Below are 57671 nucleotides of genomic sequence, written 5' to 3' on the forward strand. Positions count from 1 at the left end.
GAGCACCGCTACCTGGACGTGCGCGCCGACAGTCTGGAGCACGCGCTGCAGCTGGCTACCGAGGCGCGTGATCAGCGCAGGCCGCTGTCCATCGGCTTGCTGGGCAACGCGGCGGAGCTGCTGCCGCGGATGCTGGCCGAGGGTGCGCCGATCGACATCGTCACCGACCAGACCTCGGCGCATGACCCGCTGGCGTATCTGCCGGTGGGCGTGGACTTCGATGAGATGCAGTCGTACGCGGCGAAGGACCCGGCCGGGTTCACCACCCGCGCCCGCGAGTCGATGGCCAAGCATGTCGAGGCGATGGTCGGCTTCATGGACGCGGGCGCGGAGGTTTTCGACTACGGCAACTCCATCCGCGGCGAGGCCCACCTCGCCGGGTATGACCGGGCGTTCGCCTTCCCCGGCTTCGTCCCGGCCTACATCCGCCCGCTGTTCTGTGAGGGCAAGGGCCCCTTCCGCTGGGCCGCCCTGTCGGGTGAGGCCTCGGACATCCACAAGACCGACAAGGCGATCCTGGACCTGTTCCCGGAGAACGAGTCGCTGCACCGCTGGATCAAGATGGCGGGCGAGCGCGTCCACTTCCAGGGCCTGCCGGCGCGGATCTGCTGGCTGGGCTACGGCGAGCGCGACAAGGCGGGTGAGCGCTTCAACGACATGGTCGCCTCCGGGGAACTCCAGGCGCCGCTGGCCATTGGCCGGGATCACCTCGACTGCGGCTCGGTGGCCTCCCCCTACCGCGAGACCGAGGCGATGCTGGACGGCTCGGACGCGATCGCGGACTGGCCGCTGCTGAACGCCATGGTGAATGTGGCCTCCGGCGCGTCCTGGGTCTCCTTGCACCACGGTGGCGGGGTCGGCATGGGCCGCTCCATCCACGCGGGTCAGGTCTCGGTGGCCGACGGCACGAAGCTGGCGGGCGAGAAGGTGCGGCGCGTGCTGACCAACGACCCCGGCATGGGCGTCATCCGGCACGTGGACGCCGGATATGACATCGCCGAATCCGTCGCCGCCGAGCGCGGCGTCCGCGTCCCCATGCGCGAAGGCGGCGAGAAGTGAGTACTTCGTTCCACGAGATGTGGCGGGACCTGCTGCCCCTCGGCCGTGACGCCGAGAGCGGTGGTTACCGCCGCTACGCCTGGACCGGCGCGGACGCCGACTGCCGGGCCTGGTTCCGGGGGCAGGCGGAGGCCCGCGGCCTGGCGTACGAGGTCGACCGGAACGGCAACCAGTGGGCCTGGCTCGGCGACCCGGCCGCCGGGGACGCCGTCGTCACCGGGTCGCACCTGGACTCCGTACCGGACGGCGGCGCCTTCGACGGCCCGCTGGGCGTGGTGTCCTCGTTCGCCGCGCTGGACGAACTCCGCGGGAGGGGAGCGGAGTTCGCGCGGCCGCTGGCGATCACCAACTTCGGTGACGAGGAGGGCGCCCGGTTCGGGCTGGCCTGTGTCGGGTCGCGGCTCGCCGCCGGGCAGCTGACGGTGGACAAGGCGCACCGGCTGACGGACGCCGACGGCGTCACGCTCCCGCAGGCCATGGAGCGTGCCGGATACGACCCGGAGGCCATCGGCGCCGACGACGAGCGTCTTGCCCGCATCGGCGCGTTCGTCGAACTGCACGTCGAGCAGGGCCGGGCGCTGGACCTTTCCGGCGACCCGGTGGGTGTCGCGTCCGCGATCTGGCCGCACGGCCGCTGGCGGTTCGACTTCCGGGGCGAGGCCAACCACGCCGGTACGACGCGCCTCGAAGACCGCCGGGACCCGATGCTCACGTACGCGCAGACCGTGCTCGCCGCGCGCGAGTACGCCGCGCGGCACGGCGCGCTGGCCACCTTCGGGAAGGTCGGCGTCGAGCCGAACGGCGTCAACGCCATCCCGTCCCTCGTCCGCGGCTGGCTGGACTCGCGCGCCGCCGACCAGGAGACGCTGGACGCGGTGGTCGGCGGGATCGAGCGGGCCGCGGCCGAGCGGGGCCGGGGCGACGGGGTGGACGTCAGCGTCACCCGGGAGTCCTTCACGCCGGTCGTGGAGTTCGCGCACGACCTGCGGGACCGGCTCGCGAAGACGCTCGGCGGCGTGCCCGTGCTGCCGACGGGCGCGGGACACGACGCGGGTATTTTGTCCGCCACTGTCCCGACCGCCATGCTGTTCGTACGCAACCCCACCGGCGTCTCGCACTCGCCCGCCGAGCACGCGGCGGAGGACGACTGCGTCGCGGGGGTCCGCGCACTCGCCGACGTACTGGAGGGTTTGGCGTGCAGCTGACGCCGACGACGTACTGGCTGGAGCACGCCTGGCTCGGCTCTCATGTCGAGCCGGGGGTGGTCGTGACCGTGTCCATCAGCGGCTCCGCCGCGGGCGGGGACGGGCGGATCACCGCCGTCCGCACCGGCGTCGAGGCCCCGCCGCCCGGCGCCGAAATACTGCGCGGGCTGACGCTCCCGGGCCTGGCCAACGCGCACTCGCACGCCTTCCACCGCGCGCTGCGCGGCACCGTGCAGGTGGGCAGCGGCACGTTCTGGACCTGGCGCGAGGTGATGTACACGACCGCCGCGCAGCTCACACCCGACAGCTACCACGCGCTGGCCCGCGCCGTGTACGCGGAGATGGCGCTGGCCGGGATCACCTGCGTCGGGGAGTTCCACTACCTGCACCACGCGCCCGGCGGCGGCCGCTACGCCGACCCGAACGCGATGGGCGAGGCGCTGATCGCGGCCGCCGGTGAGGCCGGCATCCGCATCACGCTGCTGGACACCGCGTACCTCTCGTCCGGTTTCGGCGAGCCGCCCAACCGGCAGCAGCTGCGCTTCAGCGACGGCGACGCGCAGGGCTGGGCCGAGCGCGCCGGGCAGCTCAAGGAGGGCCGCGCGCACGCCCGTATCGGCGCCGCCGTGCACTCCGTGCGGGCCGTGCCCGCAGGGCAGCTGGCCACCGTCGCGCAGTGGGCGGCGGACCGGGAGGCGCCGCTGCACGTCCACCTCTCCGAGCAGACCGCCGAGAACGACGCCTGCCGGGCGGCGCACGGCTGCACGCCGACCCGGCTGCTCGCCGACCACGGCGTGCTCGGGCCGCGTACGACGGCCGTGCACGCCACCCACCTCACCGACGACGACATCCGGCTGCTCGGCGGCTCGGGCACCGGCGTGTGCATGTGCCCCACCACCGAGCGGGACCTCGCCGACGGCATCGGCCCGGCCGCCACCGTGCAGGAAGCGGGCTCCCCGCTCTCGCTCGGCAGCGACAGCCACGCCGTCATCGACCTGTTCGAGGAGGCGCGGGCGATGGAGCTGGACGAGCGGCTGCGCACCCGTACGCGGGGCCACTGGACCGCCGCCGCGCTGCTGCGCGCCGCGTCCGCCGACGGCCACCGGTCGCTCGGCTGGCACGACGCGGGCGCGCTGCGCACCGGCGCGCTCGCCGACTTCACCACGATCGCCCTGGACAGCGTCCGTACGGCGGGGCCGCTGCCCCGGCTGGGCGCCGAGACGGCCGTCTTCGCCGCCACCAACGCCGACGTCCGGCACACCGTCGTCGGCGGCCGCCAGGTCGTACGCGACGGCGCGCACACCCTCGTCCCCGACGTCCCCGCAGCGCTGGCCGCGGCCATCGACGACCTGCGCGCCTGACCACGCGGGCCCCGTGTCCCCGCCCCCGGGGGTACGGGGCCCGCGCATGTAACGGAGCACCGCCCGCGGGAGCTCCGCCGCGTACAGGAGCACCCACCTCCGAGAGGAACCGCAACCGACCATGTCCACCGCCATCACGCACATCGGCAGTCTGGTCACCAACGACCCGTCGCTCGGCGCGGGCCCGATCGGCCTGATCGAGGACGCCGCCGTCGTCATCGAGGGCGACCGGGTCGCCTGGGTGGGGCCCAGCGGCCGCGCGCCGGCCGCCGACACCGTCCACGACGCGGGCGGCAGGGCCGCCATCCCCGGCTTCGTCGACTCCCACTCCCACCTGGTCTTCGGCGGCGACCGCACGCAGGAGTTCAACGCCCGGATGTCGGGGCGCGCGTACTCGGCCGGCGGCATCCGTACGACCGTCGCCGCGACCCGGGCCGCCACCGACGACGAGCTCTCCGCCAACGTCGCGCACTACATGGCGGAGGCGCTGCGCCAGGGCACCACCACCTTCGAGACCAAGTCCGGTTACGGCCTCACGGTCGAGGACGAGGCCCGCGCCCTGCGCATCGCCGCCGCGCACACCGACGAGGTCACCTACCTCGGCGCGCACATCGTGTCCCCGGACTTCGCCGAGGACCCGGCCGCCTACGTGGACCTCGTCACCGGCCCGATGCTGGACGCCTGCGCCCCGCACGCCCGCTGGATCGACGTCTTCTGCGAGAAGGGCGCCTTCGACGGCGACCAGGCCCGCGCGATCCTCACGGCGGGCAAGGAGCGCGGCCTGCTGCCCCGCATCCACGCCAACCAGCTCTCCTACGGGCCCGGCGTGCAGCTGGGCGTCGAGCTGGACGCGGCCTCCGCCGACCACTGCACGCACCTGACGGACGCCGACGTGGACGCGCTGGCCCAGGGCAACACGGTCGCGACGCTGCTCCCGGGCGCGGAGTTCTCCACCCGCGCCGAGTGGCCCGACGCACGCCGGCTGCTCGACGCGGGCGCCACCGTGGCGCTCTCCACGGACTGCAACCCGGGCTCGTCCTTCACGTCCTCGATGCCGTTCTGCATCGCGCTCGCCGTCCGCGACATGAAGATGACCCCCGACGAGGCGATCTGGTCCGCGACGGCGGGCGGCGCGCGGGCCCTGCGCCGGACCGACGTCGGCCGCATCACGCCGGGCTCCCGGGCCGACCTGGCCCTCCTCGACGCGCCGTCCCACGTCCACCTCGCGTACCGCCCGGGCGTGCCCCTGGTCACAGAGGTGTGGCGAGCGGGCGTACGCGCCGTCTGAGCGTCCTGGGAGTGCCGGCAGGCGGAAAACCCTCAGGGGGCCGCTGAACGGCCCGGAAAAGCGAAAGGGGGCCCGCCCCGAGGTACTCGGGGCCGGCCCTCCTCCGCGCGGTCAGCCGTACGGGACGCCGTGACCGCGGCGGCTCACTCCTCGATCATCAGGCCCTTGCGGAGCCGGACCAAGGTGCGGGACAGCAGGCGGGAGACGTGCATCTGCGAGATGCCCAGCTCCTCGCCGATCTCCGACTGCGTCATGTTCGCGACGAAGCGGAGGGAAAGAATCTTGCGGTCGCGCGGCGGGAGCTCTGCGATCAGCGGCTTCAGGGACTCGACGTACTCGATGCCTTCGAGTCCGTGGTCCTCGTAGCCGATGCGGTCCGCCAGCGCACCTTCGGTGTCGTCCTCTTCCGGCTGGGCGTCCAGCGAGCTCGCGGTGTACGCGTTGCTCGCGGCCATCCCCTCGACGACCTCGTCCTTGGTGATGGACAGGCGCGCGGCCAGCTCGCTCACGGTGGGTGCGCGGTCGAGCTTCTGCGCCAGCTCGTCACCGGCCTTGGCCAGGTCCAGGCGCAGCTCCTGAAGGCGCCGCGGGACCCGTACCGACCAGCTCGTGTCGCGGAAGAAACGCTTGATCTCGCCGACGATGGTCGGCATGGCGAAGGTGGGGAACTCTACGCCGCGGTCCAGTTCGAAGCGGTCGATCGCCTTGATCAGGCCGATGGTGCCGACCTGGACGATGTCCTCCATCGGCTCGCTGCGCGAGCGGAACCGGGAGGCCGCGAACTTCACCAGGGCGAGGTTGAGCTCTACCAGGGTGTTGCGGACGTATGCGTACTCGTGCGTGCCCTCTTCCAGCGTCTCCAGGCGCCCGAAGAGCGTCTTGGAGAGCGCCCGCGCGTCCACCGGTCCGACCTCGTCGTACGGCGGAATCTCGGGCAGGCCGTCGATCTCCGGCATCCCGGGGAATTCGGTCGCATCGATCGGCAGGGCTTGGGCAGGGATCTGTTCGGACAGGGATGTCGACGACGCGTTGTCCGTGGTCTGGTCGGTGCGCACTTCGTCGAGCCGGGGTGACATGGTGTCCTCCATCGTTCTCGGCATATGGCTGCCGATGCCTGTGCGTGAAGCTGCGGTCTGCGGCGCCTCCAAAGCCGGCCGAGTCGAATGTGTTCCTTATACGCCTACCCGGGTTCACCTGAAGATGGCAAGTGCGTGTTGTCCGTATTTGTGTTAGTACGCCTGGTGTTTGGGTACCAGCCCGCGTGTCAAAGGCGTAGGCTTCGACGTGCGCAGTCGTAAGCAAATCCAGACGCCGAGACAGCAAGAGGGGTGCGCGCGCATGGACCGTGGGACGGTCGGCAGTGCAAGCCGGGGACGGCTCCACGTCGGGGTCCGCCATCACGGCGCCAGTGCGGTCGTCGCCGCGGCGGGTGAGTTGGATCACCACACCGCGGAGTTGTTGCGCGAGTCACTCGACAGTTGTGCGGACGATGGCTATGTGCGACTGATCGTGGACTGTTCGCAACTGGAGTTCATGGATTCCACGGGGCTGAACGTCCTGCTGGGGGCCCGGCTGAAGGTGGAGGCCGAAGGCGGCGGGGTGCACCTGGCGGCGATGCAGCCGGTGGTGGCCCGGGTCTTCGAGATCACCGGCGCCGACGCGGTCTTCACGGTGCACGACACGGTCGACGCGGCACTGGCCGCCGGCTGAGCCGGATGCACAGGGGGCGGCAGTGGCGGAGGAGCTCCGGAAGGCCCCCTTCCGGTGACGTTTTCCGATCACGTCGGCTCCATCACAACTTCCGTCCCCAAGAAGTGGGTGTTCTCACGGCCCGTCCGGGCAGGAGACATCTGAATCTTCTTGAACCCGTCAGGTATCCGTAATCCGTGAAAAGGCGAATCGGTGAGGTGAAGCGCTGATGAGCACCACCCGGCCGTACCCGCCGGGCGATCTGGGCCCGGACCCGGGGAACGCCGGCGCCGCCGCCGTCTCCCCGGCCCTCGCCCCGGCCGGTCAGGTCCGCAGGCTGCGTCTCGCGGGCGCCCGTGGCGCTGTCGCCCGTGGCCGTGACTTCGCCCGGCAGGCGCTGCACGACTGGGGCTGGCTGCCGGCCGCGGGCGCCGATCAGCGCGCCGCCGCCGAGGACGTCCTGCTCGTCGTCTCCGAGCTGGTCACCAACGCCTGCCTGCATGCCGAGGGCCCGGAGGAGCTGCGGCTGCGCTGCAACGCCAAGGTGCTGCGCCTGGAGGTCACCGACCTGGGGACCGGCTCGCCCGCACCCCGCACCCCGCACCGCGCCGGCCGCCCCGGCGGCCACGGCATGTTCATCGTGCAGCGGCTCTGCCTGGACTGGGGAGTCGTCCGCAACGCCGACGGTGCCGGCAAGACGGTGTGGGCGGAGCTCGCCGCACCCTCGTAGGAGGGTGGGCGGTGTGCCGGAGCCGGGCCGCCGCCTTCCCGTACCGCCCGTGCCGCCCCGAGGGGCGGCTTTCCTTGTGTGCTCTCTCTTCCCTCTCCGAGGCCCCCGGCGTACCTTGACGCCCAATCTGATGTGCCGTCAGTAACTTCCGGCGGTGCGCTCACCGGGAGAAGGGGAGATCGAGGTGGCCCGCTTCAACGCCCAGCGCAGCCGGCGCCGCACGAGCCCGGCAGGACCGGCGGCGGCCGTGCTGCTCACGGCGGCGGCGTCGGTGCTCTTCGCGGCCCCCGCCGCGCACGCCGAGGTCGTCGACGTCGACTACCAGTGCAAGACGCCGATCGGGAACAAGGGCGCCGTCTCGCCCATCGACATCAAGTCCACCAAGTCCGGCGACGGCTACAAGCTCCTGATGTCCTTCCAGAAGGGCGTCTCCTCCAGCCCCGTCGAGCTGGGCAAGGGCGCGATGAAACCGAGCGCGCTGATCAAGCTGGGCGGCGCCGAGACCGGTGACGTACCGGTGAGCGGTCCGCCCAACGACAAGGCGATCCCCGCCAACACCCCCATCAAGATCAGCGATCTGAGCGGTACGTACACGCCCAAGAAGAGCGGCAAGGTCACCTTCACGGCCTCCACGCTCACCATCAAGGCGCTCGGCACGACCACGACCTGCACGCCCGGCAACGACCCGAAGCCCGCTCTCTCCCTGGACGTCAAAGGCACCGGCGGCAGCGGCGGACCGGCGGCGCCGGGCGGCGAACTGCCGCAGACCGGGCCCGCCGACGACGCCATCGCGCTGGGCACGCTCGGCGGCACGGTGCTGCTCGCCGGGGCCGCCGGCACGCTCTGGCTGACCCGCCGCCGGCAGCAGCGGGCCTGAGCCGCGGGCGCCGCACGAGGACGAGCCCGTACGAGCTCCGGGAGCCGCCGATGCCCTGCCGTATCCGTGCCGTGGCCGCGGGCGCGGCCGCGCTGACCGCCGCCACGCTGCCGTGCGCACCACCGTCCGCCGCGACGACGGGCGGCTGGCGCGCGGCGCCCGCGGGAGCGCACGCGCGCCCGTACTTCTACCTGGAGGGTGACCCCGGCAGCGTCCTGTCCGACCGGCTCGCGCTCACCAACCCCACGGATGACACGCGGACGTTCACGGTGCGCGGCACGACGGCGACCGGGCGGTCGTCCCGCGCTACCGGAACCGCCGCACAAGGCCCGGGCTCCGGCGCCTGGATCGTCACCGCGGCGAAGACCGTAAAGGTGCCACCGCGCACCCGCGCCGAAGTGCCCTTCACGGTCACCGTGCCGCGCGGCACCGCACCGGGGGACCACCCGGCCGCGCTCTCCGTACGCGCCGCGGGTCCGGGCGGGCGCACCGCGGCCGTACCGGTCCACCTGCGGGTCACCGGCCCGACGCTGGCCGCCCTCACCGTCGAGAACGTGTCCGTCGCGGACCGCGGCGGCGCGGCCGTCATCCGGTACGACCTGGTCAACCGCGGCAACACGACGCTGCACCCGCGGGTCGCGGTGCGCGCCGACGGCCTGCTCGGCAGCGCCCTGCGCCGCCCGGCGCACCGGCTGCCCGCCGAACTGCCGCCCGGCCGCCGGACCACCCGTACCGAGACCTGGCCGGACCCGCCCGCGCTGGACTCCGTGGACCTGACCGTCACGGCCACCGCGGCGGGCGGCGCGCACGGCACGGCCCGCGCCACGTACACGGCGGTGCCGTGGGGCACGGTCGGGCTGGTGTGCGCCGGGGGCGGCGCGGTAGTGGGGGGTTGGTTCCTGCGGCGGCGGCGCCGGGTGGGAGTGGGCGGGAACGGCGACTTGCCGGGCCAAGAGGGCGGTAAGGAAAGGGAGTTGACGGCGGGGGTGACGGCGTGAGCGGAGTACGTACGGACGGCCGGCGGCGGATCGCGCTCTTGACGGCGGCCGTTGCCGCGTTGGCCCTCGCCCTTGTCGCCCTTCCCCCGGCCGGGACGGCCCGCGCCGCAGACGGCAACGGCCGTCCCGCCGTCGAGCTGTCCCAGCGGCAGGCGGGCAAGGGCGGCTCGATCGCCGTCACCGGTACGGGCTGGCGGCCGAAGGCGCTGCTCACCCTGCTGATCTGCGGCCAGAACATGATCGGCGGCACCAACGCCTGCGCCAACGCCGACGGGCGCGCCGTCACCACCGGCAAGGACGGCCGCTTCCGCACCGAACTGCCGGTCGCCGAGCCGCCGAAGCCGTGCCCGTGCGTCGTGCACGTCGCCACCGTGACCGGCCGGGCCGCGGCGGCGGACGCCCCGTTCACCGTCGCCGGGCACCCGGTGGCCCCGCTGCCCGAGCGGACCGGCGGTGGCCGGCTGTCCGTACTGGCGCCCGCCCGGCTGCGCGGCAGCTCGGGCCTGCTGACCTGGTTCGGCGCGCCGCCGCAGCGGGAACTGGTGCTCACGGTCGGCAACCTCGGCGCCGAGCCCGCGAAGAACCCGGTCTTCCGGGTCGGCACCCGGCACGGCGTCCTCGCCCCGCAGTGGGAGGACCAGCAGTGGCGGGGCACCCTGGAGGCCGGCAGGAAAGCCCAGGTCACGCTGCCGGTCGAGCTGGCGGCCGGCGCACACGGCGACTACACGGTCGCCGTGCGGTACGGCGGCAAGGTACTGGCCGAGCAGCCGTGGCAGGTCGGCCGGCCGTGGGGCGTGACCCTCTTCTGGATCCTGCTCTGCGTCGTGGTGCCGGCCGCGGTCTTCCGCATCGGCATGGCGATCGTCGACAAGGTACGGCCGCGCGACCGCACCGCCCCGGGCGGGGCGGGGGACGCCGCGCCGGCCGGCCTGCCCTGGTTCACCCCGGACACCGCACCGTCCGTCACCACACCCACCGAGCGACCGACGTCGAAAGGTTCCCTGCGATGAGGCAACGGAGGAGAGCGGCCGCGGCCGGTACGGCGCTGATGCTCGCGGGCGCGGGCCTGCTGGCGGTGTCCGGTACCGCCTCGGCGGCCCCGGTCCCCGACCCGGCGACCACCGTGTCGTACCTGACCGAGTGCATCCCGCCGCCGATCTCCGGCATGGATCCGGTGCAGGGCACCACCAAGGTCGAGATCACCGCGCCGGCCACGGCGAAGGTGGGCGACGAGGTCGAGGTGGTGTGGAAGACGGTCGAGGCCGCTTCCAAGAACCCGGACGTACTGGACCTGGGCAAGGACACGGTCAAGCCGGCCGGCGTGCTCAAGGCGAGCGGTGCGCAGACCGGTGACGTCCCGGTGGGGGGCCCGCGGCAGAACCCGCCGATCCCGAAGAACAGCCCGATGCAGCTGCCCGACATGAAGGGCAAGCTCAAGCTGGAGAAGCCGGGCGAGGTCACGCTGACGCCCGGCAACTACACGATCAACGTCAACAAGCCGATCTCGACGGACACCAAGTGCGCGCCGAAGGGCGAGGTGAAGCCCGCGCTCACGATCAAGGTGACGGACGGCAGCGGGTCGGACTCGGGCGGCGCGTCCTCCGGCGGCTCGTCGTCGACCGGTGGCTCGTCGTCGACCGGTGGTTCGTCCTCGACCGGTGGCTCGTCCGCGTCCGGCGGCTCGTCATCGGGTGGGTCGTCCTCCTCCGGTGGTACCGGTGGCGGCAACGGCGACCCCGACGGCACCGCCTACAAGGGCAAGGAAGTCGAGGTCCCCTACGCCTGCAAGACCCCGATCGGGGACAAGAAGGCCACCTCGCCGGTGCAGATCAACGGCACCAAGAAGGGCGGCGCCTTCGACCTCACCGTCAAGTTCCGCAAGTCCGTGATGGACAGCCCGGCCGACATCCCCAAGGACTCGGTCAAGCCGTCGATGGAGGTGAAGCTGGGCGGCGCGGACAAGGGAACGGTGCACGTCGAGGGCCCGGCCAACAAGGAGCCGATCAAGTCCGGCGACCCCATCGAGATCCCCGACCTCAAGGGCACCTACAAGCCCGGTGCGAGCGGGAAGGCGACGCTCACGCCCGGTGTCCTGACGGTCAAGGCGATGGGGACGACCACTACCTGTACTCCTGAGAAGGACCCGGGCGTCTCACTGGAGCTGGACACCAGCGCCCAGCCGGGCGGCGCGAGCGGCGGCACGTCCTCGGGCGGCGACTCGGGCGGCGCCGCGACCGGCGGTACCGGGGGCAGCGGTGATACCGGGGGCAGCGGCGGTGCCGCGGGCGGCTCGGGCGGGCTCGCCGAGACCGGCGCAGCCGACCACGGCGGCCTCCAGGCGCTCGGCCTGGTCGCCGGCACGGTGATCCTGCTCGGCGGCGCCGTCTTCACCTTCATGCCGCGTCGCTACCTGCGGCGCTGACCGGTCGGGCGGCCGGCGGCCGGTACACGCGTACGTCCTACGCGCGGTCCGCCGGGCGCCCCACCCGCGCCATGAGCCAGGCCAGCACCCGGCGCTCGATCCCGGGCCGGGTGAGGGCCTTCATGCCGTGGCCCGTGCCCGGTACGACCGACACCGTGGCCTGCGGTTCGGCCTTCGCCAGCGCCCGCGAGTGCGCCACCGGCACGAAGTCGTGCGCGAAGTGCAGCAGCAGCATCGGCATACCGGGCCCACCGGGCCGCTCCGGCCCACCGGGCGCCCAGGTCCGCGCGGCCATGTCGTCCCAGACGGCACGACACTTCGCGGCGGCGACGGAGGCCGGCGAAGCCGCGGAGGCCGCCTTCTTCGCCCCCTTCCCCGGATCGCACCCCGCCAGCTTCTGTGCCTCGCGCCGCAGCCGGCGCTGGGCGGCCGAGGCGCCGGAGCGGGCGCCGTCCCGCCAGGCCCGGTACGGGTCGGCCACCGGCGAGAGCGCGATCACCCCGGCCGGCCGCTCGGCCGTGCCGGCGGTGTACTCCGCGGTGTTCGCCGCGATCTGGCCGCCCGCCGATGAGCCGAGCAGCACGACCCGCTGCGGATCGGCCCGGAAGCGGACCGACTGCGCGCGGATCCAGCGCAGCGCGGCGAGCGCGTCGGTGCGCTGCGCGTGCCAGTGCGCGTCGGTGTTGAGCCGGTAGTCCACGTCGAAGACGACGAACCCGCGGGCCGCCAGCTTCCGGGCCCAGCCGCTCCAGTCGGAGTCCTGCGCCCAGTACCCGCCGTGCAGGATCATCACCGCCGGCCGGATGTCCGTGCCGGCGGTGCGGTAGGCGCCGATGGTCTGCCGCTTCTGGGTGCCGTAGGAGTACGTCCCCTTGAACGCGGCGTCCGGCGCCGCGGCCGCCCGGCCCCCCTGCGGAACCGCCAGACACACGGCGGCCAGCACCCCGCACAGCCCCGTCCACACACTCCCTCGCCACACACTCCGATCGTTACCGCGGCCCGCCGCCGCCCTCCCGGCCGTCCGCGCACCCCACTCGAACGGCCGCGCACGCGAAGGGCCCCGGCGCGCCGTGGCGCCGGGGCCCTTCGTCCGCTCGTGACAGCGGGTCCGTCAGTGGACCTCGCCCATGAGGCCGCGGACCTTCTTGCGGTACATGTAGATCGCGAAGCCCGCGAGGACCGCGAGGACCGCCTCGACCAGGACCGCGCGCGAGCCGCTCATGTCGACGCCGCCGATGGACAGCAGGCTGGTGACCGAGTCGCCCGCGGTGTTCGCGAGGAACCAGATGCCCATCATCTGGCTGGCGTACTTCAGCGGCGCCATCTTCGTGGTCAGCGACAGGCCGACGGGGGAGAGGCACAGCTCGCCGACGGTCTGGATGAGGTAGATGCCCAGCAGCCACATCGGGCTGACCAGCGTGCCGCTCGCCGACATGGCCAGCGGGATCAGGAAGAAGAAGAACGAGACACCGATGAAGAGCAGACCGGTGACGAACTTCAGGATCGTGCTGGGCTCCTTGCCCTTGCGGTTCAGCCACAGCCAGAACCAGGCGAAGACCGGGGCCAGCGCCATGATGAAGACCGGGTTCAGCGACTGGTACCAGGTGGACGGGAAGGAGATGCCCAGCAGCTGACCGGACGCCTTGGTCGTGCCGAACGCCTGGACTGTGGAACCGCCCTGGTCGTAGATCATCCAGAAGGCGGCGGCGGCGACGAAGAACCAGATGTACGCCGAGACCTTGCTCTGGTCGTCCCGGGAGAGCTCCTTGTCCCGCTTGATGCGGAAGAGCACGGCGGCCGGGATGATGATGCCCAGCACGGTCAGCGGGATCATCGCCCAGTTCAGGGTGAAGTGACCGGTGAAGGTGACCACGCCGTAGAAGACCGCGGCGATGATGAGCCAGGTCAGGCCCTTGCGCAGCCAGGAGTTGCGCTCCTCGACGGTCAGCGGGGTCGGGACCTTGTTGCTCTCCGGGCTCAGGTGCTTGGTGCCCCAGAGGAACTGGATCAGACCGATGCCCATGCCGACGGCGGCGAGGCCGAAGCCCAGGTGCCAGCTGTGCTTCTCACCGACGGTGCCGATGATCAGCGGCGCGAGGAAGGCACCGAGGTTGATGCCCATGTAGAAGATCGTGAAGCCGCCGTCACGCCGCGGGTCGTTCGGCCCGTCGTAGAGGTGACCGACCATGGTGGAGATGTTGGCCTTCAGCAGGCCGGAGCCGATCGCCACCAGCGCCAGACCGGCGAAGAAGAAGCCCTGGCCCGGACCGGCCAGCGAGAGGTGGCCCAGCATGATGACGACGGCCGCGACGGCCACGGTCTTACGAGGTCCCCAGAGCCGGTCGGCGAGCCAGCCGCCGGGCATGGCGAGGAGGTAGACCATCGCCATGTAGATGGAGTAGATGGCCGTGGTGGTCGCGGCATTGAAACCCAGACCGCCCTCGGCGATGCCCTTGCCGTCCGGGCCGCCGGACAGCAGGTAGATCGTCAGCAGGGCCCGCATGCCGTAGAAGCTGAAACGCTCCCACATCTCGGTCATGAAGAGGGTGGCCAGTCCGCGGGGGTGGCCGAAAAAGGTCTTGCCGCCGGCAGGGGTTCCCTGCCCAGGGGAATCCTTCGTCAGGCTGGACGCCATGGTCGATCCTTGAGTGATCGGGACGCGCGGGTGGGGCCGCGCGCCCGGGTCGGCTGACCGGCACCGGCGCAGTGCCGTCCGCCCACCCACGCCCGGTAGGAGGGTGCGACACCACTGTGGAAAGAGGAATCGACAGGACGGCCGTACACCGGAATCCACGCCCCCGTTCTACGTGCGATGGACCCGGTCTAGGAGGTCATTTGCCCGCGGGCCCGGTCGTGCCGGCCCCGCACACAACGGGGACCGTGACGGCATATATGCGTCAAGGTCCCGGGTTGTACGACGGACGTTCCAGCCACTGTACGACGCGCGTAGCTGAGGTTGGGCTGAGTGAGACAACGGTCACACCCGGCGTGGGGAACCGCGCGGTGCGCCCACCGCCGTCGCCCGGGACCCCCGGAGGGGCATCGTGGCCGTGACCTGTCGGACTACCATCGGGCCATGACCCGTGTACTGCTCGCCGAGGATGACGCGTCCATCTCGGAGCCGCTCGCTCGCGCACTCCGCCGTGAGGGTTACGAAGTCGAGGTGCGTGAGGACGGCCCCACGGCGCTCGACGCCGGTCTGCAGGGCAACATCGACCTGCTCGTGCTCGACCTGGGCCTGCCCGGCATGGACGGCCTGGAGGTCGCCCGCCGGCTGCGCAACGAAGGCCACTCCTTCCCGATCCTGGTCCTCACGGCCCGCGCCGACGAGGTGGACACCGTGGTCGGCCTGGACGCCGGCGCCGACGACTACGTCACCAAGCCCTTCCGGCTGGCGGAACTGCTCGCGCGGGTCCGGGCCCTGCTCCGCCGCGGCACCACCGCCGAGCCCCAGCAGCCGCCGGCCACCCACGGCGTCCGGATCGACGTCGAATCGCACCGCGCGTGGATGGGGGAGGAGGAACTCCAGCTCACGGCCAAGGAGTTCGACCTGCTGCGGGTGCTGGTCCGGGACGCCGGCCGGGTGGTGACCCGCGATCAGCTGATGCGCGAGGTCTGGGACACCACGTGGTGGTCCTCGACGAAGACGCTCGACATGCACATCTCCTGGCTGCGGAAGAAGCTGGGCGACGACGCGGCCAATCCGCGGTACATCGCCACCGTGCGCGGAGTGGGCTTCCGCTTCGAGAAGAGCTGAAGCTCCCCTCCCCCAGGACCACCACCCCCGCCCGGGAGGGCACCGTGCGCCGCCGTCTGATCAACTCCACGCTCGCCGTGGTGCTCGTCGTGATCGCCGTCTTCGGCGTCTCGCTCGTCATCGTGGAGACCCGCACCATCCAGACGGGGGCCCAGGAGAGCGTGGGGGCGGAGGCCGTGCGCCTGGTGGGCATGGTCGAGAGCCGGCTGAGCGGCGGCGAGAAGATCACCGCCGAGGTGCTGGCCGAGCAGATCACCACCGACCGGTACGCGCTGATCCAGGTGCCGGGCCACGCCCCCGTACAGATCGGCAGCCGGCCCTCCGGCGACGTCATCGCCTCCACCGTCCACGGCGAGCAGGGCGAGACCGTCACCGTGCAGGAGCCCCGCTCCGCGGTCAGCGCGGAGATCGGCCGCACGCTGTTGATCATCCTGGCGGTCGCGGCGCTGGCCATCCTCGCGGCCGTGATCCTCGCGATCCGGCAGGCCCGCCGGCTGACCGCCCCGCTCATCGACCTCGCCGAGACCGCCGAACGCCTCGGCTCCGGCGACCCCCGGCCCCGGCACCGCCGCTACGGCGTGCACGAGCTGGACCGGGTCGCGGACGTGCTGGACGCCTCCGCCGAGCGGATCGGGCGGATGCTCACCGCCGAGCGCCGGCTCGCCGCCGACGCGTCCCACCAGCTCCGTACGCCGCTGACCGCGCTCTCCATGCGGCTGGAGGAGATCACGCTCACCGACGACCCGGAGACGGTGAAGGAGGAGGCGACGATCGCGCTGGGGCAGGTGGACCGGCTCAGCGACGTCGTCCAGCGGCTGCTGACGAACTCCCGCGACCCGCGCTCCGGCTCCGCCGTCGCCTTCGACCTGGACGAGGTCGTCAAGCAGCAGATCGAGGAGTGGCGCCCGGCGTACCGCAGCGCGGGCCGGGCCATCGTCCGCTCGGGGAAGAAGAACCTGCGGGCGGTCGGGACGCCGGGCGCGGTCGCCCAGGTCCTCGCGACCTTGATCGAGAACTCGCTGATGCACGGCGATGGCACCGTGGCGCTGCGTACGCGCGTCACCGGCAACCAGGCCGTCGTCGAGGTCACCGACGCGGGCCCCGGCGTACCGCCCGATCTGGGTTCCCGGGTCTTCGAGCGGACGGTGAGCGGCCGGAACTCCACGGGCCTGGGGCTCGCGGTGGCCCGCGACCTGGCGGAGGCGGACGGCGGCCGGCTGGAGCTGCTCCAGCAGGAGCCGCCGGTCTTCGCGCTCTTCCTCAGCCGGGAGTCGGAGCAGTACCGGCCGGCCGACGAGGACGAGCCCGATCCGGAGGCCGGCCCGCGCTGAGCCTTACCGGCGGCCGGCGGACTCTACCGGCGGCCGGCGGTCTCGGGGGCCTTCGCCGTCTCCTCGGCCGGCAGCGCCCGGAAGACCCAGGAGCGGTAGGACCAGAAGCGGAAGAGCGTGGCGATGCCGATGCCGAGGAACTTGAAGACGTTGTTCTGCAGCGGGGTGTTCCAGCCGCACCAGTACGTCGCGGCGTAGAGGGTGCCGTTCTCGATCACCAGGCCGACCGCGCTGAAGAAGACGAAGAGCGCCAGCTCCTTGGTGCGGCTGCTTTTGTCGCGGTCCCGGTAGGTGAAGTAGCGGAAGCCGACGTAGTTGAAGAGGATCGCGACGACCGTCGCGACGATCCCGGCCCGCACCACGGGCAGCTCCGTGGTGTGCCGCACGAGGTTGAAGACCACGAGGTTGACCAGCACACCGGCTCCGCCCACCGCGCCGAACTTCACGATCTCGCGGCCCAGCAGCTCCAGCCGCGAACGCAGCGGGCTCGGTCCAGACATATTGGTGGTTCAGCTCCCCGTGAGGCGTCGTGTCCGGCGGGCCGTGGTCGGCGGCCGGCCGTGCACTCATGCTAACCAGCGCGTCGGCGGGCCGCCCGTGCCCCGGCTGTTCCGCCGGGAGGAGGCGCGTCAGCCGGTCACGGTGATGCGGAAGGCGAGCCGCTCGCCGCCGCTGTCGGCGCGCTCGGTGCCGCACTGGAAGCAGCGCCGCAGCGCCAGCTCGGTCCGGCCCGCGCGGACGGCCCGGAACTCCAGGTAGCGGGTGCCGCCGGAGCCCGCGACCACCGGCTCGTCCGCCTCGTAGTGGCTGCCGGCCGGCTTGAGCACGTCCGGGTCCGGGGACGGGGCCGCGACGGTCCAGCGGTAGCCGGTGCTCGGGTTGTCGTCCAGCTCTATCGAGAAGCGCTCGCCGGGGGCGACGGAGATGACGGTGTCCTGCGGCCCGAACACCTGGGGACCGGCGGTGAGCAGGGATATGAGGGAGTACACGGTTACCAGCAGGGCCGCCACCGCGACCGCTATGCCGATCTTGCGGGACGGCGTCGATATGCCGTCGGTGGCGTCCATGCGTCCTCCCCCGGGTCCGCGCGTCCGGACGAGCCTATCGTCCGGTGGCGGCTCGCACAGAGGTGCGGAACGTCCGGATTCAGAGGATCGTCCAAGGGGTGGCCGGGAACGGTCGGTCGGAGCGGATACCCTGAAGGCGTGACGTTTCCGGTAGTCGGCATGGTCGGCGGCGGACAGCTCGCCCGTATGACCCACGAGGCAGGCATCCCCCTCGGCATCAGGTTCAAGCTCCTCAGTGACACCCCGCAGGACTCCGCGGCGCAGGTCGTCGGCGATGTCGTCGTCGGCGACTACCGCGACCTGGACACCCTGCGGGAGTTCGCGCGCGGCTGTGACGTGATCACTTTCGATCATGAGCACGTCCCCACCGAGCATCTACGGGCCCTGGAGGCGGACGGCATCCCCGTACGCCCCGGTCCGGACGCGCTGGTGCACGCCCAGGACAAGGGCGTGATGCGGGCGAAACTGACCGAGATCGGCGCCCCCTGCCCGCGCCATCGCATCGTTGAGGACCCGAGCGACGTCGAACGTTTCGCCGCTGAGGTTGGGGGCACCTCCCGCTCGAGCGGAGCCGAGAGTGGGGGAGGGTTTCCGGTCATCCTGAAGACGGTCCGCGGCGGTTACGACGGCAAGGGCGTGTGGTTCGTACGATCCGCCAAGGACGCCGAGGAGCCGTTCCGCGCCGGCGTGCCCGTCCTCGCCGAGGAGAAGGTCGACTTCACCCGCGAGCTGGCCGCCAACATCGTCCGCTCCCCGCACGGCCAGGCCGTCGCGTACCCGGTCGTGGAGTCCATCCAGGTCGACGGCGTCTGCGACACGGTCATCGCGCCCGCCCCCGGCCTCTCCGAGGAGCTGTCGGCGCAGGCCCAGGAGCTGGCCCTGCGCATCGCCAAGGAACTGGACGTCACGGGGCACCTCGCGGTCGAGCTGTTCGAGGCTGTCGATTCCGAGGGAAACCACCGCATCCTCGTCAACGAACTGGCGATGCGCCCGCACAACTCCGGGCACTGGACCCAGGACGGCGCGATCACCTCGCAGTTCGCCAACCACGTCCGTGCGGTACTGGACCTCCCGCTGGGCGACCCGCGCCCGCGCGCCGAGTGGACCGTCATGGCCAACGTGCTCGGCGGCGACTACCCGGACATGTACAGCGCGTACCTGCACTGCATGGCCCGGGACCCGCAGCTGAAGATCCACATGTACGGCAAGGACGTGAAGCCCGGCCGTAAGGTCGGGCACGTCAACACCTACGGCGACGACCTGGCCGACGTGCGTGAGCGCGCCGCGCACGCCGCCGGCTACCTGCGAGGAACGATCACCGAATGACTTCCAGCTCCCCTGTTGTCGGCATCGTCATGGGCTCCGACTCCGACTGGCCCGTCATGGAGGCCGCGGCGCAGGCCCTCGACGAGTTCGAGATCCCCTACGAGGTCGACGTCGTCTCCGCGCACCGCATGCCGCGCGAGATGGTCGCGTACGGCGAGGAGGCCGCGGGCCGCGGTCTGAAGGCGATCATCGCGGGTGCCGGGGGAGCGGCCCATCTGCCCGGCATGCTGGCCTCGGTCACGCCGCTGCCGGTCATCGGCGTGCCCGTACCGCTGAAGTACCTCGACGGCATGGACTCGCTGCTGTCCATCGTGCAGATGCCGGCCGGCGTGCCGGTCGCCACCGTCTCGGTCGGCGGCGCCCGCAACGCCGGTCTGCTCGCCGCCCGGATGCTCGCCGCGCACGACGCCGACCTGCAGGAGCGGATGCGCGAGTTCCAGCGGGAGCTGAACGAGCAGGCCACCGAGAAGGGCAAGCGGCTGCGGAACAAGGTCGGGGGCAACGAGGGCTTCGGCTTCGGGAGCGGCAAGTGAGCGAGGCGGCCCGCGACCTGCTCGCCCGCTGGCCCGTCGTCGACGGCCACAACGACCTGCCCTGGGCGCTGCGCGAGCAGGTCCGCTACGACCTCGGCCGGCGCGACATCGCCACCGACCAGTCGGCGCACCTGCACACCGACATCCCGCGGCTGCGCGCCGGCGGCGTCGGCGCGCAGTTCTGGTCGGTGTACGTACGCTCCGACTACGACGGCGACCGGGCGGTCAGCGCCACCCTGGAGCAGGTCGACTGCGTGGCGCAGCTGATCGACCGGTACCCCGGCGACCTGCGGCGCGCGCTCACCGCCGACGACATGGAGGCGGCCCGCGCCGAGGGGCGGATCGCGTCCCTGATGGGTGCCGAGGGCGGCCACTCGATCCACTGCTCGCTGGCCACCCTGCGCGCCCTGTACGCGCTCGGCGTCCGGTACATGACGCTCACGCACAACGACAACATCGCGTGGGCGGACTCGGCGACCGACGAACCGCGCGCGAACGGCCTCACCGCCTTCGGCGAGGAGGTCGTGCGCGAGATGAACCGGCTCGGCATGTTGGTCGACCTCAGCCACGTCTCCGCCGACACGATGCGGGACGCGCTGCGGGTCACCGAGGCGCCGGTGGTCTTCTCGCACTCCTCCGCGCGCGCCGTCTGCGACCACCCGCGCAACATCCCCGACGACGTGCTCGCGCAGCTGCCCGCCAACGGCGGCGTCGCGATGGCCACCTTCGTACCGAAGTTCGTGCTGCCCGAGGCCGGGGAGTGGACGAAGCGCGCCGACGAGAACATGCGCGCGCACGGCCTGCACCACCTCGACACCACCGAGGCCGGCATGAAGGTGCAGCGCGCCTTCGAGGCGGCCAACCCCCGCCCGGTGGCCACCGCCGCCACCGTCGCCGATCACCTCGACCACATGCGCGAGGTCGCCGGCGTCGACCACATCGGGGTCGGCGGCGACTACGACGGCACGGCCTTCACTCCGGACGGCCTCACCGACGTCGCGGGCTATCCGAATCTGATCGCGGAGCTGCTGGACCGCAAGTGGTCCGAGGCCGACCTCGCCAAGCTCACCTGGCAGAACGCGGTCCGCACGCTGCGCGACGCGGAGACCGCCGCGCGCGGCATCCAGGAGCGCCGCGGCCCGTCGAACGCGACGATCGGTCAGCTGGACGGCTGACGGCGGACATCCGCACCGTACGGCCGGTTCCGGCCGGCCGTACGGCTGCCGGAGTCCGGTGCGTACAAGGGCGCGTGGCCATGCGTGTGACGCCGATGCCCCGTACGCACCATCCACCGCGAAGAAGTGGATCTCCCGTGTCACCGTGGCCCTACTGCCACCGATCCAGGAGCTCCGACCATGGCCGACCTCGCCCCCGATCTGGAAGCCGCAGACCTCACCGGTGCCGCCGGGGATCTCGGCGCCGCCGAGGACGCCCACTCCCCGTACGGATCACTCGGGCGCCCCGCCGACCCGCCGCTGCGCCGCGACCCGCTCTCCCGCGCGCACGCGCTGCTCGCCGCGCACCCCGTCTTCGACGGCCACAACGCCCTGCCCTGGGCGCTGCGGCTGCACCACGGCGACGACCTGACGCCGGGTCACTACTACGACCTCGACTACGGCGAACCCGCCGTCAGCACCGACATCCCCCGGCTGCAGCAGGGCCGCGTCGGCGCGCAGTTCTGGTCCGTGCAGGTGCCCACCGCGCTCAGCGGCGACCACGCCATCAGCGCCACCCTCGAACAGATCGACTTCGTGTACCAGCTGGTGCGCGCCTACCCCGAAGCGCTGCGCCTGGCGATGTCCGCCGACGACGTCACCGAGTGCCGCAACCGGGGCCGCATCGCCTGTCTGCTCGGCTCGGCCGGCGGCCAGATCATCGACAGCTCGCTCGGCGCGCTGCGCGCCCTGCACACCCTGGGCGTGCGCTCGATGCTGCTCACGCCGGACCGCAACACCCCCTGGGCGGACGCGGCGGCCGACACCCCGTGCGCGGGCGGCCTCACCGCCTTCGGCGAGGAGGTGGTCCGGGAGATGAACCGCCTCGGGATGCTCATCGACCTCTCGTACGCCTCGGTCGACGCGATGCGCCACACGCTGGCCATCACCAAGGCGCCGGTCTTCCTGAACCGGACGGCCGCCCGGAACCTCACCAATCACCGGCACAACGTGCCCGACGACGTGCTCGCGCAGCTGCCCCGCAACGGCGGGATCTGCATGGTCACCTTCGCCCCGCAGCGGGTCACCGGGCCGGTGGGCGTGGCGACCGTGGAGGACGTCGCCGACCACCTCGACCACGTACGGAACGTGGCGGGCGCGGCGCACGTCGGCCTGGGCGCCGGCTTCGACACCGACCCGGCCGAGGGACGGCCGCAGGGCCTGGAGGACGTCTCCGGCTACCCGCGGCTGATCGCCGAACTGATCAGCCGCGGCTGGTCCTTCGCCGACCTGGCCGGGCTGACCTGGGGCAATGCCCTGCGCGCGATGCGCGGCGCGGAGTTCGCCGCGCGCGAGGCCCGGCACCGCCGCGGGCCGTCGACGGCGACCATCGACCGGCTGGACCGGGCGGACCGGCGGGACCGGATGACCCGGCTGCACTGGGCCTGGACCTGAAAGCGGGGCGGGGGGGTGACCCCCGCCCGCCCCGCCAGGGTGGCTGTGCTCAGTGCAGGCACAGACAGAACGGGTGCCCCGCCGGGTCGAGGTAGACGCGGAAGTCGCGCTTGCCCTCGTCGTGCTGGACCAGCTTCGCGCCGAGCTCCAGCGCCTCGCGCTCCGCCTCCTCGATCTGCGCCCGCGGCACCCGGAAGTCCAGGTGCAGCTGCTGGGAGCGCTCACCGCTGGGCCAGTCCGGCGGCACCAGGTCGGGTGCCTTCTGGAAGGCGAGCATCCGCCCCTGCGGCCCGGCCACCTCGATCCAGTCGCCCTCGAGCTCGCCGACCTGCCAGCCGAGCAGGCCGGCGTAGAACTCGGCGAGGGCCTTCGGGTCGGGAGCGTCGAGCACGACGACGCCGTACTGAGCGATGGCCATGGTGTTACCTCCTGCGACGGTTTAGCGGTAACTTCGTTACTGCATGATGGCCCTCAGCCGGTAACGTGGCAAGGGTGGCCGACCGTAGCGCGCCGCCTTCCCTGGCCCTGGTCCAGGACCTGGCGAACACCCTGGACATCGAGAGCGGGCAGGACGCGCTGGCCGCGCCCGGCGGACTCGCCGCGTTCCTGCGCGAGCACGGGTTGCCGCCGGCTCCCGCCGGGAAACGTGAAGTGGCCGCCGTCCAGCGGCTGCGCGAAGCCCTGCGTGCCGCCTGCCTCGCCCACACGGGGCACGACCTGCCCGAGGAGACCGCACGCGAGCTGGGCGCGCTGCTCGCCGCGGCGCCGCTGACGCTCACCGTGGACGGACGAGGCGAGGCCGCACTGGGTCCGGCGCCCGGGCTCACCGGCGTCGCCGCGCTGACCGCCCGGATCGCCGCGGGCATCGCCACCGCGGCCGCCGACGGCAGCTGGCGCCGCCTCAAGGCCTGCGAGGCGCACGACTGCGAGTGGGTCTACTACGACCGCAGCCCGGCCGGCCGCAGCCGCTGGTGCTCCATGGCGCTCTGCGGCAGCCGGGCCAAGATGCGTACGTACAGGGCCCGGAAGGCCCAGAGTTAGGCGCGCGGCCGCCCCAGCGCCCGGTACGTCCAGCCCGCCTTGCGCCACAGCTCCGGGTCCAGCGCGTTGCGGCCGTCCAGGATGCGGCGGTGGGCCGCGACCTCGCCCAGCGTCGCCGGGTCCAGCTCGCGGAACTCCCGCCACTCGGTCAGGTGCAGCACGACGTCGGCGCCGCGCGCGGCGTCCATGGCGGTCGGCGCGTACCCCAGCGTCGGGAAGACCCGGCGGGCGTTCTCCATGCCCTTGGGGTCGTACACGGTCACCTGGCCGCCCTGGAGGTGGATCTGGCCCGCGACGTTCAGCGCGGGGGAGTCCCGCACGTCGTCGGAGTCCGGCTTGAAGGTCGCGCCCAGCACGGCGACCCGCTTGCCGAGGAAGCCGCCGCCGACCGCCTCGCGCGCCAGCTCCACCATGTGGCCGCGGCGGCGCATGTTGATCGAGTCGATCTCGCGCAGGAAGGTCAGCGCCTGGTCGGCGCCCAGCTCGCCGGCGCGGGCCATGAAGGCACGCAGGTCCTTCGGCAGGCAGCCGCCGCCGAAGCCGACCCCGGCGCGCAGGAACTTCTTGCCGATCCGCTCGTCGTGGCCGATCGCCTCGGCCAGCTTCAGCACGTCGCCGTCGGCCGCCTCGCAGATCTCGGCCATCGCGTTGATGAAGGAGATCTTGGTCGCGAGGAAGGAGTTCGCGGCGGTCTTGACCAGCTCGGCGGTCGGGTAGTCCATCACGACCCACGGCGAGCCCTCGGCCAGCGGTGTGGCGTACACCTCGCGCAGCAGCGACTCGGCGCGCTCGCTGGCCACGCCGACCACGAGCCGGTCGGGGTGCAGGGTGTCCTGGACCGCGAAGCCCTCGCGCAGGAACTCCGGGTTCCAGGCCAGCTCCGCCTCCTCGCCGGCCGGCGCCAGCTCGGCCAGCCGCTTGGCGAGCCGCGCCGCGCTGCCCACCGGCACGGTGGACTTGCCGACGACCAGCGTGGGCCGCGTCAGGTGCGGCGCGAGCGACTCGAAGGCGCTGTCGACGTAGGACATGTCACAGGCGTACTCGCCGTGCTTCTGCGGGGTGTTCACGCACACGAAGTGCACGTCGCCGAAGGCGCCGGCCTCTTCCCATGACGTGGTGAACCGCAGCCGTCCGCTGGACCCGGGGAGGCCGGCGACGTGCTTGCGCAGCAGCTCCTCCAGGCCCGGCTCGTACAGCGGCACCTCGCCGCGGCCGAGCATCTCGATCTTCTCGGGCACGACGTCGAGCCCCAGCACCTCGAAGCCGAGCTCGGCCATGGCGGCGGCGTGCGTGGCGCCGAGGTAGCCGGTGCCGATCACGGTGATCTTGAGGGGCATGGACGCTCCAGGTGCGAACGAAGTCTGCTGCGGGGCCGAGCATAGCTGGGACACGGGGTGCGGCGATTCGGCCGTTGTCGGCAACCTCACGTACCCCACAAGGCGCTCCGCCTCTAGAATCCAGGGAAACGCGACAGGTTACTTAACGGTAGTTAGCACTCAGGGGAGATGAGAGACCTTGGCGGGAAACGCCGATTTCGATCTGTACCGGCCGGCTGAGGAGCACGACATGCTCCGTGAGTCGGTGCGCGCGCTCGCCGAGGCGAAGATCGCACCGGTCGCCACCGCGGTGGACGAGGAGGCCCGCTTCCCGCAGGAGGCGCTGGACGCCCTGGTCGCCAACGACCTGCACGCCGTGCATGTACCGGAGTCCTACGGCGGCGCCGGCGCCGACGCGCTGGCGACCGTGATCGTCATCGAGGAGGTGGCCCGCGTCTGCGCCTCGTCCTCCCTGATCCCCGCCGTGAACAAGCTCGGCTCGCTGCCGGTGATCCTCTCCGGCTCCGAGGAGCTGAAGAAGAAGTACCTCGGCCCGCTGGCATCGGGCGACGCGATGTTCTCGTACTGCCTGAGCGAGCCGGACGCGGGCTCGGACGCGGCGGGTATGAAGACCAAGGCCGTGCGTGACGGCGACCACTACGTCCTCAACGGTGTGAAGCGCTGGATCACCAACGCGGGCGTCTCCGAGTACTACACCGTCATGGCGGTCACCGACCCGGAGAAGCGCTCCAAGGGCATCTCCGCCTTCGTGGTGGAGAAGGGCGATGAGGGCGTCTCCTTCGGCGCTCCGGAGAAGAAGCTGGGCATCAAGGGCTCGCCGACCCGCGAGGTCTACCTCGACAACGTGCGCATCCCCGCCGACCGCATGATCGGCGCGGAGGGCACCGGCTTCGCCACCGCGATGAAGACGCTGGACCACACCCGCATCACCATCGCGGCCCAGGCGCTGGGCATCGCCCAGGGCGCGCTGGACTACGCCAAGGGCTACGTCCAGGAGCGCAAGCAGTTCGGCAAGCCGATCGGCGACTTCCAGGGCGTGCAGTTCATGCTCGCCGACATGGCCATGAAGCTGGAGGCGGCCCGCCAGCTCACCTACGCGGCCGCTGCCAAGTCCGAGCGGATCTCCGCCGGCGGCAAGGCCGAGGACCTCACCTTCTTCGGCGCCGCCGCCAAGTGCTACGCCTCCGACGCGGCCATGGAGATCACGACCGACGCCGTCCAGCTGCTCGGCGGTTACGGCTACACCCGTGACTACCCGCTGGAGCGCATGATGCGCGACGCGAAGATCACCCAGATCTACGAGGGCACTAACCAGGTCCAGCGCATCGTCATGGCCCGCAACCTGCCGTAACGGCGTCGTACAGGGCACACGAGAAGGCCCCGGCTCCTCGAGGGGAGCCGGGGCCTTCTCATGGTCCGGAGCGGGTCACTGGTCCGCGGTGACCGTGACCGGGTCGTCGTTCTTCAGCTCGCCGACCAGCTGCTTGACCTTCGGCATGTCCCACTGGAGGTTGCCGCCGACGCTGCCGGAGACCGGCATGTTCATGGACTTTCCGTCGCCGCCCTTGCTGGTGACGTTCTTCAGCGCGAAGAACATCTTGCCGAGCGAGTAGGGGCCCATGTCCTTGTCGACGACCAGGGTGTCCAGGCCCGCGCCCATGGCCGGGTAGAGCGCGAAGGGGTTCAGGAGCGTGCCCGGCGAGGCCACCTGGTGGGCCAGCGTCGAGAGGAACTTCTGCTGGTTCTTCGTGCGGTCCAGGTCGCTGCCGGCGAAGGCGTGCCGGGTACGGACGTACGCCAGGGCCTGCTGGCCGTTCAGCGTCTGCTCGCCGGCCTTGAAGTCGGCGCCGGACCACTTGTCCTTGAAGCCCTTGTCGAGCTTCATGTCGACGCCGCCGATGGCGTCCACGATGTTCGCGAAGCCGGCGAAGCCGATCTCGGCGTAGTGGTCGATGTGCAGCCCGGTGTTGTACTCCACGGTGCGCACCAGCAGCTGGGGGCCGTCGATGGAGTACGCGGCGTTGAGCTTGTTGGCGCCCATCGCGGCCTGCATCTTGCCGGACTCGGAACCGCGGAACTGCGGGATCGTGATGTTGGAGTCGCGCGGCAGCGAGATCAGCGTCGGGCCGTTGGAGCCCGTGTGCAGGATCATCATCGAGTCGGTGCGCTTGCCGTCGGCGGAGCCCGTGTGCAGGTCCTTCTTCTGCTGCGCGGACATCCCCTCGCGGCTGTCGGAGCCGACGATCAGGTAGTTGGTGCCGTCGCCCTCCTCGGGGCGGTCGATCACCTTGCTGAGGTCGACCTCCTTGCGCATCTTGGAGTCGGCCCAGAAGTACGTGCCGACCGAGGCGACCAGCAGCACGACGATCACGGTGATCAGGGTGCGCTTGATGCGGCGGCCCCAGTTGGGGCGGGGGCGGTAGCCGTCGTCGCCGTAACCGCCGCCGCCACCGTGGCCGCCGCCGTAGACCTGGCCGGTGTTGTAGCCGTCGTCGTAGTGACCGCCGCCGTGGCCGCCGTCGTGGCCCGGCTGCGGCGGGACGCCCTGGCGGCGCGGCGACATGCCGGGCGGCAGCGGCGGCTCGCCGTAACCGCCGGTGGGCTGCCGGCGCACCTGTCGCATGGCGCGCGCGCCCTCCGGACGGTCGCTGCTGCTGCCGCGTCCGTACCGGTTCCTGTCGTCGTCACGGGGGAGCCCGTCGCGCCACTCGTTCATGGAGCAAAGTGTGCCTGCCGGTACACCCCGCCATACAGGGCGGGGACGGGATCGGACCGCGGCTGTTGCAGAGCTGATGCAAAGTGACGCGGCATAAAGGGGAGGGCGCGACGATTGGGCCGCGCGGGACGGGAAGCGACGATTCGGGACGGGCGGGGCGCATGTTTGCCCGCGATTGCACCTGTAATGGGGCGAAAGGGGAGCAAAGCGGACCGGTCGGTGAGGTCCGTGACCGTCTCGGGCAGAAGGTGTCCGGTGGGGTGCATAGGGTGGACGTATGAGCGACCTCGTCACCGACGGCTCGGAGGGTAGCCTCCCGGGCAAGCCCACCTCCGTCTCGCGCACGACACTCAGCCACATCATGGACGCGAGCCACACCAATCTGCTCGGCACCGTCCACGGCGGCGTGATCATGAAGCTGGTGGATGACGCGGCGGGCGCGGTGGCCGGCCGGCACTCCGGCGGCCCCGCCGTCACGGCCTCCATGGACGAGATGGTGTTCCTGGAGCCGGTCAGGGTCGGTGACCTTGTGCATGTGAAGGCTCAGGTGAACTGGACCGGGCGGTCCTCCATGGAGGTCGGTGTACGGGTACTGGCCGAGCGCTGGAACGAGTCCACGCCCGCCCAGCAGGTCGGCTCCGCGTACCTGGTCTTCGCCGCCGTCGACGGGGACGGCAAGCCGCGCCGGGTACCGCCGGTGATCCCCGAGACCGAGCGCGACAAGCGGCGCTATCAGGAGGCGCAGATCCGTCGCACGCACCGGCTCGCCCGGCGCCGCGCCATCATGGAGCTGCGGCAGCGCCGCGCCGCCGACGGCGTCGACGAGGGCTGAACCGCAGGCCCGAGGGCTGCCTGCCCTGAGCGCTGCCCGTCCTGAGGGCTACCGGCACTCCTCCTCGTCCCCCGTGACCGGCTGCGCATCGGCGGAGCCGGGTGCGGGGTCCTCGGCGCGCACCTTGTGGACGCCCTTGTGGTCGGGGCCGAGGGTGACCCGCAGGACCGGGCCCTGGCCCGGCACCGGGCGCAGTTTCGCGCCGGGCAGCGCGGCGGCCAGCGTCCGTACCGAACGGTTCCAGCGCGGGTCGTAGCTGATCACCGTGCGGTCGGCGGGTGCCGGGGCGTTGCGGGGCGTGCCGGTGGTCGCGAAGCCGGTCGCGCGCAGCGCCTTGTCGGCCCGCGCCGCGTGGCCGCGGGTGCGGGTGCCGTTGTCGACCTGGACCCGGATCTCGTCCGGCGGCACGTCCACCACGGTCGCGCGGTCCTTGTGCTTCTTGTGCACGGCCAGCGGGCGGTCGGCGCGGACGGCCGCGAAGAGCTTCTTCGCGCGCTCCTCGTCCCACTTCACCGTCGACCCGACGTTCGGCACGGAGTAGCTGATGTCGCTGATGGGGACGGAGGCGAACTCCGAGGAGGAGGGCTTGAAGCCGCGCAGCGCCTGCCCGAGCGCGACCATCTCGCGGGTCCCGAAGCCCGCGTCGGCGCGCAGCGAGTCCAGCAGGGTCGAGGTGATCCGCTTGAACGTCACCGGGTTCACCAGCGCGTCCGAGTCGGTGATCTTGTGCAGCAGGGCGACCAGGAAGCGCTGCTGGCGCTGCATGCGGCCCAGGTCGGAGCCGCCGTCGAGGTGCCGGGCGCGGACGTACTGGAGCGCCTGGCCGCCGTTCAGCTCGCTGGCCCCCTTGGGCAGGTCCAGCCCGGAGTAGCGGTCCTTCAGCGGCCGGGTGGTGCACACCCGCACGCCGCCGACCGCGTCCACGGTCTTCATGAAGCTGGTGAAGTCGACCTCCAGGTAGTGGTCGATGTGCACCCCGGTCATGTGTTCCACGGTGCGGACGGTGAGGTTGGGGCCGCCCTCCGCGTACGCCGCGTTCAGCTTGATCGGGTGGGCCGGCACCGTACGCCCGGTCTTCTCGTCCTTGCGCTCGGGCGCCTCGACGAAGGAGTCGCGGGGCAGGCTGATCACGCTCGCCCGGTCCCGGGCCGCCGAGAGGTGGACGAGCATGACCGTGTCGGTGCAGTGACAGGGCGCACCGCCGAGGTGGTACTTCTCCTTCTCCGCCGCCGACAGCCGGTCCCGGCCGTCGGTGCCCGCGACCAGGAAGTTCATCCCGTCCCCCGAGCCGGCCCGGGGCCGCTTGCCCATGTCCTTGAAGGCGTCCACCCGGGAGATGCCCTCGTTGACCCCGGCCACCATCGCGTGGCCGACGCCGCTCGCGGCCAGCAGGAGGACGGAGACGCCGGCGGTCGCCCGCACGATCCACCGCGTTCTCCGGCGCCGCCTGCCGGGTGCGGGGAGGGGGAGGGTGCGGGGCGGCTCGGGCATAGAGGGCACCTCCTCGTAGACACGGGGAAAAAATGACAGTACGTCCGTATGATCGGCTGACTGTCATCACACGCCGCACCGGTCCACCGCGCCACTCGGCTGCCGTCGGCCCCGTACGCCCGTTCGCGGTAACGTGAACACCGATGAACGCCACGCCGAGCCAGCACCCCGCAGTCTCCGTGATCATGCCGGTGCTCAATGAGGAACGTCATCTGCGCGACTCCGTGCGCCACATCCTGGAGCAGGAGTACGACGGCGAGATGGAGGTGGTGATCGCGCTCGGGCCGTCCACGGACCGCACCGACGAGATCGCCGCCGAGCTGGTACGGGAGGACCCGCGGGTCCACACCGTGCCCAACCCGACCGGGCGTACGCCCGCTGCGCTGAATGCCGCGATCAAGGCGTCCCGGCACCCCATCGTGGTGCGGGTGGACGGCCACGGCATGCTGTCGCGCAACTACATCGCGACCGCGGTCCGCCTCCTGGAGGAGACCGGCGCGCAGAACGTCGGCGGCATCATGAACGCCGAGGGCGAGAACGCCTGGGAGCAGGCCGTCGCCGCCGCCATGACCTCGAAGATCGGGGTGGGCAACGCGGCGTTCCACACCGGCGGACAGGCAGGCCCCGCCGAGACCGTCTTCCTGGGTGTCTTCCGGCGCGAGGCGCTGGAGCAGCAGGACGGGTACAACATCGAGTTCATCCGCGCGCAGGACTGGGAGCTGAACTTCCGCATCCGCGAGGCGGGCGGGCTGATCTGGTTCTCGCCCGAGCTGAAGGTGCAGTACCGGCCGCGGCCCAACGTCAAGGCGCTGGCCAAGCAGTACAAGGACTACGGCAAGTGGCGGCACGTCGTCGCGCGCTACCACTCAGGGTCGATCAATCTGCGCTACCTCGCGCCGCCGGCCGCGGTCTGCGCGATCGCCGCGGGCATCGTGGTCGGCGCGGCAGTGACGCCGTGGGGCTTCGTCGTCCCGGGCGCCTACCTCGCGGCCATCGCGGCGGGCTCCGTCCCGGCCGGCAAGGGGCTGCCCCTGAAGGCCCGCGCCCAGATCCCCGTCGCGCTGGCGACCATGCACATGTCGTGGGGCTGGGGCTTCCTCACCAGCCCGCGCGCGCTCGCCAGGAAGGTCATCGCCAGCCGCCGCCCGGCCGTGCTGACGGCCCCGGCGGAGACCGCCTAGCGGCCCCTGCGTACAGAGCGGCGCCCGTATCCCCCGGGGATACGGGCGCCGCTCCGTCTGCCGGGCGTGCTCACCAGGTGTAGTCCGGGTTCACCTTCATGCACGCCTTCTTGTCCTCGCCGTTGAGGGTGTCCGCGCTCTCCGGGGCCTTGTCCGCCTGCTTCTTCTCGCCGGCCGTCTCCGGGTACGCCGTACCGGTACGCCAGTCGTTGCCGACGACCAGCCGGATGCCCTGCGCCGAACTGGACTCCTTCACCGCGCTCTTGGGCAGCCCGAGCGCCTTGGCGACGGCCAGCGCGTCGCCCTCGGCGTCCTTGCCCCCGTACGTGATCGTGCTGTCCGCCTGGGCGATGAGCGCGGCGTCGGTGCCCGCCGCCGCGTAGCCGAGCGTGGCGAGCCGCGCCTGAATGGCGCTCGCGCGGCCGACGACCGGGCCCTGGATCGCGCCGTTGGTGCCGTTCTGCACGGTGACCTGGAGCTGTTCCTTGGGCGTGGTGGCCTTCGGGTCCGCTGCGGGCTTCTTCTTTTTCGCGTCCTTGCCGTCCAGCGCGGTGTCGTTGCGCAGCATCGCGAAGACCTGCTCGGCGTCGCCCGGCTTCGGGACGACGTAGGACTCGCCGGGGCCGTAGCTCCACGGCATGGTCGCCATGGTGACGCGCTTGAGCGGTACGCGGTTCAGGTCGCCGCCGAGGTCGTACAGCTTCTTCACGCTGCCGATGCCCTCGTCCACGGTCAGCGCCTTGGTGGCGGCCTCCGCGAGCGCCTGGAGCTTGCCGGGGTCGGTGAGCTTGGTGCCCGCCTTGAGCTGACGGATCATCGAGTTCATGTACATGTGCTGGGCCTTGGCCCGGCCGATGTCGGTGTTGTCCTCGAAGCCGTAGCGGGTGCGCAGCCACTGGAGCGCCTGGACGCCCTTGATGTTGTGCTCGCCCTTGGTCAGCTTCAGCCCGCTGCCGTGGCCCTTGCTGTCGTGCGAGTAGACGTTGCCGTCGACGCAGACGGGGACGCCGCCCACCGCGTCGGCCATCTGCACCACACCCGCGAAGTCGATCATCATGAAGTGATCGATGTAGATGCCGGTCAGCTCTTTCCAGGTGGCGACCGTGCAGCCCGGGCCGCCGTGCTGGAGCGACTGGTTGATGGGCGCGGTGGTCTGCGCGTACTTCTCGCCGGTCTTGGCGTCGGTGCACTCGGGGATGGTCACGCGGGTGTCGCGCGGTATCGAGAGCACCGACATGCTGGAGCGGTCGGCGGAGACGTGCAGCAGCATCTGCACGTCCGCCAGCGGCTTGCGGCCCACGTCCGCCTTGGCGCCGCCGAGCTTGACGTTCTCCTTGGTGTTCCGGCTGTCCGAGCCGAGCAGCAGGATGTTCATCGGGGTCTGGCCGAAGGCGTTGGGCTCGGGCTTCTTCAGCCCGCCGTCGCCGAGGTCCAGGATGCCCTTGCGGAGGTTGCCGTTGAGGTGCTCGTAGTAGAGGTATCCGGCGCCCGCCGTGCCGAGGACGAGGAGCGCGGCGATGCCGGCGGTCCAGCGCAGGACCCGGTGGCCTCTTCGGCGCCGGCGCCGGCCGTGCCCGCCGGACTCCGGGGGGACGGCCGCGCCGCCGCCCCCGCCGCCCCGCCCCTCGCTGCGGCCTTCGTACAGGCTGTCGTCCCAGCCCAACTCCTGGGCGTCGGGCTGGTGTCGGCGTGATCGGTCGCCACGCACACTGCTCTGCCGCATCGGCTGCCCCTCCCCGTTTCCTTCATCCGGTGGTGCGCTCGGCGGCCTGGCAGGGCGGCCGGTCGGTCTTCACTTGGTGGTGCGGGTGCTGCTGGTTCTCCGCAGGCCTACTTGGCGCAGACGTTCTTGTCGTCGGCGTTGACGTTCTGGACCCCGTCGGGCGTCTTGTCGGGCGCCGCTATCGGCTCCCCGGCGCCGGTGAAGTCCTTGCCGAGGATGAGCGTCATCGGCACCTTGGGCCCGGCGTCGCCGTTCGTCTGCTTCATCGCGGACTTCGGCAGGCCCATCCACTCGGCCAGGGTGGCGGCCTGGCCGGCCTGGTTGGGCGCGTACTCCAGGCGCGTCTTGTCCAGCGTCGTCGCCGCGTTGCCGGCGTTCGTGGTCAGCGGCGCGCCCTTGTCGTTCTGCAGCCAGTCGACGGTCTCCTGGGCGGCGCCCAGCGGGCCGCCACCGTTGGAGATGTCGACCCGGACCTCGGAGGCAGGCGCCTTGGTGACCGGCTTGGCCTTCTTCTTGCTCTTTTCCTTCTTTGTCTTGGTCAGAGAGTGATCGGACTGGACCATCTTGAAGAGTGGATCGGCTTTGGCCTTGTCCAATATGACGGTCGCGGGGTCGTCAGGGTTGTCCAGAACGGGCACAGTCGCGAAGGTGACGTTCTTGACGTCCACCCGGCTGAGGTCCTTGGCCAGGTCCATCAGCTTGCTCGCGCTGCCGATGCCGGTGTCGACGGTGAGCGCCTTGGTCGCCGCGTTGCTCAGACCCCACAGCTTGCTGGGGTCGCTGAGCGTGCCGCCCGACTTCATCTTGCGGATCATCGAGCTGAGGAACTGCTGCTGCAGCTCGATGCGGCTCAGGTCGCTGCCGAAGCCGACGGTGTGCCGGGTCCTGACGAACGCCAGCGCCTGCTCGCCCTTGACGATGTGCCGGCCCGCCTTGAGGTGCAGGTGCGACTTGGGGTCGTCGATGTCCTTGCCCGCGCACACCTCGACGCCGCCCACCGCGGTGGACAGCTCCTTGACGGCGTTGAAGTCCGCCATCATGAAGTGATTGATCTTCAGCCCGGTCAGCTTCTCGACGGTCCGCCAGGTGCAGCCCGGGTCCCGGTCCTCCTGGCCGAGGCTGGTGTTGAAGCGCACCCCGGTCTCGCCCGGGACGGTCTTCTTGGTCCCGTCCTTCATCGTGGTCGGGCAGTCCGGGATGTCGGTGACCATGTCGCGCGGGATGCTGAGCGCGGTGGCGTTGGTGCGGTCCGCCGAGACGTGCATGAGGATCGTGGTGTCGGCGTGGCCGACACTGCCCATGTCGCCGTAGCCCTCGTTGCCCTTCCCCTCGCGCGCGTCCGTCCCGATGATCAGGATGTTGACCGGGCCGTCGGTGACCGCGTCGTTGTTGATGCCGACGTCGACCTTGGAGATGTTGCCGTCGAGGTGCTGGTAGACGAAGTACGCGCCGGTGCAGCCGGCGACCAGTACGAAGCCCATCACGCCCGCGCCCCAGTACAGCGCCTTCTTCTTTTTCGACGCCTTCGGCTTGGGCTTGCGCCGGCCGGTGCTCGCGGCGGGCGCCGCCGCCGCTGCCGCACGGTGCCCCGCGCGGCCGCCGGCCCGGCGGTTGCGCTGGGCGGGCAGCTCGCGGGTCGGTGTGTCACGGTCGGAGCCGGCCGTCCGGCCGCGCTCCTGAAGCCGCCGCTCTTTCCGGCTGCTCCCGGTCGCGGTTGCGGCGGGGGCGGCGGCTCTCCGGCCGGCCTGCTTGGGGGCTGACTTTGAGCCAGCATCCAGTCGCAGTTCGTAGTTGCCGGTGTTCGGGTCGAACACCCACTGATCGGCGGGATCCATGTCCCCCGCCTGCCCACGGCCTTGCGCGTCCACGGTGCTGTGAGTCCTCCGTCGGTGCCACGCGGCGCCTGCCCCCCTCGAGGCGCTCGGTCGGTCGGATTGCAGTGCGCGGTCAGCCAGTCGTGCGGACCGGATCGCTCACACTATCCGCCCAGTTCAGCGTCAAGCGACGCCCGTGACAAATTCCACGTCCCTACAACTGGGCAATCCACCCGATACTTTCGTGTCCTTGATCCACCCTTTGCGGAGGTTTTATTGGCAGATGCCCCGGTCTGCTGTGGTTCCCCGGAAGGTGGTCGAGGGCCCTGGCGTGGCCGATTCACGATGGCCGGGCTTGTCAGCTTCGTCCCGGCTGTTCGAACGGCTCTCCCCGCGGGCATCCGTCTGTCCGGTCTGCGGGTCCTTGGCCGGGTCGTCGTATTCGGTGGTGTCCGTCTGTTCCCTCGTCGCCGGGCGGACCGGGACCGGCCGGTCGGCACGCAGCCGCGCGAAGAGCCGGCCGGCGTCCGGCTGCACCAGTTCGTCGCGGTTCGCGTTGTACGCGTACGCCTGCCGGGGGACGGTCAGGAAGTGGATCTTGTCGGTGGGAATGTCCCGGACGCTGCGCACCAGGTTGAAGAGGCCCTTCAGGGACGCAAGGCCCTCGTCGGTGGTGAGGGAGCTCGTCGCGGCGTCCAGGAGCGGGTACAGGCGCGTGGGATTGAGCAGTACGCCGTTGCCCTGCACCTTCTTCACCAGCGCCGCCAGGAACTGCTGCTGCCGCTCCATCCGCTGCGTGTCGCTGCCGTTGCCCAGCGACTTGCGGGCCCGTACGTACCCCAGCGCCTGCTCGCCGCGGAGCAGATGGCGCCCGGCCGCCAGATTCAGGTGCGAGTCCTGGTCGGCGACGGCCCGCGGCAGGCAGACCTCCACGCCGTCGACCGCGTCCACCATCTTCTTGAAGCCGGTGAAGTCCAGGATCATGTGGTGGTCGATGCGGATGTCGGTCATCCGCTCGACCGTGCGGATCGTGCAGGCCGGCCCCGCCGCCTCGAACGCGTAGTTGAACTGGGTGAACAGCGGCTGCGTACGGCCGCCGTCCGGCTTCGTGCACTGCGGCACCCGCGCCATCAGGTCACGCGGGATGCTGACCGCGGTCGCGCTCTTCCGGTCCGCCGCCAGGTGCAGCAGGATCGTGGTGTCCGAGCGCTGGGTGCCGTCGTCGGTGCCGTACCCGCGGTTGCCGCCGCCGCGGTTGTCCGAGCCGATGAGCAGGATGTTCTGCACGTTCGTCGCCGAGGCGGGCGGCCGCTCCGCCTCGTACTCGCGCAGCTGGGCCGCGGTGTCGGAGTCGGCCGTGATGTTCCCGTTGAGCCTGTCGTACGCCAGCCAGCCGACCGCGGCCGTACCCAGCACGGCGGCGCCGCCGCCCAGCGCGGTCCAGCGCAGCCACCGCCGCCGGGGCCGGCCCTCGCCGGCCGCCGGTTCGTTGCAGCGCTGCAGTTCCTCGGGGATCTCCGGCCTGTCGTCCACGGCTGCGTCCACCCCTCGTGCGTCGGCCGCACGGGGCGTACGGCCGTCTCACTCGGTGCCGCGGCCCGGGCGGCGTGCCCGGGCCCCGGTACTCAGGCAGACGGCCGAGTCCCGCGCAGGGTTGTACGTCCCCACGATCATGGACCGCACGGGACGGATCGGCCCCTGCAGCGGGCATCCGCTGGGCCGGTCGGGCGACGGGCGCGAACTGCCTGGCGGCGGGCTCAGGGCGCGGCGGGCGCCGTGACCGTGACCTGCTCGGCCTCCTTGCGCCTGGCCAGTCCGCCGTCGTCGAGCCGGTCGGCGTTGCGGCACAGGACGACCGAGCCGCCGGTCGCCAGCGGTGCGTACAGCCCGTACGCCAGCCCGTCCCACGTCCCGTACGGCAGGGCGGAGAGCACCCGCTGCCGCTCGGGCAGCCGCGCCAGCTCCACGGCCGCGGCGCCGATCTCCGCGCCGGTGAACTCGCGGCCGTCCACGGCGAGCGCGGGCGCGTGCGGATCGACCGGCGCGTACGGCACGAAGCGGTCGCCCTGGCCCGGCACCTCGGCGGCGTAGTCGGCGAAGCCGGCCGGCGGCTCGGGGAAGCGGCCGCCCAGCGGGCGCAGCGCGAGCGCCACCCGCTCCCCGGAGCAGGCCCGCGCCGCCTCCAGGGTGTCCGGGCCGCTGACGACGACGTCGGCCGCCGCCGGGTCGCCGCCGACGTCCGCGATCACTCCGACGGACGAGCAGGCCACCAGCCAGACGGCGGTCTGCCAGTGCGCCGGCAGCAGCAGCGCGAGCCGGTCGCCCGGTTCGGCGGACAGCTCGTCCTGGAGGTAGTTGGCGGTCTTGGCCACCCAATTGGCGAAGGTGGCGACGGACAGTTCGACGCGCTCGCCGGTGGCGTCGTCGTAGAAGGTCACGAGCGGCCGCGCCGGGTCCGAGGACAGCGCGGATCCCAGCAGGTCGGCGGGGGTTCGGTCGGTGGCGTTCATCGTCGTCAGCCTACGCGGGCGGCCCGCGCCCGTACGGCGTACCCGGCACTCCCGCGGCGCCGCGCCGCGCCGATGAGGCGTCAGATGTCAAATGGCGGATTTGTCCCACTCCGTACACGATCGCTTCCATGCGTGCCTTCGTTGCCACTTCGCTCGGCGCCGCGACCTTCGCGGCCCTCGTCGTACCGCTCGCGCTGCCGGCCGGAGCGAACCCCGCCCCGGCCCCCGCAGCCGCCGCTCCCGGGGCCGCCTCGGCGGACGTTCCCGGAAGCACCCAGTCCCTGCCGCTCGTCCGGCTCGGCGACCGCGACCGTGTGCTGTCCGGCCGGAACTCGGGCCGGGCCGCCCAGGCCGCGCCCATGGGAATGCCCGTCAAGGACGTACGGCCCTTCTCGCTCGTCGGCGTCGTCTGGAGCGACGCCAAGGCCGAACTGCACGGCCAGCCGCAGGTCCGCACCCGCGCCACCGGCAGCCACCGCTGGTCGGCGTGGCAGGACGTGCAGACGCACTACGACGACGCGCCCGACCTGGACGCCGCCGAACGCCGCGGCGACAAGCCGCGCGGCGGCACGGCCCCGCTGTGGGTGGGCGACTCCGACGCCGTACAGATGCGGATCGCCCCGGAGCAGGGCCGGCAGGCGGTGACCGAACTGCCCGACGGGATGCGCCTGGAGTTGGTCGATCCCGGCCGGCCCGCCAAGCCGCGCGACCCCGCGCCGAACGCCGCCGGGCAGGAGTCGGCGGACAGCTCGGCGGCCAACGCCGGGCTCGCGCCCCCGGGAGCCACCGCCATCCCGGCGGCGCCCGCGAACGCCCTGCAGGCCGACCTGGCGGCGGCCGGCGAGCAGGAGCGCGGCCAGGCGCCCGCGGCGCAGCCGCTGATCGGGCCGCGGCCGCGGATCATCACCCGGGCCGGCTGGGGCGCCGACGAGCAGCTGCGGGAGCCGAAGTTCGGGTACACCAAGACCGTCAAGGCGGCCTTCGTGCACCACAGCGCCACCGGCAACGGCTACAGCTGCAGCCAGTCCGGGGCGATCGTCCGCGGCATCTACCGGTACCACGTCAAGAGCAACCACTGGCGGGACGTCGGGTACAACTTCCTGATCGACAAGTGCGGCACGATCTTCGAGGGCCGGGCCGGCGGCGTCGCCAGACCCGTCATGGGCGCCCACACCCTCGGCTTCAACAACGACACCACCGGCATCGCCGTCATCGGCACCTTCGACAAGGCCAAGCCACCGGCCGCCGCGCTCGACGCGCTCGGCAAACTCACCGCCTGGAAGCTGGGGCTGCACGGCCGCGATCCGGACGGCAAGACCACTCTGACCTCGGCGGGCAACAACCGTTACAAGAAGGGAACCAAAGTCCGGCTGAATGTCATCTCCGGACACAGGGACGGCTACGTGACGAGCTGCCCGGGGGCCGCGCTCTACGGCACACTCGGCTCGGCGCGCATCGCCTCCGCCCGCTTCCAGGGACGCTGAGGGCCCGGGGTCGGCGCCCGTGACCTGCACGGGCGCCCAGGCCGGGCGGCGCCGGAAAACCCCGTCTACTGGCGGGTAAGCCCGCTGGCAAAGCGGGCAAACCGTCTGCCTACACTGGTCCGCCGTCCGGCCGACCCCAGCAGGAAGCAGAGAACAAAAGGTGACTGAAGCGATCCTTCTGGTCGGCGGCAAGGGCACCCGGCTGCGCCCGTTGACGGTGCACACGCCCAAGCCCATGGTCCCGGCCGCGGGCGTGCCGTTCCTCACCCACCAGCTGGCCAGGGCGCGCGCCGCGGGGGTGGAACACATCGTGTTGGCCACCTCGTACCTCGCCGAGGTTTTCGAGCCGTATTTCGGTGATGGGGCGGAATGGGGGCTTCATCTCGAATACGTCACCGAGGAGGAGCCGCTCGGCACCGGCGGCGCCATCCGCAACGTCGCCCACCGGCTGCACTCGGGCCCCGACGACCCGGTCCTGATCTTCAACGGAGACATCCTCACCGGGCTGGACATCGCCGCCCTGGTGCGCACCCACCGCGAGGCCTCCGCCGACGTCTCGCTGCACCTCACCCGGGTCGAGGACCCGCGCGCCTACGGCCTTGTCCCCACCGACGCCGGCGGCCGGGTCACCGCCTTCCTGGAGAAGCCGCAGACCCCCGAGGAGATCGTCACCGACCAGATCAACGCGGGCGCCTACGTCTTCAACCGCTCCGTGATCGACGCCATCCCGCAGGGCCGCCCGGTCTCCGTCGAGCGCGAGACCTTCCCCGGCCTGCTGGAGTCCGGCGCCCACCTCCAGGGCATGGTCGACTCCACCTACTGGCTCGACCTGGGCACCCCGCAGGCGTTCGTCCGCGGCTCCGCCGACCTGGTGCTCGGCCACGCCCCCTCCCCGGCCGTCCCCGGCCGGCGCGGCGAACACCTCGTACTGGACGGCGCCGACGTCGCCGCGGACGCCAAGCTCAGCGGCGGCACGGTCGTCGGTGCCGGCGCCCGGGTCGGCGCGGGCGCGCGCGTCGCGGGCAGCGCCGTCCTGGCGGACGCGGTCGTCGAGCCCGGCGCCCAGATCCACGACTCGCTCATCGGGGCCGGGGCCCGCATCGGCGCCCGTACGGTCCTGCACGGCGCGGTCATCGGCGACGGCGCCACCGTCGGCGCGGACAACGAGCTGCGCGACGGCATCCGCGTGTGGTGCGGCGCCGACCTGCCGGCCGCGGCGGTCCGCTTCTCCTCGGACCAGTGACGGCCGCCACCCTGTGACGGCGGGACGGCGGGACGGCGGGACGGCGGGCGCGTCGCCCCGCTCCCGTACGCTGAACGGATGCCCCGCATCCGCACCTGGGCCCCGCCCGGCCCGTACGACCTCCTGCGCACCCTGGGTGTGCTGGGCCGCGGACCGGGCGATCCCGCGTACCGGGTGGAGGGCGGCGCCGTCTGGCGGGCCGCCCGTACGCCCGACGGTCCGGTGACGGTCAAGATCGCGGCGCGCCCCGCGGAGGCGTGCGTCGCGGCCGAGGCGTGGGGCCCGGGCGCGGACTGGATGCTGGAGCAACTCCCGTCCCTCTTGGGGGAGTTGGACGACCCGTCGGCCTTCACGGCCCGGCACCGCATCGTCCACGAGGCGCACCGCCGCAACCCCGGCCTGCGGCTGGTCCGCACCGGCCTCGTCCTCGAATCGCTGATCCCCTCGATCCTGGAGCAGAAGGTCACCAGCGACGAGGCGTACCGGGCCTGGCGGCTGCTCCTGCAGCGGTTCGGCGAGCCCGCGCCCGGCCCGCACGAGCGGCTGCGCGTGCTGCCGGACGCGCGCGGCTGGGCCATGATCCCGTCCTGGGAGTGGCACCGCGCCGGCGTCGACGCCAAGCGCTCCGACACGATCGTGCGGGCCGCGCGGGTCGCCCGCCGCCTCGAAGAAGCGGCGCACATGGACCTGCCGGACGCGCTGCACCGCCTCCAGCTGGTCCGGGGCATCGGCCCGTGGACCGCCGCCGAGGTCCTGCAGCGGTCCAACGGCGCGCCCGACGCGCTCACCCTCGGTGATCTGCACCTGCCGCGCATCGCGGTGTACGCGCTCACCGGCCGGATGGGCGGCACCGACGAGGAGATGCTGGAGCTGCTCGCCCCGTACGAGGGCCAGCGCCACCGCGCGTCCCGCTTCCTCCTCCTCTCGGGCCGAGTCCCACCCCGCCGAGCCCCCCGCTACTCACCCCGAGACATCGCCCGCCTCTGACCCAGCTTGGGCATTCGTGCCGCTGGGCTCCGCCCCCTCCCCTTCCCCCCGCCGCTGTGGGCATTCGTGCCGCTAGGGCGGCACGGGTGGGCACAGCGGCACCCCCCACCGGCGGGCAGCCGGCCCCCCGCCGAAGGCGCCCTACCGCACCACGACGAAGTCCGACACCTCCCGCACGGGCCGCGGCTTCGGCGCCGCCGCGGGCCGCCCAATGGCCACCGCCCCCATCGGATCCCACCCCGCCGGCAGCCCGAGCACATCCCGGACGACATCCCGGCAGAACATCGTCGAGGACACCCACGCCGACCCCAGCCGCTCACCCGCCAGCGCGACGAGGAAGTTCTGCACCCCGGCACCCGCCGCGACCACGAACATCTCCCGCTCGGCGGCGTTGCGCCGGGCGTCCGCCGCGGCGTCCGGCCCCGCGTACGTGTGCGAGCCGTCCATGACCAGGCACGGCACCGCCAGGTACGGCGCGTTCCGCAGCACGTCGCCGCGGCGCACCCGCCGGGCGACGGACTCCTCGGACTTGCCGTCGCCGCGCAGGTCCGCGAGCCAGGCGTCCCGCATCGCGTCCAGCAGCCGGGTCCTGGATTCCTCGGACTCCAGCAGGACGAAGCGCCAGGGAGTGGTGTGGTGCGGCGCGGGCGCGGTCACGGCCGCCGCCACCGCGCGCCGTACCGCGCCGCCGTCCACCGGGTCGTCGGTGAACTCCCGGACCGTCCGGCGCAGCGTCACGGCTTCCCGTACGGCCTCGGAGGTGCCGAGCCGGAACATGTCGTCGGCGGGGGAGCGCACGAGCGCCCGCGCCCCGGGACCGTCCGTGGCCTCCGCGCCCTCCGCGCACTCCGCGCCCTCCTGAGGAGGCGTCAGCGCGTGCGGCAGGCCGCGGACCACCGCGACCGGCAGCCCGCCCGCCTTGCCCTTGACCAGGTCGCCCGCGCTCGCCAGCTCGTCGGCCGTGGCGACGACCGTGACGCCGAGCGGATTGCCGTGGCTGTCGGTGCTGCCGCGCAGGTCCTCCAGGACCCGCACGCCGGCCGCGCCGATGGCGACGTCGGTCAGCCCGTTGCGCCAGGGCCGCCCGAAGGTGTCCGTGACGACCACGCCGACGTCCACGCCGAGCGCGGTGCGCAGCCCGGCCCGGATCGCCCGGGCCGAGGCGTCGGGGTCCTCGGGCAGCAGCAGGACGGTGCCCTGCGGGGTGTTCGAGGCGTCGACCCCGGCGGCGGCCATGACCAGGCCGTTGCGGTTCTCGACGATGCGCAGCGCGCCGCGCCGCGCCACGACCCGTACGGTCTCCCGGTCGATGGCGGCCTCGCGGTCGGTCGCCGCCATGATCCGGTCCTCGGCCTTGCTGACGATCTTCGAGGTGACCAGCAGCACGTCGCCGTCGGCCAGGCCCGGCAGGCCGGGCGCGCCGGCCGCGGCGGCGATCAGCTTGGCGAGGTCGTCGCCGGGGCGCACCTCGGGGATGCCGGGCAGCGCCCAGACGCGGTACGAGGGTGCCTCCTCGGCGGGCGCGTCGTACGGGGCCGCGGGCGCGTCCTGCGGTCCGGCGGTCACGCCCGTACCTCTTCGGCGAGCGTCAGCGCCTCGCGGGCCATCGCCGCCGTCGCCTCCAGGTCGGTCATCATCAGCGGCACCGCGCGGCAGCGGATGCCGGCGGCCTCCACCTCGGCGGCCTTCTCCGCGTCGACCGTGTCCACGAGCCAGCCGTCCAGCAGGCCCATGCCGTAGTGGGCGGCGACGGCCGAGGCGGTGGACTCCACGCCGACCGCGGCCAGCATCTTGTCGGCCATGCCGCGGACCGGCGCGTCGCCGACGATGGGGGAGAGGCCGACGACCGGCGCGCCGGCCTCCGCGATCGCCTCGCGGACGCCGGGGATCGCCAGGATCGTGCCGACGCTGACGACCGGGTTGGACGGCGGGAAGAGGATCACGTCGGCGGCGCCGATGGCCTCCAGCACGCCGGGCGCGGGCTTGGCCTGCTCGGCGCCGACCGGGACGACGGCGTGCGCGTCGACGGACGCGCGCAGTCGGACCCAGTACTCCTGGAAGTGCACGGCCTTCTTCTCGCCGTCCTCGTCCACGATGGCGACATGGGTCTCGACCCGGTCGTCGGTCATCGGGAGCAGCCGCACGCCCGGCTGCCAGCGGTCGCAGAGCGCCTCGGTCACCGCGCTGAGCGGGTAACCGGCGCCCATCATCTGTGTACGGACGATGTGCGTGGCGAAGTCCCGGTCGCCCAGGCCGAACCACTCAGGGCCGACCCCGTAGGCCGCCAACTCCTCCTTCACGCGGAAGGTTTCGTCCTCCCGTCCCCAGCCCTGTTCCTCGTTGATGCCGCCGCCGAGCGTGTACATCACGGTGTCCAGGTCGGGGCAGACCTTCAGCCCGAACAGATGGATGTCGTCACCGGTATTGCCGATGACCGTGATGTCCGCGTCCGGAGCCGCTGCCTTCAGTCCCCGCAGAAAGCGGGCGCCGCCGATGCCGCCGGCGAGAACCACAATGCGCATGGCCCCAGGATGTCAGGAGGAGATGACCCTTTGGGCAGTGGGCGAGCACTGCGAACTGTGCATGGGCATATCCGTCAGGCCCGGGAAGTAGATGTGCAGGCTGACCGCGGGCGTGAGCGTGTCGTTGGTGACCTCGTGGACGTAGCCGGGGGCGAAGACCCGCTGTGCGCCGGGCGTCAGGCTGCGGCTGCCGCTCGGGCTGTGTTCGGTCAACTCGCCGTCCAGGACGGCCAGTACACCGGAGGACCGGCCGTGGTCGTGGCGGCCGCTGCCCTGGCCGGGCAGCCAGCTCAGCAGCCAGACCTCGTAGCCGGGGCCCGTGCGCAGGCGGTGGTACCAGCGGGTGGTGGCGTCGTACTCGACCAGGTGCGCCCACTGGGCGCGGTCGGCGGCGATCGAACGGGCGAGCCCGGCGAATTCGGCCACCGTCGCGGGGTGCTCGCGTGCGGGCTGGAGCAGATGGCTGACCTCGAAGATGTCGCCGGCGATCTGGAGGTCACTGTCGCTGTTCATGGACTTCTGATTCCTCGGAAGAAGAAGAGCTCGAAGGGGTGAGCTCGAAGAAGAGCGGGCTGCGCGGAAAGCGGGGTGCGGCGCGGCGTGACGTGGACGCCGGGCGGCACTCAGTGGTGGTGCGGGAGGAGAAAGCTGGAGCTCGGAAGCGTCAACAGCTGCAACAGCGACAGCGAGCCTGGACAGCGCAGCGGGACCCGTAGGCACGGGTCAGGCGGGGCGCGGGCATCACTGGCATGGAGTCAAGGAGAGCGGGTACTGGGCGGCCGTGTCAACCGGATGTCTTGTTTGGGGTAAATGTTTCACCTCATCCGGTTAACTGCGACCGACGAAAGGTTTGTGCACCCGATGGCTGGGAGAGGTGGCCCACCAGTTGCGTCGCCAAACGCCGTTGCGGTTCCGTGATCTGAATGTGATCAAGCCCGCTTCTGGTGCTGGAGTGCAACGTGATCGCTGTCCGTTGAGTCCTTCAGAGGCGGAAGGGGGGCGCGGGATGCATGAGGCGAATGTTTGTCCTGGTTTTTGCCGATTTGAACACTTACCGCATACCCTTGGTTCCGCAGAGTGAATAAGGGGCCCAATAGCAGATCTCGGCTTGACTGGCCCGGATCGGCACACTTGTAATTTCACTCGTGTCGTTCAGCCGTCATCGGTAACGGCAACATCACGGGGACGCAATGACAGACGAGGGGCGCACATGACCGAGCTGTTCGAAGAATTGCTGGTCGAGGAGGCGGACGAGGAGCTCGGCTGGCAGGAGCGCGCGCTGTGCGCCCAGACCGATCCCGAGTCCTTCTTCCCGGAAAAGGGCGGCTCCACCCGCGAGGCCAAGAAGGTCTGCCTCGCCTGTGAGGTCCGCTCCGAATGTCTTGAATACGCTCTTGCCAATGACGAACGCTTTGGCATTTGGGGCGGTCTGTCCGAGCGCGAGCGGCGCCGGCTGAAGAAGGCCGCGGTCTGAAGCCCGACGGCGACGGCCCGGGCGGCAGACGCCCGGCACCGGTCGGCACAGCGCCCGCACGCCGGTCGAAGCACCGGCACCGCCACCGCGGCACACGGCGAGCACCCACTCCGCCCCCGGCACCTCACCGCCGGGGGCGGAGTGCTGTTTCCGCAGCCAGGAGGGCACCGCGTACGGACCCGGCGGACGCGCCCGCGTGAACCATTAGTGTGGGGCTCCGTCCGAGACGCACCAACACCCGCATGGTGAGCGCGCGTCCAGCGCAGTCCATCGCAGTCCATCGCAGTGTCTTCCGGGGGCCACACCCCGCAGCGGCCCGTCCGCCGCGGGAGACGGCAGCCCCGGGTCCGGAGGGCCCGTACCTCGATGTCCGTGCACAGCCAGTCGGCGGCCCAGGCCGCCTCATACGAAGCCGCCGCGCCCCAGTTCCCGCGGCATGTCGTCACCGCCGTGATCGTCTCGCACGACGGCGCGCGCTGGCTGCCCGACGCGCTCGGAGGCCTCCTCGGCCAGGAGCGCCCGGTGCAGAACGTCGTCGGCGCCGACACCGGCAGCGCGGACGACTCCGCCCGGCTGCTGGCCGAAGCCCTCGGCGACGAGCGGGTGCTGCACCTCGCCCGCCGCTCCGGCTTCGGCACCGCCGTCGACGAGGCGGTCCGCGCCACGCCGCCGCTCACCCCCGACGACCTGCCCTACCTCAAGCGCCCCAGCGGCTGGGACCCGGTCACCAGGACCTGGCACGACGAGGCGTACGACATGCCGGACCTGCCGCACGGCGAGCCCGTGCAGTGGCTCTGGCTGCTGCACGACGACTGCGCGCCCGCGCCCGACGCGCTCGCCGAACTGCTGCGCGTCGCCGACGCCAGCCCCTCCACCGTGATCGTCGGCCCCAAGCTGCGCAGCTGGTACGACCGCAGGCAGCTCCTCGAAGCCGGCGTCAGCATCGCCCGCTCGGGCCGCCGTTGGACCGGCCTGGACCGCCGCGAACAGGACCAGGGCCAGCACGACCAGGTGCGCTCGGTGCTGTCCGTCTCCACCGCCGGCATGCTCATCCGCCGCGACGTCTACGAACAGCTCGGCGGCTTCGACCGCCGGCTGCCGCTGATGCGCGACGACGTGGACCTGTGCTGGCGCGCCCAGGCCGCCGGACACCAGGTGCTGATCGCGCCGGACGCGGTGCTGCGGCACGCCGAGGCCGCCTCGCGCGAGCGCCGCCCCATCGACTGCGTCGGCCGCAGTGTCGCGGGCCCGCACCGCGTCGACAAGGCCGGTGCCGTCTACACCCTGCTGGCCAACACCCGCGGCGCGATACTGCCGTACGTCCTGCTCCGCCTCGTCCTCGGCACCTTCCTGCGCGTCCTCGCCTACCTCGTCGGCAAGGTGCCGGGCCAGGCGCTCGACGAACTCGCCGGGCTCTTCGGAACCCTGCTGCGGCCCGGCAAGATCATGGCGGCGCGGCGCAGACGCGGGAAGCCGGCGGTCGAGGCGAGCGAGCTGCGCGCGCTCTTCCCGCCGCCCGGCGCGACCGTACGGGCCACCGTCGAACAGGTCGCCAGCAACTTCTCCGGACGCGCGGCCCCCGACGCCTCCGCCGGCGGCCGGCACGGCGCCGTGGAGTCCGGGCCCGGCGGCGACGACGCGGACTTCCTGGAGGTCGAGCAGTTCGCGCGGCTGAAGCGGATGGCCCGCCGGCCCGCGCCCGTCCTCTTCGTCGTCCTGCTGCTCGTCTCGCTGGTCGCCTGCCGCGGCCTGCTCGGCGGCGGCGCGCTGACCGGCGGCGCCCTGCTGCCCGCGCCCGGCGAGGTCTCCGACCTGTGGGCGCGCTACTTCCACAGCTGGCACGACGTCGGCATCGGCTCCACCGCCTCCGCGCCGCCCTACCTCGCGGTCCTCGCCCTCGTGGCGAGCGTCTTCTTCGGCAGTACCGGCTTCGCCGTCACCCTGCTGCTGGTCTGCTCGGTCCCGCTGGCCGGCCTGACCGCGTACTTCGCCTCCCGGCCGCTGGTCGCCTCGCGCCTGCTGCGCGCCTGGGCCGCCGTGGCGTACGCCTTCCTGCCCGCCGCCACCGGCGCGCTCGCCGGTGGCCGCATCGGCACCGCCGTCCTCGCCATCCTGCTGCCGCTGATGGCCCGCGCCGCGATCGCCGCGAGCGGGCTGCGGCTCGCGCCGGGCATCCGGCCGAGCTTCCGCGCCGCCTGGGCGTACGCGCTGCTGCTGACCTTCACCACGGCCTTCACCCCGATCGTCTGGCCGATCGCCGTGCTCCTCGGCCTCGGCCTGCTGGTCCTGCGCTTCCTCGACGGCAACCGCGACAAGATCGTGGCGTACGCGCTGCGCTTCCTCGCCGTCGTCGTCTCCCCGATGGTCGTGCTCGCGCCCTGGTCGCTGTCGCTGCTGACCGAGCCGTCCCGCTTCTTCCTGGAGGCCGGGCTCGCGAACAAGCCGGGTGCGGCGTCCTGGCTGGACCTGCTCGGGTTCAGCCCCGGCGGCCCCAAGGCGTACGGCAGCGTCCTGCTGCTCGGCGTCGTGCTCGCCGCCCTGGGCGCGCTGCTGCGCGGCGAGCGGCAGCGCACCATCCGTACCGCCTGGGTCGCCGGCCTGGTCGCGCTGCTCTTCGCGGGCCTGGCCAACGGCTCCGGCTGGGCCGGGCCGCCCGCGCTGGTCTACGGGCTGGCGCTGCTGTGCGCCGCCGCGGTCGGCGCCGAGGGCATCCGCACCCGCATGATGACCCTCGGCTTCGGCTGGAAGCAGCCGGTGGCCGTGCTGATCGCGCTGGCCGCCGCGCTGGCCCCGGTGTGGGCGGCGGTCAGCTGGATGCTCGGCGGCGCCGCGGGCCCCGTGGAGCGCCGCAATCCCGAGCAGGTCCCGGCGTTCGTCGCCGAGGAGTCCGGCACCGCCGACCGCGCCCGCACCCTCGTCCTCGACGGGGACGCGGGGCACGTCGCGTACTCCCTGGTGCGCGGTTCCGGCGCGCGCCTCGGTGACGCCGACATCGCCGCCGAGGCCGGCGAGGACAGCCGCCTGAACGACATCGTCGCCCACCTCGTCGCGGGCTCCGGCGCCGACCAGACCGACCAGCTCGGCGGCTACGCCGTGCGGTACGTCCTGGTCAAGGACGGCGCCCCGCGCGAGATGGGCCGCACCCTGGACGCCACGCCGGGCCTGACCCGGCTCAGCCAGGAGGACGGCAGCGCCCTGTGGCGGGTGGACCGCCGGGTCTCCCGCGTCTCCGTCGTCAGCGGTACGAAGGGCGGCGCTCCGCAGGCCGGTACGGCCGCCGCGCCGGTCGCGGTCGCCGCCGACCCGGTCGACGCGCACACGAAGCTGCCCGCCGGGCCCGACGGGCGGGTGCTGCGCATCGCGGACGCCGCCGACGAGGGCTGGCAGGCCACGCTGGACGGCAAGCCGCTGAAGCCGGTCACGGTGGACGGCTGGGCGCAGGGCTTCGAGCTGCCCGCCGCGGGCGGCCGGCTGGACCTCACCCACGAGAGCCCGCTCACCCACACCCTCTGGATGACGGCACAGGGCCTGCTCGCCCTCGTGCTGGTGGTCATGGCCTTGCCGGGCCGCCGCCGGGACGTCGACGACGACCTGCCCGAGGAGGGCCTCACGGAGACCGTGCCCGCACAGCCCGTGGAGGGCGAGGGGCGCCGCGCCCGTAGGCTGCGCGCCGCCCAGGAGGCGGTGGCAGCGCAGAAGCCCGTCGCGGAGGCGGCCGTGCCCGGCGCCCGGGACGGCGCCGACCCGGTGGCCGACCCGTATGCGGCGGCCGCCCAGCAGGCCGACCCGTACGCCGCCGCCCAGGCCGACCCGTATGCCGCGGCCGCGCACGGCACCCCGTACGCCGCCGACCCGTACGCCGCCGACCCCTACGCGGCCGCCCAGGGCGTCCCGCAGCAGGCGGTGCCCGAGATGCCGCAGCAGCCGCCGTACCAGGACTGGCAGGGCGGACAGCCGGCCGATCCGTACCAGGCCGCGCAGTACGGGCAGCAGTACCAGCCCGCCGATCCGTACCAGCCCGACCCGTACGCCCAGCAGGCATACGGAGCCGGCGTGTACGACCCGTACGGCTACGGGCAGCAGCAGCCCTACGGGGACGGCACGGCGTACGAGGGAATGCCGCACGACAGGGCACCCCACGACGGGGCCGGCACCACGCACGACGGCTCGTACCGCGAGCCCCGCCGCGACGGGAGCGACCAGCAGTGAACCGCACCACCATGTCCCTGATCGGCGCGGTCGCCGCGCTCGCCGCCGTCACCGGTGTCGCCGCCGTCACGGCGCCCGGAGACGGCGCCGACACCACCGCCTCGAAGGCCGCCAGGCTGCCCGTACAGCGCTCCGCGCTGATGTGCCCGGCCCCGAGCTCCTCCGAGGTCGGCGAGACGACGTACACCGCCTTCACGCCCAAGGGCGACGGGGCGGGCAAGGGCAGCGCGAGCCTGCAGCCCGCGGCGGACGGCCGGGCGGACGACGCCGGCAAGAAGGGCGGCAAGGACAAGAAGAAGGCGGCGGACGCGAAGCCCGTCGCGCCCCTGAAGGCCCCCGGCACGCCGGTCACCTCGACCACCGACCGCTCCGACGCGCCCGCCCTCGTCGGCGCCGCCGACGGCGGCCTCGCGCCCGGCTGGAGCGTCCAGCAGACCACCGAGGTCAGCGCGGGAATCGGCCGCGGCGTGCTCGGCACCTCGTGCACCGCCCCGGACACCGACTTCTGGTTCCCCGGTGCCAGCACTTCGCCCGGCCGCCAGGACTACGTCCACCTCACCAACCCGGACGCCACCGCCGCCGTCGTCGACCTGAAGCTGTACGGCAAGGACGGCCCCCTGAAGGCGGCGTCCGGCGAGGACATCCAGGTGCCGCCGCACTCCAGCGTCCCGGTACTGCTCTCCACGCTCTCCGACACCCGCTCCGCCAATGTGGCGCTGCACGTCATCGCCCGTGAGGGCCGGGTCGGCGCGGCCGTGCAGGCCGGCGACGAGAAGACCGGCGGCGACTGGCTGCCGGCCGCCGCCGACCCGGCCTCCGCCGCCTCCGGGCTGGTGCTGCCGGGCATCCCGGCCGACGCCACCTCCGTGCGGCTGGTGGCCCTCGCGCCCGGTTCCGCCGACGCCGACCTGAAGGTGCAGCTCGCCACGCCCACCGGCTCGATCGTGCCGGCCGGGCTGGAGACGCTGCACCTGAAGAGCGGGATGACCACCGCGGTCGACCTGAAGGACCTCACCAAGGGGGAGGCGGGCTCGCTGATCCTCACTCCGGCCGAGGGCTCCAAGGCGCCGGTCGCCGCCGCGCTGCGGGTCACCCGCGGCAAGGGCGCGAACCAGGAGATGGCGTTCATCCCCGCGACGAAGCCGGTCGGCGACCGTGCCACCGCGGCCGACAACCGAGCCAAGGGCGGCACGCTCTCGCTCGTCGCCCCGCGGAAGGGCGAGGACGCGCGGGTGAAGGTCACCGCGTCGGCGGGCAGCGGGGGCGGCAGCCCGGTCACCAAGACCTACACGGTCAAGGGCGGCAGCACGCTCGCGGTCGAGCCGCCGCGCCCGAACGGCCTCAAGGGCACGTACGCGCTCACTGTGGAGCCGGAGAAGGGCGGTGGGCCGGTCTACGCGGCGCGCACGCTCGCGCTGCCGCACGGCGGCGTCCAGGGCTTCACCGTCCAGACCCTGCCGGACGACCGCGGCACGGTCGAGGTGCCGACGGCGGGCTGGAACATGTCGGTGCTGAACGACTGACCGGCCGAACCGGCCCGGGCCTCTCAGGAGATGACTCCCGAGGGGCCCGTTTCAGTCCTGCCCGTACCGCGGGTCGACCGACTCCGGGGCCAGCCCCAGCAGCTCCGCGACCTGTTCGACGACGACCTCGTGGACGAGGAGCGCGCGCTCCTCGCGGTTCTTCGTACGGATCTCCACCGGGCGCCGGTAGACCACGATCCGGTCCCGGCGGCCGGCCTCCGAGGGCAGCAGCCTGCCCAGCGGCACCGTGTCCTCGTCCGCCGCGAGCCCCTCGTCCCCGCCGGGCCCCAGCCGCGGCACGTCGCGCACCGAGAACTCCACCTCCGACAGCTGCGGCCAGCGCCGCTCCAGGCGCTCCACGGAGTCGTGCACGAGGTCGACGAAGGCGTCGGCACGGCTCACCGAGAGCGGTACCTGGGGCGGCGCGATCGGGCCGCGCATCCCGCGGCCGTGGCGGTCGCGGCGGCGCGGACGCGGCTCCGTCGGGCTGGGGTTGCCCCCGGCACCGGCCGGGGGAGGTACGGGGCTGTCCATCAATCACGAGCGTAGCCGCCGCGGGCCGGGGACGGCCGAACTCTTGCCCCGTCCGCCTCATGTCGCTCACTGATCGGTCCGAGTTCTGTTCCGTTCGTTCATCCGGGGCGATATGACCGCCGAACGCTCGCGTAACGCCCGCGAAATGACACGAATTGACTGGAGTGCGGAGGGGAATCATCGCCTCCACTCGGGCGGCAACGGGTTCTCGACGCAGGTCAGCCCGAGCGTGCGCAGGTCAGACAGGTCGGGCGAACCGGGACGACACGGCCGGGTGAGGTCGTGGAGAGTCGTCGCGGCCCGCTCAAGAGTGCGGTACCGTCCAACGTCGTGAGCCCTGTACGTCGCTGTTCGCGCACTGCGTGCGGCCGTCCCGCCGTCGCAACGCTGACGTACGTCTATGCGGATTCGACCGCTGTGCTCGGCCCGCTCGCCACCTACGCGGAACCCCACTGCTACGACCTGTGTGCCGAGCACTCCGAGCGCCTGACCGCGCCGCGCGGCTGGGAGGTCGTCCGGCTGGCCGCCGATCCCGGAGCGGTCCAGCCGAGCGGTGACGACCTCGAAGCACTCGCCAACGCGGTGCGGGAAGCGGCGCGTCCGCAGGAACGTACGGTCGGCGGTCCCGAGGCGGCAGGCCCCCGTGAGGCCGACCCCATGGAGGTCGCCCGCCGCGGTCATCTCCGTGTGCTCCGCTCCCCGGACTCCTGAAAGCCCGCTTCCGGGGCGGCACGGCTCAACAGAGCCTGTGTCCGAGGCTGCACGGACCAACAGCCGTCGGTTTCCGGCCTTTTCCGGGGCGCGTTCTTTTCTGACACGCGATCACTTCTGACCAACCGTCATTTCTTGACGGCCCATTGACTCCGGCTTGGCGCGGACACGACCATTCCTCCACTCCTGCGAGATCGCCTTCCGCATGCCGGAAGGAACGGGGGAGCCGCCACGCCGCCGGGGAGGCCGCCGCATGTCCGGAGTGTTCGTCCAGCAGCTTCAGCCGATCGCCGATTCGCTCGCCCTGTCCGCGCTCGTCGCGGCCCTGCCGCTGATCACCGTCCTGGTCCTGCTCGGCGCCGTACGGATGCGCGCCCACCGCGCGGGCCTCATCGGCCTCGCCGTCGCCCTGCTCACCGCCTGCGCCGGCTCCGGGATGCCCGTGTCGCAGGCCCTCTCCAGCGCGGTGCAGGGCGCCGTCTTCGGGCTCTTCCCCATCCTGTGGATCGTCGTCAACGCCCTCTGGGTGTACCGGATGACGGTCCGCACCCAGCACTTCGACGTGCTCCGCCGCTCCTTCTCCCGGCTCTCCGACGACCCCCGTATCCAGGCGCTCGTCATCGCCTTCTGCTTCGGTGCGCTCCTGGAAGCCCTCGCGGGCTTCGGTGCGCCCGTCGCCATCAGCGCCGTGATGCTGGTCGCCCTCGGCTTCGCCCCCGTCAAGGCGGCGGTCGTCGCGCTCGTCGCCAACACCGCCCCCGTCGCGTTCGGCGCCATGGGCACCCCCGTCGTCACCCTCGCCCAGGTCACCGGCCTCCCGCTGGACTCCGTCGCCTCCGTCGTCGGCCGCCAGACCCCCCTCCTCGCGCTCGTCGTCCCGCTCCTCCTCGTCGCCCTGGTGGACGGCCGCCGCGGCCTGCGCGAGACCTGGCTCCCCGCGCTCGCCTGCGGCGTGGCCTTCGCCGCGACCCAGTTCGCCGCCGCCAACTACGTCTCGGCACAGCTCGCGGACATCGGCGCGGCGCTGATCGGCGCCGCCGCGCTGGTCGCGGTGCCCGCCGCCCGGCGCCCCGCCACCGCCGCCGTGCGCGCCGCCGTCCTGACCGGCGCCCGCAGCGAGGACCTCGACGTGCGCGACAGCCGCCGCGAGACGGTCCGCGCCTACGCCCCGTACGGCCTGATCATCGTGATCTTCTCGCTCGCCCAGATACCGCCGTTCAAGGGCTGGGCGGCGGCGGCCACCCAGGCCTTCGACTGGCCGCTGCTGGACGTCGCGGGCCCCGACGGCAAGCCGGTCGGCGGCAACGTCTTCACGCTCCCGCTGGTCGCCACCGGCGGCACGCTCGTCCTCCTCGCGGGCCTGATCACCGCGGCCGTGCTGGGCGTTCGGGCGCGCGCCGCCGCGAAGGAGTGGCTGGCCACCGTCCACGAACTGCGGTTCGCCATCCTGACCGTGACATCCGTCCTCGCCCTGGCCTACGTCATGAACCTCTCGGGCCAGGCCGCCACCATCGGCCACTTCGTCGCCGCGGCCGGCGCCGGGCTGGCCTTCCTCTCGCCCGTACTGGGCTGGTTCGGCGTCGCCGTCTCCGGCTCCGACACCTCCGCCAACGCCCTCTTCGGCGCCCTCCAGGTCACCGCGGCCCAGCAGTCCGGCCTCTCGCCCGAACTCCTCGCCGCGGCCAACAGCTCCGGCGGCGTCCTCGGCAAGATGATCTCCCCGCAGAACCTCACCATCGCCTGCGCCGCCGTCGGCCTCGCGGGCCGCGAGGGTGACCTGCTCCGCAAGGTCCTCCCCTGGAGCCTGCTGCTGCTCCTCGTGATGTGCCTGATCGTGCTGGCGCAGAGCACGGCGGTACTGGGCTGGATGCTGCCCTGAGAGGCGGCTCCGGGCCCCGCCGACCCGCTTCCGACCGTCGGTTTCGGGCCGGAAGCCGCCGTACGGGCCGCCGTTCACCGACGGTTCACGGCGGGCCCACAGATCTTCCCGGTAGCTTGGGGTTCCCGAAGAGAACCTCAGGAGGGTGGCTGTGGCTGATCTGTCGCAGATCGTGAAGGCGTACGACGTGCGCGGTGTGGTCCCCGACCAGTGGGACGAGACCCTCGCCGAGCTGTTCGGTGCGGCGTTCGCCCAGGTCACCGAGGCGGAGGCGATCGTCATCGGGCACGACATGCGGCCCTCCTCGCCGGGCCTGGTGCGCGCGTTCGCCCGCGGCGCCGCCGCGCGCGGCGCCGACGTCACCGAGATCGGGCTGTGCTCCACCGACGAGCTGTACTACGCGAGCGGCGAGCTCGACCTGCCGGGCGCGATGTTCACCGCCTCGCACAATCCGGCCCAGTACAACGGCATCAAGATGTGCCGGGCCGGCGCGACGCCGGTCGGCCAGGACACCGGCCTCGCCGAGATCCGGGCCCTGGTCGAGGAGTGGACCGAGAAGGGCGCGCCCGAGCCCGTCGCCGAGACCGGCTCCGTCACCCAGCGCGACGTCCTGGGCGACTACGCGGCGTACCTGCGCTCCCTGGTGGACCTCTCCGGCATCCGCCCCCTGAAGGTCGTCGTGGACGCGGGCAACGGCATGGGCGGCCACACCGTCCCCACCGTCTTCGAGGGCCTGCCGATCGAGCTGGACCCGATGTACTTCGAGCTGGACGGCACCTTCCCCCACCACGAGGCCAACCCGCTGGACCCGAAGAACATCGTCGACCTCCAGGCCCGCGTCCGCGAGACCGGCGCGGACATCGGCCTGGCCTTCGACGGCGACGCCGACCGCTGCTTCGTCGTCGACGAGAACGGCGACCCGGTCTCCCCCTCCGCGATCACCGCGCTGGTCGCCTCCCGAGAGCTGGCCAAGGACCCCGGCTCCACGGTGATCCACAACTGCATCACCTCCTGGTCCGTCCCCGAGGTCGTCAAGGAGAGCGGCGGCAAGCCCGTCCGCACCCGCGTGGGCCACTCCTTCATCAAGGCCGAGATGGCCAGGACCGGCGCGATCTTCGGCGGCGAGCACTCCGCGCACTACTACTTCCGCGACTTCTGGAACGCCGACACCGGCATGCTCGCGGCCATGCACGTGCTGGCCGCGCTCGGCGGCCAGGAGGGCCCGCTGTCGGGGCTGGTCGCCCAGTACGACCGGTACGCGGCCTCCGGCGAGATCAACAGCACCGTCGACGACCAGGCCGGCCGGCTCGCCGCCATCAGGACGGCCTACGAGGGCCGCGCGGGCGTGACGCTGGACGAACTGGACGGCCTCACCGTGACCAGCGCCGACTGGTGGTTCAACCTCCGCCCCTCCAACACCGAGCCGCTGCTGCGCCTGAACGTCGAGGCGCGGGACGCGGACACGGTCGCGCGCGTACAGGACGAGGTCCTGGCCGTCGTCCGCGGATAGCCTCGCGTCGGCACCTGCCCCGAAGGGCGGCCGGCGGCGGCCACAGCCCGCCGCCGGCCGCCCAAAAGCACCCCTCACCGCCGCCCGGCGGTACCCTGACGAGGGGAAACACATCGTCACCCTGAAGGGGTCGTCTCCATGCCGGTCGAAGCCAGCCTCCTCGAGATCCTCGCCTGCCCGGCGTGCCACGCCCCCTTGGCGGACAAGTCCGCGGACGACCCCGCCGAGCTGGTGTGCACCGGCAGCGGCTGCGGCCTCGCCTACCCCGTACGCGACGGCATCCCCGTCCTCCTCGTGGACGAGGCCCGCCGACCGGCCTGAGCGCCCTCGCCCCAGGCCGGCCCGCCGCTCCGCCCAGCCAAGCCCGGCGACCGGAAGGCAGCACACCATGCTCGACGAGTCACTCCTCGACGCCCCCGAGGCCCTGGCCGAGGCGGACCGGTACGGCCTGCTGCGTGCCGTGGCCGAGTCCGGCGCCCGCGTGCGCACCGCCGCGCGGAACGCCGCCGAGGCCGGCATACCGGACCTCACGCCCGACGGCCGTCCCCGCACGGTCCTCGTGGCGGGCCCGGGCCCCGCGGCGCCCTGTGTCGCCGACCTCTTCGGCGCCCTCGGCGGCGGCAGCTGCCCGGTGACGCTGATCCGGCCCACCGGCGTGGCCCCCGTCCCGGGCGCGCTCCGCTGGACCCTGCCGGGCTGGACGGGCCCGCTGGACCTGCTGCTCGTCGCGGGCCCCGACGGCGCCGACGCGGGCCTGGCGGAGCTGGTCGAGAACGCCTACCGCCGGGGCTGCTCCATCGTGGGCGTCACCCCGGCCGGCAGCCCGCTCGCCGACGCCATCGAGCAGGCCCGCGGCCTGGCCGTACCGCTCGCCACCACTTCGTACGACGGCGAGTTCGACGTCGAGGGCGCGCCGCCGGCCGCGCCCGGCACCCTCTGGTCGCTGCTCACCCCGCTGCTCTCGCTCGCCGACCGGATCGGCCTGCTCGACGCCCCGGCCGACGCGCTGGCCCGGCTCGCCGACCGGCTCGACCAGGTCGCCGAGCACTGCGGCCCGGCCACCGCCACGTACAGCAACCCGGCCAAGACCCTCGCCGCCGAGCTCGCCGACAGCCTCCCGCTGATCTGGACCGAGGGCCCGGTCTCCGGGGCCGTCGGCCGGCACTTCGCCGCCGTACTGACCGGCCTCGCGGGCCGCCCCGCGCTCGCCGCCGAGCTCCCCGAAGCGCTCACCGCGCACGGCATGCTGCTCGCCGGCACCCTCGCGGCCGGCGCCGATCCGGACGACTTCTTCCGCGACCGGGTGGAGCAGCCCGAGGCGCTGCACGCCCGTGCCCTGCTGCTCCGCGAGGGCGCCCCGGGCCCGCTGTCCGCCGCGCACGCCGCCCGCGACCTGGCCCTGGAGCGGGACACACCGGTCAGCGAGCTGGAAGCGGAGAGCGACGGCAGCCCCCTGGAGAACGCCGCACAGCTCTTGGCCACCACGGATTTCGCCGCCGTTTACCTGGCGCTCGCCGGAGCCGAGGGATCATGAGGCGGGGCGGTGTGCGGCACGACCGCTGCCCCGCCCCTCCGCCACCCCCCACCGCCCCCTGTCGCCCCTATCGACCACTACAGGAGTCCGCCCGCCATGGACCGCCTCACCAACACCGTGCGCCCCTACGCCTGGGGTTCCACGACCGCGATCCCTTACCTCCTCGGCGTCGAGCCGACCGGTGAGCCGCAGGCGGAGATGTGGATGGGAGCCCACCCCGGCGCGCCGTCCCGCGTCGACCGGGGCCTCGGCCCGCAGTCCCTGGCCGAGATCATCGACGAGGACCCCGAGGACGAGCTCGGCCCCGAATCGGTACGCGCCTTCGGCCCCCGCCTGCCCTTCCTGCTGAAGCTGCTCGCGGCCGGCTCCCCGCTCTCCCTCCAGGTCCACCCCGACCTCGCGCAGGCCAAGGAGGGCTTCGCCGACGAGGAGCGGCGCGGCGTGCCCCTCGACGCGCCGCACCGCAACTACAAGGACGCCAACCACAAGCCCGAGCTGATCTGCGCGCTCACCCCCTTCGACGGCCTGTGCGGCTTCCGGCACCCCGAAGAGGCCGCCGAGCTGCTCGCAGGGCTCGGCGTCGACAGCCTCAAGCCGTACGTCGACATCCTGCGCGCCGGGCCCGAGGAGGACGCGCTCCGCGAGGTCCTCACCGCCGTCCTCACCGCCGACAAGCACGCCATGGCCGAGACCGTCGGCGAGGCGGCAGCGCACGCCGAACGCCTGGGCAGGGCCGGCGGCCCGCACGCCGAGTCCTACGCCGCGTACGCCTCGATCGCCCACCACTACCCGGGCGACCCCGGCGTGATCGCCGCGATGCTGCTCAACTACGTGACGCTGCAGCCCGGCGAGGCGCTCTTCCTCGGCGCCGGCATCCCGCACGCGTACCTCAACGGCCTCGGCGTCGAGCTGATGGCCAACTCCGACAACGTGCTGCGCTGCGGCCTCACCCCGAAGCACGTGGACGTCCCCGAACTGCTGCGCGTCGTCCGCTTCGAGGCGGGCGACGCGGGCGTGCTGCGCCCGGAGGCCGGCCCCTCGGGCGAGGAGGTCTACGAGACGCCGATCGACGAGTTCCGGCTCTCGCGCTACGCCCTGGCCCCCGGCTCGGCGGCGGTGCCGCTGGACGCCCGTACGCCGCAGGTCCTGCTGTGCACGGCGGGC

General features: G+C 72.5%; 49 protein-coding genes (1 of these 49 running past the window's edge). 32 read left to right on the forward strand and 17 right to left on the reverse strand.

The features are described 5' to 3' along the window. From hutU to hutI, 4 genes are all read left to right on the forward strand, one after another. A partial coding sequence (hutU, locus tag ACZ4MH_RS31760) for a urocanate hydratase (protein ID WP_351596913.1) occupies positions 1-1059 on the forward strand: 1059 nt, incomplete at its 5' end. A gap of 17 nt (positions 1060-1076) precedes the next feature. Further along, a complete protein-coding gene (locus ACZ4MH_RS31765; protein WP_351596924.1) occupies positions 1077-2264 on the forward strand; it encodes an allantoate amidohydrolase in 1188 nt (395 codons plus the stop codon). Further along, the gene (locus ACZ4MH_RS31770; RefSeq protein WP_351596921.1) at positions 2261-3625 is read left to right on the forward strand and encodes a formimidoylglutamate deiminase; all 1365 of its coding nucleotides are present in this window, start codon (positions 2261-2263) and stop codon (positions 3623-3625) included. The genes ACZ4MH_RS31765 and ACZ4MH_RS31770 overlap by 4 nt, the downstream gene beginning before the upstream one ends. Positions 3626-3746: 121 nt before the next feature. Further along, positions 3747-4913 (forward strand): imidazolonepropionase, encoded by a 1167-nt coding sequence (hutI, locus tag ACZ4MH_RS31775; protein ID WP_351596910.1) that lies wholly within the window; start codon positions 3747-3749, stop codon positions 4911-4913. Between the two features lie 143 nt (positions 4914-5056). On the opposite strand, the gene ACZ4MH_RS31780 is transcribed toward hutI, so the two are convergent. Continuing rightward, the gene (locus ACZ4MH_RS31780) at positions 5057-5989 is read right to left on the reverse strand and encodes an RNA polymerase sigma factor SigF (protein ID WP_351596907.1); all 933 of its coding nucleotides are present in this window, start codon (positions 5987-5989) and stop codon (positions 5057-5059) included. A gap of 262 nt (positions 5990-6251) precedes the next feature. On the opposite strand from ACZ4MH_RS31780, the gene ACZ4MH_RS31785 reads away from it, so the two are divergent. From ACZ4MH_RS31785 to ACZ4MH_RS31810, 6 genes are all read left to right on the forward strand, one after another. Then, positions 6252-6623 carry an STAS domain-containing protein gene (locus ACZ4MH_RS31785; protein ID WP_351596905.1) on the forward strand — a complete coding sequence of 124 codons (372 nt, stop codon included), beginning with the start codon at positions 6252-6254 and terminating at the stop codon, positions 6621-6623. 208 nt (positions 6624-6831) lie between these two features. Continuing rightward, a complete protein-coding gene (locus tag ACZ4MH_RS31790; RefSeq protein ID WP_351596902.1) occupies positions 6832-7332 on the forward strand; it encodes an ATP-binding protein in 501 nt (166 codons plus the stop codon). 184 nt (positions 7333-7516) lie between these two features. Next, complete coding sequence (locus ACZ4MH_RS31795) at positions 7517-8209, forward strand: LPXTG cell wall anchor domain-containing protein (RefSeq protein WP_351596918.1); 693 nt, start codon at positions 7517-7519, stop codon at positions 8207-8209. Between the two features lie 50 nt (positions 8210-8259). Further along, positions 8260-9207: a COG1470 family protein gene (locus tag ACZ4MH_RS31800; RefSeq protein ID WP_351596900.1), complete on the forward strand. Its 948-nt coding sequence runs from the start codon at positions 8260-8262 to the stop codon at positions 9205-9207. Next, positions 9204-10217 (forward strand): hypothetical protein, encoded by a 1014-nt coding sequence (locus tag ACZ4MH_RS31805; RefSeq protein ID WP_351596898.1) that lies wholly within the window; start codon positions 9204-9206, stop codon positions 10215-10217. Before ACZ4MH_RS31800 ends, ACZ4MH_RS31805 begins: the two co-directional genes overlap by 4 nt. Further along, entirely contained in the window at positions 10214-11629 is a 1416-nt protein-coding gene (locus tag ACZ4MH_RS31810) for a hypothetical protein (protein ID WP_351596895.1), read from the forward strand. The genes ACZ4MH_RS31805 and ACZ4MH_RS31810 overlap by 4 nt, the downstream gene beginning before the upstream one ends. A gap of 37 nt (positions 11630-11666) precedes the next feature. Here ACZ4MH_RS31810 and ACZ4MH_RS31815 read toward each other — a convergent pair whose 3' ends face one another. Both ACZ4MH_RS31815 and ACZ4MH_RS31820 read right to left on the reverse strand, forming a co-directional pair. Beyond that, the gene (locus ACZ4MH_RS31815; protein WP_351596892.1) at positions 11667-12608 is read right to left on the reverse strand and encodes an alpha/beta hydrolase; all 942 of its coding nucleotides are present in this window, start codon (positions 12606-12608) and stop codon (positions 11667-11669) included. A 132-nt stretch (positions 12609-12740) separates the two neighbouring features. After that, complete coding sequence (locus ACZ4MH_RS31820) at positions 12741-14264, reverse strand: peptide MFS transporter (protein WP_351596889.1); 1524 nt, start codon at positions 14262-14264, stop codon at positions 12741-12743. A 441-nt stretch (positions 14265-14705) separates the two neighbouring features. On the opposite strand from ACZ4MH_RS31820, the gene ACZ4MH_RS31825 reads away from it, so the two are divergent. Beyond that, positions 14706-15386 carry a response regulator transcription factor gene (locus tag ACZ4MH_RS31825; protein ID WP_030265943.1) on the forward strand — a complete coding sequence of 227 codons (681 nt, stop codon included), beginning with the start codon at positions 14706-14708 and terminating at the stop codon, positions 15384-15386. Between the two features lie 44 nt (positions 15387-15430). After that, positions 15431-16717 (forward strand): ATP-binding protein, encoded by a 1287-nt coding sequence (locus tag ACZ4MH_RS31830; RefSeq protein ID WP_351596885.1) that lies wholly within the window; start codon positions 15431-15433, stop codon positions 16715-16717. Between the two features lie 23 nt (positions 16718-16740). Here the strand turns inward: ACZ4MH_RS31830 and ACZ4MH_RS31835 are convergent, their stop codons facing one another. Together ACZ4MH_RS31835 and ACZ4MH_RS31840 are read right to left on the reverse strand one after the other, a co-directional pair. Continuing rightward, complete coding sequence (locus ACZ4MH_RS31835; RefSeq protein ID WP_351596882.1) at positions 16741-17217, reverse strand: GtrA family protein; 477 nt, start codon at positions 17215-17217, stop codon at positions 16741-16743. 129 nt (positions 17218-17346) lie between these two features. Continuing rightward, positions 17347-17784, reverse strand: coding sequence for a protease inhibitor I42 family protein (locus ACZ4MH_RS31840; RefSeq protein ID WP_351596879.1), 438 nt, complete (start codon positions 17782-17784; stop codon positions 17347-17349). A gap of 159 nt (positions 17785-17943) precedes the next feature. Between ACZ4MH_RS31840 and ACZ4MH_RS31845 the strand changes: the two genes are divergently transcribed. The 4 genes from ACZ4MH_RS31845 (at position 17944) to ACZ4MH_RS31860 (ending at position 22252) form a co-directional block, all read left to right on the forward strand. Next, positions 17944-19110, forward strand: coding sequence for a 5-(carboxyamino)imidazole ribonucleotide synthase (locus ACZ4MH_RS31845; RefSeq protein WP_467754819.1), 1167 nt, complete (start codon positions 17944-17946; stop codon positions 19108-19110). Further along, entirely contained in the window at positions 19107-19643 is a 537-nt protein-coding gene (purE, locus tag ACZ4MH_RS31850; RefSeq protein WP_351596873.1) for a 5-(carboxyamino)imidazole ribonucleotide mutase, read from the forward strand. Before ACZ4MH_RS31845 ends, purE begins: the two co-directional genes overlap by 4 nt. After that, on the forward strand, positions 19640-20818 hold the full coding sequence (locus ACZ4MH_RS31855) for a dipeptidase (RefSeq protein WP_351596870.1): 1179 nt from the start codon (positions 19640-19642) through the stop codon (positions 20816-20818). Before purE ends, ACZ4MH_RS31855 begins: the two co-directional genes overlap by 4 nt. 180 nt (positions 20819-20998) lie before the next feature. Next, positions 20999-22252 (forward strand): dipeptidase, encoded by a 1254-nt coding sequence (locus ACZ4MH_RS31860; RefSeq protein WP_467754817.1) that lies wholly within the window; start codon positions 20999-21001, stop codon positions 22250-22252. A gap of 49 nt (positions 22253-22301) precedes the next feature. Here the strand turns inward: ACZ4MH_RS31860 and ACZ4MH_RS31865 are convergent, their stop codons facing one another. Then, entirely contained in the window at positions 22302-22670 is a 369-nt protein-coding gene (locus ACZ4MH_RS31865) for a VOC family protein (protein ID WP_351596867.1), read from the reverse strand. 74 nt (positions 22671-22744) lie between these two features. On the opposite strand from ACZ4MH_RS31865, the gene ACZ4MH_RS31870 reads away from it, so the two are divergent. Beyond that, the gene (locus ACZ4MH_RS31870) at positions 22745-23293 is read left to right on the forward strand and encodes a CGNR zinc finger domain-containing protein (RefSeq protein WP_351596864.1); all 549 of its coding nucleotides are present in this window, start codon (positions 22745-22747) and stop codon (positions 23291-23293) included. On the opposite strand, the gene ACZ4MH_RS31875 is transcribed toward ACZ4MH_RS31870, so the two are convergent. Then, complete coding sequence (locus ACZ4MH_RS31875; RefSeq protein ID WP_351596861.1) at positions 23290-24630, reverse strand: UDP-glucose dehydrogenase family protein; 1341 nt, start codon at positions 24628-24630, stop codon at positions 23290-23292. The two genes, ACZ4MH_RS31870 and ACZ4MH_RS31875, sit on opposite strands and share 4 nt — an antisense overlap. A 178-nt stretch (positions 24631-24808) precedes the next feature. Here ACZ4MH_RS31875 and ACZ4MH_RS31880 point away from each other — a divergent pair, with 178 nt between their 5' ends. Then, on the forward strand, positions 24809-25981 hold the full coding sequence (locus ACZ4MH_RS31880; RefSeq protein ID WP_351596858.1) for an acyl-CoA dehydrogenase family protein: 1173 nt from the start codon (positions 24809-24811) through the stop codon (positions 25979-25981). 75 nt (positions 25982-26056) lie between these two features. Here ACZ4MH_RS31880 and ACZ4MH_RS31885 read toward each other — a convergent pair whose 3' ends face one another. Further along, complete coding sequence (locus tag ACZ4MH_RS31885; RefSeq protein WP_351596855.1) at positions 26057-27346, reverse strand: LCP family protein; 1290 nt, start codon at positions 27344-27346, stop codon at positions 26057-26059. A 277-nt stretch (positions 27347-27623) separates the two neighbouring features. On the opposite strand from ACZ4MH_RS31885, the gene ACZ4MH_RS31890 reads away from it, so the two are divergent. Next, entirely contained in the window at positions 27624-28178 is a 555-nt protein-coding gene (locus tag ACZ4MH_RS31890; protein WP_351596852.1) for an acyl-CoA thioesterase, read from the forward strand. Between the two features lie 48 nt (positions 28179-28226). Here the strand turns inward: ACZ4MH_RS31890 and ACZ4MH_RS31895 are convergent, their stop codons facing one another. Beyond that, the gene (locus tag ACZ4MH_RS31895; RefSeq protein ID WP_351596849.1) at positions 28227-29669 is read right to left on the reverse strand and encodes an LCP family protein; all 1443 of its coding nucleotides are present in this window, start codon (positions 29667-29669) and stop codon (positions 28227-28229) included. Between the two features lie 143 nt (positions 29670-29812). On the opposite strand from ACZ4MH_RS31895, the gene ACZ4MH_RS31900 reads away from it, so the two are divergent. Beyond that, complete coding sequence (locus ACZ4MH_RS31900; RefSeq protein ID WP_351596846.1) at positions 29813-30850, forward strand: glycosyltransferase family 2 protein; 1038 nt, start codon at positions 29813-29815, stop codon at positions 30848-30850. A 70-nt stretch (positions 30851-30920) separates the two neighbouring features. Here ACZ4MH_RS31900 and ACZ4MH_RS31905 read toward each other — a convergent pair whose 3' ends face one another. The 4 genes from ACZ4MH_RS31905 to ACZ4MH_RS31920 all read right to left on the reverse strand — a co-directional run bounded on the left by ACZ4MH_RS31905 (position 30921) and on the right by ACZ4MH_RS31920 (position 36897). Next, positions 30921-32573 (reverse strand): LCP family protein, encoded by a 1653-nt coding sequence (locus ACZ4MH_RS31905; protein ID WP_351596742.1) that lies wholly within the window; start codon positions 32571-32573, stop codon positions 30921-30923. A gap of 107 nt (positions 32574-32680) precedes the next feature. Further along, positions 32681-34441: an LCP family protein gene (locus tag ACZ4MH_RS31910; RefSeq protein WP_351596739.1), complete on the reverse strand. Its 1761-nt coding sequence runs from the start codon at positions 34439-34441 to the stop codon at positions 32681-32683. Positions 34442-34660: 219 nt separating this feature from the next. Then, a complete protein-coding gene (locus ACZ4MH_RS31915) occupies positions 34661-35920 on the reverse strand; it encodes an LCP family protein (protein ID WP_467754818.1) in 1260 nt (419 codons plus the stop codon). A 224-nt stretch (positions 35921-36144) separates the two neighbouring features. After that, complete coding sequence (locus ACZ4MH_RS31920) at positions 36145-36897, reverse strand: TIGR03089 family protein (protein ID WP_351596737.1); 753 nt, start codon at positions 36895-36897, stop codon at positions 36145-36147. Between the two features lie 128 nt (positions 36898-37025). Here ACZ4MH_RS31920 and ACZ4MH_RS31925 point away from each other — a divergent pair, with 128 nt between their 5' ends. From ACZ4MH_RS31925 to ACZ4MH_RS31935, 3 genes are all read left to right on the forward strand, one after another. Further along, the gene (locus tag ACZ4MH_RS31925; RefSeq protein ID WP_351596735.1) at positions 37026-38381 is read left to right on the forward strand and encodes an N-acetylmuramoyl-L-alanine amidase; all 1356 of its coding nucleotides are present in this window, start codon (positions 37026-37028) and stop codon (positions 38379-38381) included. 160 nt (positions 38382-38541) lie between these two features. Next, positions 38542-39624 carry a mannose-1-phosphate guanylyltransferase gene (manB, locus tag ACZ4MH_RS31930; protein WP_351596732.1) on the forward strand — a complete coding sequence of 361 codons (1083 nt, stop codon included), beginning with the start codon at positions 38542-38544 and terminating at the stop codon, positions 39622-39624. A 78-nt stretch (positions 39625-39702) separates the two neighbouring features. Next, the gene (locus ACZ4MH_RS31935; protein ID WP_351596729.1) at positions 39703-40611 is read left to right on the forward strand and encodes a DNA-3-methyladenine glycosylase family protein; all 909 of its coding nucleotides are present in this window, start codon (positions 39703-39705) and stop codon (positions 40609-40611) included. Between the two features lie 141 nt (positions 40612-40752). Here the strand turns inward: ACZ4MH_RS31935 and ACZ4MH_RS31940 are convergent, their stop codons facing one another. The 3 genes from ACZ4MH_RS31940 to ACZ4MH_RS31950 are packed head-to-tail and all read right to left on the reverse strand — an operon-like array spanning position 40753 to position 43646. Continuing rightward, the gene (locus tag ACZ4MH_RS31940) at positions 40753-42177 is read right to left on the reverse strand and encodes a coenzyme F420-0:L-glutamate ligase (protein ID WP_351596727.1); all 1425 of its coding nucleotides are present in this window, start codon (positions 42175-42177) and stop codon (positions 40753-40755) included. Beyond that, a complete protein-coding gene (gene cofD / locus ACZ4MH_RS31945; protein ID WP_351596724.1) occupies positions 42174-43133 on the reverse strand; it encodes a 2-phospho-L-lactate transferase in 960 nt (319 codons plus the stop codon). The genes ACZ4MH_RS31940 and cofD overlap by 4 nt, the downstream gene beginning before the upstream one ends. A gap of 12 nt (positions 43134-43145) precedes the next feature. After that, positions 43146-43646: a cysteine dioxygenase gene (locus ACZ4MH_RS31950; protein WP_351596721.1), complete on the reverse strand. Its 501-nt coding sequence runs from the start codon at positions 43644-43646 to the stop codon at positions 43146-43148. Between the two features lie 697 nt (positions 43647-44343). Here ACZ4MH_RS31950 and ACZ4MH_RS31955 point away from each other — a divergent pair. The 3 genes from ACZ4MH_RS31955 (at position 44344) to ACZ4MH_RS31965 (ending at position 50339) form a co-directional block, all read left to right on the forward strand. After that, a complete protein-coding gene (locus ACZ4MH_RS31955; RefSeq protein ID WP_030266018.1) occupies positions 44344-44607 on the forward strand; it encodes a WhiB family transcriptional regulator in 264 nt (87 codons plus the stop codon). 366 nt (positions 44608-44973) lie between these two features. Further along, positions 44974-48816, forward strand: a complete 3843-nt coding sequence (locus ACZ4MH_RS31960; RefSeq protein ID WP_351596718.1) for a glycosyltransferase family 2 protein — start codon at positions 44974-44976, stop codon at positions 48814-48816. Beyond that, complete coding sequence (locus tag ACZ4MH_RS31965) at positions 48813-50339, forward strand: DUF5719 family protein (protein WP_351596715.1); 1527 nt, start codon at positions 48813-48815, stop codon at positions 50337-50339. The genes ACZ4MH_RS31960 and ACZ4MH_RS31965 overlap by 4 nt, the downstream gene beginning before the upstream one ends. A 51-nt stretch (positions 50340-50390) precedes the next feature. On the opposite strand, the gene ACZ4MH_RS31970 is transcribed toward ACZ4MH_RS31965, so the two are convergent. Beyond that, positions 50391-50873, reverse strand: coding sequence for a metallopeptidase family protein (locus ACZ4MH_RS31970; RefSeq protein ID WP_351596712.1), 483 nt, complete (start codon positions 50871-50873; stop codon positions 50391-50393). A gap of 282 nt (positions 50874-51155) precedes the next feature. On the opposite strand from ACZ4MH_RS31970, the gene ACZ4MH_RS31975 reads away from it, so the two are divergent. The 6 genes from ACZ4MH_RS31975 to manA form a co-directional block, all read left to right on the forward strand. Then, on the forward strand, positions 51156-51584 hold the full coding sequence (locus tag ACZ4MH_RS31975) for a DUF3499 domain-containing protein (protein WP_078601067.1): 429 nt from the start codon (positions 51156-51158) through the stop codon (positions 51582-51584). A 262-nt stretch (positions 51585-51846) separates the two neighbouring features. After that, on the forward strand, positions 51847-53463 hold the full coding sequence (locus ACZ4MH_RS31980) for an L-lactate permease (protein WP_351596748.1): 1617 nt from the start codon (positions 51847-51849) through the stop codon (positions 53461-53463). Positions 53464-53614: 151 nt separating this feature from the next. Further along, positions 53615-54973: a phosphomannomutase/phosphoglucomutase gene (locus tag ACZ4MH_RS31985; protein WP_351596708.1), complete on the forward strand. Its 1359-nt coding sequence runs from the start codon at positions 53615-53617 to the stop codon at positions 54971-54973. Between the two features lie 138 nt (positions 54974-55111). Further along, positions 55112-55294 (forward strand): Trm112 family protein, encoded by a 183-nt coding sequence (locus ACZ4MH_RS31990; protein WP_351596705.1) that lies wholly within the window; start codon positions 55112-55114, stop codon positions 55292-55294. Positions 55295-55361: 67 nt separating this feature from the next. After that, positions 55362-56507, forward strand: a complete 1146-nt coding sequence (locus tag ACZ4MH_RS31995) for an SIS domain-containing protein (protein ID WP_351596702.1) — start codon at positions 55362-55364, stop codon at positions 56505-56507. A 96-nt stretch (positions 56508-56603) separates the two neighbouring features. Beyond that, on the forward strand, positions 56604-57671 hold the 5' portion of the coding sequence (gene manA, locus ACZ4MH_RS32000; protein ID WP_351596699.1) for a mannose-6-phosphate isomerase, class I. 147 nt of this gene lie beyond the right edge of the window; the window shows 1068 of its 1215 coding nt (coding positions 1-1068); the start codon lies at positions 56604-56606; its stop codon lies beyond the right edge, outside the window.

This window comes from Streptomyces sp. NPDC026301 (genome assembly GCF_055567935.1).

Coding starts and splice junctions, on each gene's coding strand:
- ACZ4MH_RS31860 (WP_467754817.1), top strand. CDS start 20,999: ATGGCCGACCTCGCCCCCGATCTGGAAGCCGCAGACCTCACCGGTGCC.
- ACZ4MH_RS31960 (WP_351596718.1), top strand. CDS start 44,974: ATGTCCGTGCACAGCCAGTCGGCGGCCCAGGCCGCCTCATACGAAGCC.
- ACZ4MH_RS31820 (WP_351596889.1), bottom strand. CDS start 14,264: ATGGCGTCCAGCCTGACGAAGGATTCCCCTGGGCAGGGAACCCCTGCC.
- ACZ4MH_RS31790 (WP_351596902.1), top strand. CDS start 6,832: ATGAGCACCACCCGGCCGTACCCGCCGGGCGATCTGGGCCCGGACCCG.
- ACZ4MH_RS31825 (WP_030265943.1), top strand. CDS start 14,706: ATGACCCGTGTACTGCTCGCCGAGGATGACGCGTCCATCTCGGAGCCG.
- ACZ4MH_RS31800 (WP_351596900.1), top strand. CDS start 8,260: ATGCCCTGCCGTATCCGTGCCGTGGCCGCGGGCGCGGCCGCGCTGACC.
- ACZ4MH_RS31955 (WP_030266018.1), top strand. CDS start 44,344: ATGACCGAGCTGTTCGAAGAATTGCTGGTCGAGGAGGCGGACGAGGAG.
- ACZ4MH_RS31905 (WP_351596742.1), bottom strand. CDS start 32,573: ATGCGGCAGAGCAGTGTGCGTGGCGACCGATCACGCCGACACCAGCCC.
- ACZ4MH_RS31765 (WP_351596924.1), top strand. CDS start 1,077: ATGTGGCGGGACCTGCTGCCCCTCGGCCGTGACGCCGAGAGCGGTGGT.
- purE (WP_351596873.1), top strand. CDS start 19,107: ATGACTTCCAGCTCCCCTGTTGTCGGCATCGTCATGGGCTCCGACTCC.
- ACZ4MH_RS31875 (WP_351596861.1), bottom strand. CDS start 24,630: ATGCCCCTCAAGATCACCGTGATCGGCACCGGCTACCTCGGCGCCACG.
- ACZ4MH_RS31780 (WP_351596907.1), bottom strand. CDS start 5,989: ATGTCACCCCGGCTCGACGAAGTGCGCACCGACCAGACCACGGACAAC.
- ACZ4MH_RS31990 (WP_351596705.1), top strand. CDS start 55,112: ATGCCGGTCGAAGCCAGCCTCCTCGAGATCCTCGCCTGCCCGGCGTGC.
- ACZ4MH_RS31970 (WP_351596712.1), bottom strand. CDS start 50,873: ATGGACAGCCCCGTACCTCCCCCGGCCGGTGCCGGGGGCAACCCCAGC.
- cofD (WP_351596724.1), bottom strand. CDS start 43,133: ATGCGCATTGTGGTTCTCGCCGGCGGCATCGGCGGCGCCCGCTTTCTG.
- ACZ4MH_RS31810 (WP_351596895.1), top strand. CDS start 10,214: ATGAGGCAACGGAGGAGAGCGGCCGCGGCCGGTACGGCGCTGATGCTC.
- ACZ4MH_RS31885 (WP_351596855.1), bottom strand. CDS start 27,346: ATGAACGAGTGGCGCGACGGGCTCCCCCGTGACGACGACAGGAACCGG.
- ACZ4MH_RS31895 (WP_351596849.1), bottom strand. CDS start 29,669: ATGCCCGAGCCGCCCCGCACCCTCCCCCTCCCCGCACCCGGCAGGCGG.
- ACZ4MH_RS31865 (WP_351596867.1), bottom strand. CDS start 22,670: ATGGCCATCGCTCAGTACGGCGTCGTCGTGCTCGACGCTCCCGACCCG.
- ACZ4MH_RS31840 (WP_351596879.1), bottom strand. CDS start 17,784: ATGGACGCCACCGACGGCATATCGACGCCGTCCCGCAAGATCGGCATA.
- ACZ4MH_RS31995 (WP_351596702.1), top strand. CDS start 55,362: ATGCTCGACGAGTCACTCCTCGACGCCCCCGAGGCCCTGGCCGAGGCG.
- ACZ4MH_RS31920 (WP_351596737.1), bottom strand. CDS start 36,897: ATGAACGCCACCGACCGAACCCCCGCCGACCTGCTGGGATCCGCGCTG.
- hutI (WP_351596910.1), top strand. CDS start 3,747: ATGTCCACCGCCATCACGCACATCGGCAGTCTGGTCACCAACGACCCG.
- ACZ4MH_RS31950 (WP_351596721.1), bottom strand. CDS start 43,646: ATGAACAGCGACAGTGACCTCCAGATCGCCGGCGACATCTTCGAGGTC.
- ACZ4MH_RS31925 (WP_351596735.1), top strand. CDS start 37,026: ATGCGTGCCTTCGTTGCCACTTCGCTCGGCGCCGCGACCTTCGCGGCC.
- ACZ4MH_RS31935 (WP_351596729.1), top strand. CDS start 39,703: ATGCCCCGCATCCGCACCTGGGCCCCGCCCGGCCCGTACGACCTCCTG.
- ACZ4MH_RS31785 (WP_351596905.1), top strand. CDS start 6,252: ATGGACCGTGGGACGGTCGGCAGTGCAAGCCGGGGACGGCTCCACGTC.
- ACZ4MH_RS31835 (WP_351596882.1), bottom strand. CDS start 17,217: ATGTCTGGACCGAGCCCGCTGCGTTCGCGGCTGGAGCTGCTGGGCCGC.
- ACZ4MH_RS31890 (WP_351596852.1), top strand. CDS start 27,624: ATGAGCGACCTCGTCACCGACGGCTCGGAGGGTAGCCTCCCGGGCAAG.
- ACZ4MH_RS31845 (WP_467754819.1), top strand. CDS start 17,944: ATGGTCGGCGGCGGACAGCTCGCCCGTATGACCCACGAGGCAGGCATC.
- ACZ4MH_RS31900 (WP_351596846.1), top strand. CDS start 29,813: ATGAACGCCACGCCGAGCCAGCACCCCGCAGTCTCCGTGATCATGCCG.